Source organism: Bacillus sp. CGMCC 1.16607, assembly GCF_042683745.1.
Classification (GTDB): domain Bacteria; phylum Bacillota; class Bacilli; order Bacillales; family Cytobacillaceae; genus Pseudoneobacillus.
The window spans coordinates 1-57,671 of sequence record NZ_JBHUJX010000020.1; the positions used below are offsets into that span (position 1 = coordinate 1).

Genomic DNA, 57,671 nt, shown 5'->3' on the forward strand with positions numbered 1-57,671 from the left:
ATAATCTGTGATAGTTGAACCTTCCTGAAAATGGAAGACGGGGGTTTTACTTAAAGTCGGCCATTTTTCTTAAAAATTATTACTTGACCTATTCCCCATTATACGCTGGCACCATCCATTTTTTATTAACGCTTCTGAATTTCAGCCATTAATAACTGATTTACCATTTGCGGATTGGCTTGTCCTTTTGTGGCCTTCATAATTTGACCAACTAGGAAGCCAGTGGCTTTACTTTTTCCAGCCTTAAAATCTTCAATCGATTGAGGATTAGCATCTAATATTTCAGTAATGACCTTTAAAAGCGTTCCTTCATCGGAAATTTGGACAAGTCCTTTGTCCTTTACGATTTGTCCCGCATCGCCACCACGCTCAATTAATTCCTTGAAGACAACTTTGGCAATTTTTGTAGATATGGTACCATTTTCAATCAATTGGATCATTCCAGCTAAATTTTCAGGTGTCAAGGAAACATCAGAAAGCTCTTTTTGTTCTGCATTTAAGTAAGCGGAAACATCACCCATTATCCAGTTGGATGCTTGCTTTGGATCGGCACCTGCTGAAACGGTTGATTCAAAGAAGTCCGCCATTTCTCTTGTAACTGTCAACACATTGGCGTCATATTCAGGAAGACCCCATGATTCAATGTATCGGTTTATTCTTTGATCGGGAAGTTCAGGAATTTCCGCTTTCATACGAGCCTTCCAGTCTTCATCAATATATAAATCAGTTAAGTCCGGCTCAGGAAAATAGCGATAATCATCTGACCCTTCTTTGACTCTCATTAAAATTGTTGCTCCTGTCGCCTCATCATAACGACGGGTTTCCTGCTGAATTTCCCCGCCAGCTAAAACGACTTCTCTTTGACGCTTCTCTTCATGCTCTAAGCCTCTGCGGACAAAGTTAAACGAGTTTAAGTTTTTCAATTCTGTCTTCGTCCCAAACTCCTTTTGACCAACCGGACGAATGGAGATATTGGCATCACAACGAAGTGACCCCTCTTCCATTTTGCAATCGGAAACGCCTGTGTATTGGATAATCGACTTTAATTTTTCCAAATAGGCATATGCCTCATTAGGTGTACGAATATCAGGTTCTGAGACAATTTCAACCAGTGGTGTGCCTTGACGGTTGATATCTACTAAAGAGTAACCCTTTTCATGGTTTAGCTTACCTGCATCTTCTTCCATATGAATTCGGGTAATGCCGATTTTTTTCTTATAGCCATCGACTTCGATTTCAATCCAGCCATTCTCACCAATCGGTTTATCAAATTGTGAAATTTGGTAGGCTTTCGGGTTGTCTGGATAAAAATAATTTTTTCGATCGAATTTAGTATGGGTAGCGACCTCGCAGTTTAATGCCATCGCTGCTTTCATTGCATAATCAACTACTTTTCGATTTAAAACTGGAAGTACACCAGGGTAACCAAGGTCAATCACGCTCGTGTTTGTGTTTGGCTCTGCTCCGAAATGGTTCGGACTCGCAGAAAAGATTTTTGAATCCGTTTTTAACTCGACATGGACTTCCAATCCAATGACTGTTTCAAAATTCATTAAGTTCACCCCTTACAATGCTGGTTTTTGTTTATGATAGTCAGTGGCTTGTTCAAATACATGGGCCACTCGATAGATGGTACTTTCATCAAAGTGCTTACCAATGATTTGCAATCCTAATGGAAGACCGTTTGAAAAACCGCACGGAATTGAAATCGCTGGAACTCCTGCTAAGTTAACAGGGATGGTCAAAATGTCATTTGCGTACATAGTTAGTGGGTCTGTCGTTTTTTCACCAATTTTAAATGCAGGGGTTGGCGTTGTTGGGCCGATAATGACATCGTATTTATCAAAGACATCTTCGAAATCTTTTTTAATTAAAGTTCTAACCTTTTGAGCTTTAATATAATATGCGTCGTAATAACCCGAGCTTAAAGCGAAGGTTCCAAGCATGATTCTTCGTTTCACTTCTTCTCCAAAGCCTTCGGATCGACTATTTTTATAAAGGTCGATGAGGTTTTCCGCATTTGGTGTTCGGTACCCATATCGAACTCCGTCGAAGCGAGCTAGGTTGGCTGACGCTTCTGAGGAAGAAAGAAGATAGTAGGTAGCTAATGCGTACTTGGAGTGTGGCAAGGAAACCTCTTCCCACGTGGCTCCAAGGCTTTCTAATTTTTTCAAAGCAACAAGGACGGACTGTTTCACTTCCTCGTTAACTCCTTCGCCGAGATATTCTTTTGGAACAGCAATTTTTAAGCCTTTAATATCTCCTGTTAGAGCTTGAATAAAGCTTGGTACTTCAACATTTGCTGAAGTTGAGTCCATTGGGTCTACTCCTGAAATCGCTTCAAGGAGGTACGCATTATCTTCGACTGTTCGTGTAATTGGGCCGATTTGGTCAAGTGATGAAGCAAAAGCAATGAGCCCGAAGCGAGAAATACGACCATAGGTTGGTTTCATTCCCACTACTCCACAGAAGGCAGCTGGTTGGCGAATAGATCCACCTGTGTCAGATCCGAGGGAGAATAGGACTTCACCAGCCGCTACAGCTGCGGCAGATCCACCTGATGAACCTCCAGGAACGGTATCTAAGTTCCACGGGTTCCTTGTTTTTTGATAACTCGAGTTTTCTGTGGAAGATCCCATCGCAAACTCGTCCATGTTAAGTTTACCGATCGTGATCGTTTCGGCCGCTGACAGGCGCTCCATGACAGTTGCATTATAAATAGGATTAAAATTTTCAAGAATTTTACTACCACTAGTAGTCTGTAAGCCTTTTGTGACAATATTGTCTTTTATTCCGATTGGCATACCGAAGAGGAGGCCTTTGGACTCATCTGTATCGAGTTTTCCATCTAATAGTTTTGCTGTTTCTCTTGCTGCTTCTTCATTAAGCGTTAGAAAGGCTTGCACTTTGTTATCCACTTCAGCTATTCGCTTAAACGATTCAGTGACAAGGTCTGTGGCACTCACTTCTTTTTTATGTAAAAGTTGATGAAGCTCTGTCATTTTTTTATCAAAAAAGCTCATTTTCCGCCCCTCCTTATTCTAAAATGGATGGTACTTTAAATTGTCCATCCTGGTGTTCTGGTGCATTCTTTAACACTTCTTCACGTGGAAGCCCTTCCTTAGCCAGGTCTTCACGTAGGATGTTTTTCAAATTGAGAACATGTGAAGTCGGCTCAACACCATCTGTATCCAACTCATTTAATTGTTCAGCAAAGGTAATAATCGCATCTAAATGGGTTGTAAATTTCTCCGCTTCTTCCTCCGTGATCGCAAGCCTTGCAAGATGCGCAACATGCTTCACTTGATCCTTATTAATTCTCGACATATTTAGTCACCTCACGAACCGATAATATTAACGATAATATCAGACTTTTCAAGATTAATGCAATATTTCCATACAGAAATGCTTTATCGCACCACCGCACTGGGGGACTGACCCCCAACACTTTAAAGCGCTACCGTACTGGGGGTCAGTCCCCCGGGGCTTTAAAGCGGTAAAGCTTTTCTATTATTATAGCTCTCTATTTCAAGAAAAGCAGAAAAAAATGTCTGAATTTTATGTTCAGACGTTTTTTTGATTTACATTTTATTCATTCGAGATTTCCTTAAGTGTTTTTTCTAATTCTCTTATATGATCTGATACAGTGATATTACTTTGCAGACAATTTTCTAGAGTTGCTGAAATCTCTTCAATTGAAGCACTAGATTGTTCACTTATTGCTGCTAACTCACTTGTCGAATGGTTTATAATACTAACCGATGACTTCATACCACTCATTAGTTCGTTGCTAGAGGCAGATAACTCATTCAGTTTTGCTATAGAAGTACTAATTGTTCTATACGACTGGTTCGTACTTTCGGTCAGATCATAACTTTTCTCCATACCTGCTGATACTTGAATCATTTTATTTCGAGTTTGATCTGATTGCTTAGAAAATTCCTGAAGCTGTTCGGAAATTTTATCGGCTGATTCCGTCGTCATATCAGCTAATTTACGAGTTTCATTTGCTACAACCGCAATTGTTGCTAATACAGCTAGCGCAGTTACAATAGATATCGCCTTTAATACAGCTGAATTCCTTTTTACTTGGTCAAACTCATGAAGCGAAAGCTACAAATCGTTAACATTCCTCTCTTTGAACCAATTCATTTTGGGCAGAACTCCTTATGTAAAAATATAGTCGAATAGAATTAGGAAAATTATAATATAATCATCTAATAAATCACATGACAAATTTGTCCATGTTTCGACATCAGCCTATTAATAAAAAGCAAATTCAAAATGATCCTTGCAATACATTGAAATAGTGTCAATTCATAGACTCTCTTAATAAAGAGTTCAAAATTAAGTAGTTAATATTTTACAAATCTACATTTCCCCGAATATAATACTTCTATTCTAATAGAGGAGTCGATACCACATGGATATACAATTACGAAATGTAACCGAAGAAAATTTTTTCAATATTATTAACTTGAAATCAGAGCTTGAGCAAGAAAAGAAGTTTCAACTATTTGAAACGATGGTCGGCTCTAATGCTTTTTTCATTGCATTTGCTACTGTTAAAGGCTGGATTAATAAGGGGATTTATGATGGAGATACATTGATTGGTTTTTCTACTCATGGATATGATGATAAAAATAACCGATATGAATTGGTTTCGATGATGCTTGGACACAAATTTCAAGGAAAAGGTTATGGGAAGCCTGCGTTAAAAGCAGTCATTGATGACATGATAAAAGAGTATAATTGCAATGAAATTTATTTAACTGTTATCCCATTTAATGAAAATGCTATCCGAGTTTACAAACAACTAGGCTTTGAACCAACAGGAGAAATCGAAAAAGCCTTCCATGACGAAGATGTTTACTGTCTAAAAATATCATAATATTCTCTTTAACACTTTAAAGGACTGGGGGTCAGACCCCCAGTCCTTTAAAGTGCTAAAGTTTAGAAGAGTTTTTTTAGTTTTTTCAATAGTCCACTATCGTTTTGTTGTATAACTTGATGCTTCGTTCCCTTTTTCAGAAATATATCCTCTTTGTCGATCGCATAGTCATAGGCGACTACTAATCCGATGTCCGTTTCTACTTCTTGATTATTTACAATCGTAAAAGGCATTCCGATCTTTCCAGCCATTTTTATATATTTTGACAGTGTCGAATATTCAATTTGTCCATTTAAATATAAACGCGCCTTTGAATGTTCTTTCATTATTTTTTCAAGCTCTAGATGGGCACTATTGTCCCTCACTTCGCCATGAGTTAAGGCAACCACAATTCTTTCCCGTAAAGTTCCTAAAAATCTCTTCCGCTCTTCTGGTTTGATTTCCTTTGGCCCATATATTCCCGTTTGCAAATATTCATCGACAGTATCTCTATCCATAAAAAGCACCTCCCTTGTATCGCTATTCATACATATGATTCTTCCCAAAAAACCGTGATAGTTTCAATGTAATTTGACTTTTTTAAACAAGCACCTTATAAATGGAGTGAAGAAGAGGTGAAATCATGACATTCATATTACAGAGAGCTTTTCACGAGAATAAATCTTTTGAAGATGTAATTAAAACAAACAAGTCTGTAGTGGTCTTTGTTCGACACCCTGGTTGACCTGTTTGTCGAGAAATGCTCACGCAGTTGCGTGATCGATATGAAGAATTAACGGCAACTGGCTATCAAGTCGTTGTTATCACGCCATCAAATCGTACTTTATTAGAACAATTTGATCAGGCGTTTGGTCCATTCCCTTATCCAATATATGGTGATCCTGAACGTGCTCTTTACCATGACATGGGACATCAAACAATGAATAAAATAAAACTTCTTTTTAAAGCAGGCAAAGCTTACTTAAAAGGTGGTTCTAAAACATTTATGCCAGATGACCTGGCACAACAAAAAGTGGTTCAATTGGCTTTAAAGACACAGGATATTTATATCCAAGGCGGGACTTGGATTTATGATGAAAAGGGTGTTATCCTATGGAATCATATTGACAAAGCTCCTGAAGACCATGCTACGATTGATCAAATTTTGCAAGAAATACAAAGGTATAGAAAAAGCTAGAAAGGGTATTCCCTTCTAGCTTTTTCTTACACATCAAAAGATAAATCAGTAATTTTCCACTCATCATTAATCTTTTTAAAGATTAACGTAAGGAATGTCGGAAGTTCAGCCTCTTTGAAAAATTGTCGAGTATGAACCGACATGGTTTCCTTCGCTTCGTCATACCCGTATCCTTGAATGACCATATCTTGAAAACCATTATATACAAGTCCCCATTCATCACCAGTTGATTGATTTACCATGTATAGCCCGTCCTCTTTTTTAACCACCGATAAATTTTCAGCAATAAGAGATTTTAACTTTTCTTGGTCACCTGAAATTTGCGCTCTAGTAAAATCTAAAGTTAAGTTACTTAAAAACGGAAAAGAATCCTGCTCTAATTGATGAACCTGCTCCAATTTTTTATATTGTTCCACTTCTTTTTCTAATTTTTCAATTTTAGTATGAAGCTCTTTTATTGCGGTATCTTCCCCTGTACTAGTTTTCTCACTACTACAGCCCGCCAACACAACTGCTATCACGAATACGAACACCATCATTTTTTTCATAATATGCCCCCTCGGATGATGATTTTTTTGTCAGCATAAACCTACCGTATGTAATATTATACCACTCTTTCTTTTCAATCGGACTAGACCCTATTGACTATTTTTTATTTAATAGATACGCAAAATATTGATGAGTAATATTACCATATTTATTAATATGATATAATTTTTTTGGAAAAAGATTTAATATAACGAAAATTAGAAGAGTTAGAAGGGTTGGAGAACATGCAGAGAAAAGGTTTGACTATAGCTATAAGTCTACTTCTTATAGTTATATTAAGTACACCCTCATATGCTACAATAAAATTTTCAGATGTCCCGGAAAAATATTGGGCAAGCGATGAGATTGAGTTCTTAGCAAAATCAGCCATTATTCAAGGCTATTCAAATGGAAAATTTGCGCCAAATAGCAAAATCAAACGGATGGAAATGGCGATTATGATTGCAAAAGCTAAGCAAATTAGTCTACTTAATAGTCAGGATCCACAACTGAAGGATTTGAAAGCGAATGATAAAAATTATGATATCGTGAAAGCTGTTATGGCTGAAGGGTACTTCGATGAGGTTATCAAAAATCATGAATTCCTCCCTAATAAATATGTTACACGTGCTGAAATGGCTACTATTTTAGCCAGAGCTTATGATTTAAAAGGAACCTCCTCCATTGTATTCAAAGACGTGCATCAATCAAGTTTTGCCCATAATGCGATACAAGCCCTAGCCAAAAATCAAATTTCATTGGGTTATCCAGATCAAACATTCAGACCTAATGAATTGATCACTCGGGCGCAATTCTCAGTTTTTATGGCAAAAACACTAAATGGAAAATATAAAATCAATGTACCTGTAGAACAAAGACCAGCTGTTGATGTGATATTTCAATTAGTTGATTCCTTCAATAATAAAAAAGAGATTAACCAATACACAAGTTTACTAGTAATGAATGAAAAAGAGAAAAATGAACTTAAGAATATTTTACAAAACACTGATAAAAATACTAATACATCCATTGATGAGTTGACCTTTGTCTCTTTTGATAGTAAGAAAACTACGATCACAACAAAACAAACTACCATTACAGAAACTGGCTCCATTTTTAAAGAAGAAATTACATACTTACTAACGAAAACAACTGGTGGATGGAAGATTAGTAATATTAACTCTATAAAAATATACAAAAATAACTCTTCCGAATTTTCCCCAGCAGATGTACTAACAAAGGTAGGGAAAGGAGATTTTGGTAACAAAGATGCAGATTCAGCATCTTCAACTTTCCGTTTGCCAAGCTTTGCAACAACATTTAACGGGCAAATTTTTATCTCAGATACACAAAATCAACTGATTCGAACTGTTTCTAAAGATGGAAAGGTGTCTACCTTTTCAGGAATTGCAAATGAAACGGATTCTTATGGACTTCCAAAAGGTGATTATTTGAATGGTGATCGAAAAATCGCTAAGTTCAATCAACCAAAAGGTTTAGTATTCGATAAGCAAGGAAACCTTTATATCGTCGACTCTGGAAATAATGCGATTCGTAAAATTGATCCTAACGGAACAGTTACTACTTTAGTTGATGGTTTATCTAATCCAACAGATATTGTCATTAATGATAAAAATGAATTATTCGTTTCAGACACACTCAATCACCGTATTATCAAGGTCCTACAAGATGGAAAAATGTCCACTTTTGCAGGCCACAGTATTCAAAAAGATTCTTTAGGAGTAAACGGCGGATATAAAGATGGTGAAGATGCTTTATTCAATGAGCCTACAGGTCTTGAAATTGATAGAAGTGGGAATTTGTTTGTGGCCGATAGTGGGAATCAGCGAATTCGTAAAATTACTTCCACAGGCAATGTTACTACTATCGCCGGAAGTGGGACAGAAATTATTCCAGATAGTACCTACCATATAGGAGGTTATAAGGATGGAAAAGCTCTAGAAGCACAATTTAACTTTCCAAATGGCCTTACTATCGCAAACAATGGTAACCTGTATATCGCTGATACTTTTAATCATCGTATAAGAATGCTTACTAAAGAAGGTACAGTGGAAACAGTAGCTGGAGATGGAGAAAATGGGAAATTAAACGATAAAGAAGTCTCAGCAAGATTTGATGGTCCATCTGACCTTATCGTTGATGAAAACGGAAATATTTTAGTAGTCGACCAATTTAACAATAGTTTACGAGAAATAAAATGGGTAGATATGACTAATTCTTCAGGAAGCACACAAGTTATCTGGAAGGCGCATGAAAAGGTTATCTCGAAAACGATCAATAATGTGTCTTACTCGATTTCCTTTGATGTACAACAAAAGACAATTTACTTGAAGAAAAGTGGAGTAGAAATTGCATCGTTCTCTTCTTCATCGAAAGAACTATCTGTGAAGGATTACGAATTTATTAAACAAGTAATCCTTCTATTTGAAGAAAATGCAAATTGGAGTACAAAAAACAAAACAATTTTGATCAGAGATTAGTTTACTTTTCGTAAGGAGGCGTTCTATGAGTCCATTTGATGTACTAATACTTGGACATTTCATCGGTGATTATTTATTCCAAACAAGCTGGATGGCTATGAACAAAGCGAAAAAATGGGATGCACTCCTCGTTCATTCCTTCGTTTATACATTATGCGTTTCAATTGTTGCTTGGATTGGATTTGGTGGACTTTCGATTTGGGCGATACTCCTTATTTTTCTAAGTCATATCTTTTTAGATAGACGTACCTTTGTCTCCTGGTGGCTGAAGACTGTAATGAAAACCGATGAAAAAAGTGCTGCCTGGCTTGGGATTATGGTGGATCAGATTTTTCATTTGATTATCCTTGCTTTAGTGTTGTCGATTTAATATTGACCTGAAATAAAAGGATTGCCTCTCAAAAAGAGAGGCAATCCTTTTTTTCTTTCATTATACAATTTTGCATATAGATTTGAACTCAAAACAATTATATACATTATGCGGTTTCATCTGGTGCTGGTGAATCTCCATCTGGTGGTGGAGAGTCCCCAATGGGATTTGGAATATTTTGTAATTGTTCATTCGTAATAAAAAAATCTAATACTGTATCATCGAAAGGGTACAGAATGTCAACATGGGTATCAACAAATACCGGAACATCTCCATTAAGCAAGAATAGCTTTAATGTATATCCAAGATTAATTTGTGAGCCTTGAAAGTACAAATCATAAGATAGTGAACTATCTTCTACACCGAATGTAATTGGATAGGAAGATACTAAACTTTCATCCACTTCATTAGTCGGATTTGCTTCATACCCTACTGGATAAGCTCTAACTATAAATGTTAGGCCTTCACCATCACTTGGAACTTCTACTCCACTAATATTTATACTTCCCTTTATTTCTTTCACTGGATAACATTCGTTCTCAATACATGATTCATCGTTATTCTCTAATAAAAATTCAACTACATATGGATCAATCTCTATTGGTGAATTTGGAACTTCAAACTTAAGAATGGTTGATCCTATTAACCCTTCTGAAATCTCATTCAATGTGAAATATGAGAAGTTGAAACCATCAACCATTTTTTCATAGTTTTGATCGTTAATAATGGATACTTTACCATTAATAAGACCTTCACTATTTCCAACTTCATACATAGCATTAATGATATACCCGTTTGAATCTGTCACCTTTGGTACCAGATAATTACTTAGCTCAGTATTATTGAATATTGGACCTTCATAATTTTCGACAATCCAGCCAGGGTCAATTGATAAAGTTGTATTTAAATCAAAGGTTAAATTAGAGGTGATATCCTGATTTTCTATAAAATAGTTTATTTCATAGACCTTAGAATCCTTTTGGAATTGGTAGGATACCATTACGGCCATTCTTTCTCTTTCTGATTTTGTTTTGGTTACATACATGTTGTTTAAATATACTTTGTTCCCATCTTTAGAATAAGATAAATTAACATGTCTAAAAGAATTAAAATAGTCATCACTATCTAACATTCCAACTGCATGAACCGGTTTAAGATTTACATCTTCCTGTTGAAAAGTAAGTTTTGCAATTTCTTCACTAGTAAACGTTAGTTTATTATTTTCACGATTTATTTCTTGAGCTGTTTTTAGTAAAGAATACCCATTTTCGGAATCTCGACCAACCACTTGAAAATTGTACGTACCTGGCTTAATTTTTGTGCCTTCACGGATTGTAAAAGAAGACATAACATTCTCAAATATATAGCCATCATCTGATGCTTCAGAGTTGAAAGGAGAATGTTTAGAAATAATTATTTGTAAATCTTCTAGATTCTTTGAAGCTGCTCCACCGTCATTATCGTCTAAATTAATAATTACATTAGGAGCAACATAATCATCAATATTATCAATATTCCACTCTATCTGATTAGGCCCTAAATCACTAAATTCTCCCTGAACTAGATAACCATTTATTTCAGCAGAGATAATATAATTATTTGATTCTGGAATTAGACCAAAAATCGATAATATCGTTCCTGTAGAAGTTGTTGTAATCGAATAATTATGAAGATATGTTTTTACATAAATTTCTTCATTTTCATCATAGTAAGTAAGAGTGACTTGATTATAAAGTTCTGGCAAAGTGTTATCTGGCAAACCTTTTATTAATATAGATGCCGTTGCACTTATCTCCTGAATCTTGTAGGAAATCGTTATCATTTCACTAGATTTCCCATTTAATATAGCAATAGCTTTTACAGTTGTATCTTCATAAATCGGAAAAGGTTCTACATATTGATGACTAGCTGACGTTGGGACTGAACCATCTACTGTAAAGAAAATCTTCGCCCCAGGTGTAGCACTAGTTAATCTAACCATCGTTCCTGCTGTTATATATTCCCCCGTTGGATAAGCTGTCGGTTGACCAACCCTTGGATTTTCTACTGGTGGATTATACTCCCCACTTGGTGCTGGAACTGGCCTTTCTACAGGTTTAGCAACAGTCATTTTTTCCTTTTGCTCTTTCACCTTCTCAGCATTTGGAAGGACTTCTTTCATTTCCTTCTCGCTTACCCCGTTTGCCTTTGCTGCATCGGTTACTTTTTCCACTGTTTTCTTTGTTTCTTCCTGCAATTTAGTGGTTTGTTGTTCAATCTGTTCTAATGTTTTCTTGCTTTCTTTTAATAATTCATTTATTTCTTGTGTTTTCCCCTGTTCTTTAATTTGCTTAATGAGCATTTCTTCTAAAAGAGAAAGGGAATTGGCTGTTTTGGATAATTTTAGGGCTTTAAGGATGTCTTCTTTTTTACCTGACTGTTTAAATGATTCTTGAATTTCAGTTGCTTGCTGGTTTGCAGATGAAGATTTTTCAATTACATCTGTGATTACTTTTACTAAAATTTGTGAGTCAGTACTTTTAACAAAGACTATCGTATCCAGATCTTGCTTTTTTGAAAGGAGTTCGCTTGATGTCATGACACTAAGCTCTTCATTTAGTGTTACTAGCTGTTCTTCTGCATCTGCTCCGCTCGTATTTGCCTCCGTAGCTACTTCCCCATCTAATACAGAAACTTTTGTTTCACCAGTTACTGGGTCAGCAGTTACTAAGAAAAGCGTTCCCCTGACTCCCATCACAGCAGTTGGCGTTTCCACATCATATTTATCATTAATGTTTAAGATATTTTTTACACTGTTCCACAGCTTCCCTGTAACGACTTTTAATTTTGTTTTCTTTCCATTCTTTCCGTCTAAATCGGAAATAAGAACTTTCGAATTCGCACCAAGTGTACTTTCCGTTCCATCATCATACTCTATTGTAATTGAACTTTTGCCCTCCGTTCGAATTGTATACCCTTCTGCAACACTCATTCCCTCTGCAGCTTTAATTTCTTTCTTGCCGCCACCCATTTTAATATAAACGGTACCTTTTACATCATTTATTAAAGCTACCCTAGAACTAGCAGCGTCCGCTACATTCGGAGTAACAAGGAATAAAATCAGTAAACATGCAGCAATAATGTACTTGTATAACTTCAACTAACGTTCCTCCTCCACTTCATAAATTGGTACAAGTTGTTCCTTACCCTTTACCTTAATTGGCTCACGCTCATTTATTTTAAATTGATCTTTAACCAACACAAATGTTTGTTCACTAATTAAAATTTGTCCTGGCCCTGCATTGGATTCAAGCCTCGCTGCTAAGTTTACTGTATCACCAATCGCTGTATAATCGAGACGATCATGAGAACCAATATTCCCAATAACTGCTGGGCCAGAGTTAATACCAATACCAAAGTGAATAGCTCGACCGTATTTCTCTTCTAATCTTTTCGCTAACTGCTTTGATTCCTTCTTCATTCTTAGTGCGGCACGAACAGCTCTTATTGCGTGATCTTTTTGCTCGATTGGCGCTCCAAAGATCGTCATGATTCCATCACCAATAAACTTGTCTAAAGTTCCTTCCTCAGCAAAAACCGCTCTTGTTCCAAGGTCAAGATATTCATTTAAAATGTCAATGACCTCTTCTGGCTCCATTTTTTCTGATAGGGGTGTAAAGCCACGAATATCAACAAACATAAGCGAGACATCTTTACGAACTCCCCCAAGCTTCACTTCATCCTTTGATGATAAAATTTCATCCACTACACGCTTCGACACGTATCTTCCGAAAAGAGTAGTGACCTTTGTTCTCTCCTTACGTTCAAGTAAATAATGCGTGACTACTGAAGTAATATAGACAAACATTATGGTGATCATGACATAAAAGAATGGTAGTTTAAGATGCATTAGGTGATAAACTGCAAGTGTGATAGCTAAATAAAGTGCAGTTAATCCCACAAAAGCAACAAAACCCCATTTTGCTTTTAAACGATCGAACAAAATGTATGAGAGGATGACGATTATTAATAATAGTAAAAGTCCGATACCTACATTTAACTTACTATAGAAGCTTTGATCGAGTAAACTTTGGATAATATTTGCATGAATCTCCACCCCGAACATCTTGGTACTTTTACTCATAGGTGTAAAATATTCATCCTGTAATCCTACCGCTGTTGGCCCAATAAGAACAATCCGATTCGCAAAATAGGCAGGATCAAACTCACCATTGATCACTTTATGTATGGGGATTGTCTCGAAATTTCTTCCAATTTCCCTTTTTAAATTTTTGTATGGTGCCGTTGCATAAGTAAAGCCCATTTCATTTCTTTTTGTAGTAGGGATGGTCGTATCACCGATTTGCCATCCGCTTTGTTTGTCATAATTGATCTGCTGTTTCTCAGAAAGTAATAGATTTACTAGCTTTACGGAAATAGCTGGGATTATCTCCCCATTTTTCTCCTTTACCCCAAGAAGAACATTTCTAACTACTCCGTCCCTGTCTGGCAAGACATTAATATGTCCAATTTGATTCGCCGGAACATCAAATACAGGGTAATTTAGCTTCGAATAGGAAAGTTCGTTTTCTCTATCCTGTAGCCCCTTAAAGACAAAGTTAGAGGAAAGAAAAATATTAGGATATTTCTGAACTACCTTTTCCATTTCGTTATCTTCACTTGGATTTTGACTTGCTTCGGGATAAAGAAAATCGAGCCATACAGCGGTAGCACCACTCTCTGCTAACGATTTTGCTGTTTTAGCTATGATGTCCCTTGGCCAAGGCCATTTACCTACCTTTTGCAAACTTTCTTCATCGACAGCAAGAATAGCTATTGAGTTAGTAACTTCTCTTTTTTCCTTCGTTAATTGGTCTGAGAAATATTCCTCAAGAAGGTATAAGGTATTATTATAATAGATAAAACCAATAAAAGAGAAAATGAGAATAATAGAAATTAGTTTACGCACCCTTTTCCCTCCTTTAAAGTGCATATAATGAAGTTTATGTTTTTCGACAAAAATCTCGTTTTTCCTGCTTTTTATTGATCTACATACGTATCACGTATCATTAGAATTTTATCTAAGTTATCAAAAAAGACCTCAACAAGCTTCGGATCGAAATGTTCTCCTGCTTCCTCTTTAAATAAATTTAATATTCGATCTAGTTCCCATGCCTTTTTATAACAGCGATCACTCGCTAACGCATCAAACACGTCAGCAATAGCAGTAATTCTACCATATATATGAATGTTTTCCCCTTTTAAGCCATTTGGGTACCCACGACCATTCCACTTCTCATGATGTTGTCCAGCAATAATGGTAGCTGCTTGGAGAATGGGGCGGTTCGATTTTTTTAGTAAGTTATAGCCAATAGAAGAATGGGATTTCATAATCCCAAACTCTTCATCCGTCAATTTTCCAGGCTTTAGTAATATTTCATCTGGAATAGCAACCTTGCCAATATCGTGCATCGGTGAAGCAAGCTTGATGAGTTCTGCTTCTTCAATGCCGAGCCCATAGCCAACTGCTAAAATATAAGAATATTCAGCAACACGTTTTACATGATTACCTGTTTCCTTTGAGCGGCTTTCCCCAATTTCCCCCATTGTATAAATGATTTCTTTTTGTGTTTCTTCCATTTCTGCATTTAATATTGCTGTTTCTAATGATTTCCCAGTATAGGAAGCAGCAAGTGACAGATGCTTTACATCTTGCTCCGAGAATTTTTCCGCTTCCGTTTTTTTATTAATTGCTTGATAACAGCCGATTATACTCCCGGATTGATCTAAAATGGGAATAACAAGAACTGCTTTCGTTCGATAACCTGTTTTATTATCGATTTCTTGATTAAATCTTGAATCTTGATAAGCATCTTCAATAAGGACCGTTTCCTTCGTATTTAAGGCGTATCCCACAAGTCCTGAATCTGCTGACATTTCAATCCGATCGAGTCCATGGGCAACTTTAGTCCATAGAAGATGGCGCGATGGATCATACAACCAAACCGTGCATCGATCGGAAATAATTAGTTCTCTTCCCATATCGGCCATTAACATTAGTAGTCTATCTAGGTTTTTCTCGTTCGTAATTTTCGCCGCGTAGGAGAAAATGGTTTCTAGCATTTGTTCTGGGTCTAACTCCTTTTTATATGTTAGTTCCAATTCTTGTAATTCGTGCATCACTCATAGCCACCCGTAATATTTAAATTTTAATCTATCTCCATAGTATGACAAAAAAACAAATAATAGGTAAAAAAAATGTCAAAAAAACTAATATTTTAAGAATTATTGAAAGTTGGAAGTTATCTATTAGAGATTCTGTATTTGATCAACAAGAAAAAAAGCGCTTGAATCAAGCGCTTTTTCATAGTTTTTTATAATAATCCTGAGAATGATAAGCCTTAAATCCACAAGATTCATAGAGTCTTAATGCATTGTCATTTTTCGCTTCTACTTCTAAAAATATTGGATTGCCTGCTCGATTTTCATCGACAATCACATTTGTTAATGCCTTTCTACCGATTCCCTTACCTTGATATTCAGGAAGAACCGCAAATCCATAAATCCATGCTTCGCCATTCGTATGAGAAACTCTCATCTTGCCAACAGCCTTATCTCCTGATTCAATCATGTAATACTCGTCTACTAATCTAGGTTGTTGGTTATACTCTCTTGCCTCATCTTCCTCAAAACCAAAGCATTGTACTTCTAATTGAATTTCTAATTCAAGATCCTGTGGCTCTGCCGGTCTTAAAGTAACCTCTTCATTTTTCTCCAATTCTTTTTCATGCCATTGCATTTGATGTTCTGATATTGAATAAGTGCAAGGAATTGTTTGTATAAAACCTTTTGCAGATTCAGATTTTGTAGGAGCATTGAGAAGTATGACTTTATATTTTCTCTCGGCCATTAATTTTTCTGCTTCATTAAAAAGTTGGGTAAAAATACCCTTCCTGCGGTAATCAGGATGTACCATCCCACATAACTCGACTTTATTTCCAAATCCATAAAGACCGATAAATCCTACAAGCTTTTCATTCTCATAATGGAAAAAATCATGAACCTCATTTTCTGGCCGAGTTTGTAGCATATCCCAATTTAGTTTTAATTGAAAATCTTCTCCGGCTTCGCAAGCCTGCTGTAATTCCTTAATGTCGCATAATTGTTTACTAGTAAGCAATTGATTTCCTCCCAAAATAATAGATCTATATTACTTTATTCTTTGTTACTTTCTAGATTCCTTTTTTTAAGTAAAAAAATGGCCAACCCTCTAAGTCAGCCATCAATTACTAATTAACTATTAAACTGCGCTTCCTCAGTAGAACCCTTCAATGCTGTCGTGGAAGAGGTCCCTCCCGAAATCACTATGGAAACCTGATCAAAGTAACCTGTTCCCACTTCTCTTTGATGACGAGTTGCTGTATAGCCTTTCTCTTCGCTTGCAAATTCCGCTTCTTGTAATTCGGAGTATGCAGCCATCCCATACTCTTTATAACTGCGTGCCAGTTCGAACATGCTGTGATTCAACGCATGAAATCCAGCTAACGTAACGAATTGAAACTTATAGCCCATCTTTCCTAATTTTTCTTGGAAACTAGCAATGGTCACATCGTCCAATTTCTTTTTCCAATTGAAGGATGGCGAGCAGTTATAAGCTAGTAACTTGCCAGGGTATTTTTCATGAATAGCTTCAGCAAACCTTCTTGCTTCTTCCAAATTTGGTTCAGATGTTTCACACCACACTAAATCAGCATACTCTGCATATGCAAGTCCGCGTGCTATCGCTTGATCAAGACCCGCTTTTACGCGGAAAAATCCTTCAGGTGTCCGCTCCCCAGTAATGAACGGAGCATCATATGGGTCAACATCGCTTGTGATTAAATCAGCGGCATTGGCATCTGTACGTGCCACTACTAATGTCGGAACTCCCATTACATCTGCGGCTAGCCTAGCCGCAACTAAGTTACGGACAGCGGTTTGGGTTGGTAATAAAACTTTCCCGCCTAAGTGACCGCATTTTTTTTCAGAGGAAAGTTGGTCTTCAAAATGGACGGCTGCGGCCCCCGCCTCAATCATTGCTTTCATCAATTCAAATACATTCAATTGTCCCCCAAAGCCTGCCTCAGCATCGGCAACAATTGGAGCAAACCAATCGACCGAATTGTCCCCTTCTGCATGATGAATTTGATCAGCCCGCTGCAATGCTTGATTGATCTTCTTTACCACATTCGGAACACTATTGGCTGGATATAGACTTTGGTCAGGGTACATTTGCCCAGAAAGATTCGCATCAGCTGCGACTTGCCAACCACTCAAATAAATAGCTTTTAATCCTGCCTTTACCTGTTGAATGGCTTGATTTCCTGTCAAAGCCCCAAGTGCATGAACATAGTCTTCCTCATTTAATAGCTTCCACAGCTTTTTGGCACCTCGGCGCGCTAATGTATATTCAATATCTACCGAACCACGCAGCCTTATCACCTCATCTGCCTGATAAGGTCTTTTCACTCCATTCCAACGTCGATCCATTTCCCAGCTCTCTTGAAGTTTTTTTACACGATCAGTCATTTACTACCTTCCTCCTTTTGATTATAAAGTGAAACTTCCATCAGTGGGGTTTCCCTCCCACTGATGGTTAGTTGGACCAATCACACTCAGAACGGCACGTCCTGTGCCTTCGCCTGACTTGGACACCCTGTCCGTCGTCGGATCTTTGCGGGCAGTTGATCCCCCACCTATCTTCTTTGTTCACTACGAATCTTGAGGTGGGGGTCTTATTGCCCGTTATGTTGGGATAAAATTTGATAGCCTGGTAATGTGAGGAATTCTATGAACTCATCTTCTACTATCAGCTGATCGAATAATTGTTCCGCTTCTGAAAAGCGTCCTGTTTGAAACGCAGTTTCTCCTAATTCAGATGCAATTTTCTCCAGCTCTTCTGCTTTAAATTGTTGATACATCTGAATAGTTACCTTCCTTCCGTCTTCTAAAATTCCTTTTGGGTGACGAATCCATTGCCAAACCTGCGCCCGAGAAATTTCTGCTGTAGCTACATCCTCCATTAAATGATTAATCGGCGCTGCTCCACGTCCGCATAACCAAGAAGCAACATATTGAATGCCCACATTAATATTCATTCTGACTCCTTGCTCGGTGATGGTGCCGTCTGGCACTTCAAGTAGTTGCTCGGCTGTTACTTGTAAATCTTCTAATCTCTTAGTCTTAATTTGGTTTGCTAAAGGCATTTCACAATTAAAAACCTCCATTGCCACTGGAACAAGCCCTGGATGGGCAACCCATGTACCATCATGGCCATCACGAGCTTCGCGCTCTTTATCCGCACGGACTTTTTCAAATGCCTCTTCATTCGCCTGCGGGTTACTACGTACGGGGATTTGCGCAGCCATTCCACCAATTGCTGGTGCATTCCGATGATGGCATGTCTGAATGGTCAGTAAGGAATACGCCCTCATGAACGGAACTGTCATCGTTACTTGTGAACGGTCCGGTATAATCATAGCTTCTTGGTTGCGAAGCTTTTTTACATAACTAAAAATGTAATCCCAGCGACCACAATTTAACCCTGCGGAATGTTCTTTTAATTCATATAAAATTTCATTCATTTCAAAAGCCGCCATAATGGTTTCAAGTAGAACCGTTGCTTTTATCGTTCCTTGGGGTAGCCCTAATTCTTCTTGGGCATAAATAAACACATCATTCCAAAGTCTTGCTTCTAAATGACTTTCTAACTTTGGCAAGTAAAAGTAAGGACCGCTTCCATTAGTTACTAGCGTTTTAGCATTGTGGAAAAAATACATGCCAAAATCGAATAAGCTTCCTGAGATTGGTTTCCCATCAAGAAGAAGATGTTTCTCTTCTAAATGCAGTCCCCTTGGTCTTACCATTAACACGGCGATCTCTTCGTTCAACTCATATTTTTTCCCTTTTGAATTTTCAAAGGAAATCGTTCGATTGACCGCATCTCTTAAATTAATTTGACCCTCAACTACATTTTCCCAAGTAGGGGAGGTGGCATCTTCACAATCTGCCATGAACACCTTCGCCCCCGAATTGAGTGCATTGATGACCATTTTACGATCTGTCGGTCCTGTTATTTCCACGCGACGATCTTGCAAATCTGCTGGTAAAGGAGCGATAATCCAATCCCTATTTCGTATTCCTTCGGTTTCAGATAAGAAATGAGGAAGAACCCCGTTATCAAGTTCAATTTGCCCTTGTTTTCTGTACTGCAACAGTTCAAATCTCCTCTTTCCAAACTTTCTTTCTAATTGCTCTACAAATTGGAGAGCTTCGTCAGTCAGAATCTCAGCATAAAACGGCTTCATTTCACCAATTACTTCAATACCTGTCGTCTGAGTGGACATTCAAGCGTTCACCTCTTTAAATGTTATAAAACAGGGTTATATTATTAATTGTATTATATAACAGTTGAATCGAAATGATACTAAAATAAATGCAAATGGACATTCCTTTCGCTCGACCCTTTTCGACACACTTCACCGCATTAACGCAACGGGGGTCAGACCCCCAGCGCTTTACAGCGCTGAAGGGCCTGACCCCCGTAAATATATTAATACATTTCAGATGTTGTTTTGCCTTGCATATGTTGTAGTAGATAGTCTGGGCCACCTGCTTTGGAGTCGGTTCCAGACATGTTGAAGCCGCCGAATGGTTGGTATCCAACGATGGCACCTGTACAGCCACGGTTGAAGTATAGGTTTCCAACGTGGAAGTCTTCACGCGCTTGTTGGATTTTCTCACGGTTGCGAGTGATCACTGCACCAGTTAAACCGTATTCCGTGTTATTCGCAATTTCAATTGCATGGTCGAAATCACGAGCTTTACAAATACCAACAACTGGTCCGAAGATTTCTTCTTGCATGATGCGTGCTTTCGGATCTAGATCAGCGATAACTGTTGGTTGGATGAAGAAACCTTTAGAGCTATCTCCTTCTCCACCAGCGACAAGACGTCCTTCACCTTTACCGATTTCAATATAATCCATAATTTTATTGAATGAGCTTTGATCAATAACAGGACCCATGAACGTTTCTTGCTTTTCAGGGTTTCCTACTGTTTTCTCCTTAGTAAGTTCAATCACACGATTTAATACCGTATCATAAACATCCTCAACGATAACCGCACGAGAACATGCAGAACATTTTTGACCTGAGAAACCAAAAGCAGAAGCAACAATCGATTGTGCTGCTAATTCTAAATCAGCTTCGCTATCAACAACGATTGTGTCCTTGCCACCCATTTCAGCGATCACACGTTTTAACCAAATTTGGCCTTCGTTTAATTTAGAAGCACGTTCAAAAATACGTAAACCAACATCACGTGAACCCGTGAAGCTGATGAAACGAGTATCTTTATGATCAACTAAGTAATCCCCAACTTCCGCACCGCTACCAGGAACGAAATTAAGAACGCCTTTTGGAAGACCTGCTTCTTCCATTACCTCTACAAATTTAGCTGCAACAATTGGAGTTGTAGAAGCTGGTTTTAATAATACTGTGTTTCCTGTTACAATCGCTGCCACCGCAGTACCAGCCATAATTGCAAACGGGAAGTTCCAAGGAGAGATGATGATTCCTACTCCTAATGGGATATAGTCATAACGGTTATATTCATTTGGACGACTGTTTACTGGAACACCATCTTTAATGAGTAACATTTGACGAGCATAGAACTCTAAGAAATCGATGGCTTCAGCTGTATCTGCATCCGCTTCGTTCCATGGCTTCCCAGCTTCTTTCGTTAAAAGGGCAGAAAACTCATGCTTACGACGACGGATAATCGCAGCTGCTTTGAAAAGGACATCTGCACGAATTTCAGGCTTTACTTTTCTCCACGTTTTAAACGCTTCTACCGCAGCTTGCATCGCTTGCTCAGCTAAATCACGGCTTGCTTTTGAAACGCGACCAATCAATTCTTCTTTATTGCTTGGATTATAAGAAGCAATTTTATCCTCAGTCGTAATTTTCTCTCCACCAATAACTAATGGGAAATCTTGACCTAAATAGCCCTCTACTGTTTGTAACCCAGTTAAATAACCTTTACGATTTTCTTCATCATTAAAATTCGTAAATGGCTCGTGTTTATATGGTTGTACCATCTTTAAACGCCTCCTATGTAAAATACGTTTTAACCATTTATCATTTTATCACGATTCATTGGAATCCATCAATGAAACGGATTTCCTTTAGAATTTTGGAAAAATTCCGCCGACTATTTGATATAGCATGATTTTTTACAAACAAAAACCTGACCACATAAGTCAGGTTTTTTGATTATTTTTTAAAAATGACCTAATCATAAATATGCACAAATGGCTGGTCTTGATCCGCTTTTCGAACAATTAACGCTTCTGGTCCGCTAACTGAGGTTATATCGACCTGAACAGAAATATAATCAGGGAAATGTTTCATTACAAGTCCTGTTGCATACTGTGTAAATCCGATCGCTTCAGCCCTGCCATAAAACTGAATAGGTATCGAAATATTTAAATTCTCTAGTTGGTCACCATTATAAAAAGCTTTACCAATTACCCCTGTAAAATTTGGAAAATATTCTTCTACATCTTGTTTAAAATTTAAGAAAGCAGTTACATCATCACGATGATCTTCTGATGCATCTGTTGATGGAAATAAGTAATACTTTTCATCTACTTTTTGCCACTTATCAATATTAGAGCTTCCTTTATCTACAACGGTAAAGGTAAAGAAATTTCCAGGTACAACTGATGCCTTACTTTCCTGTTCAAATAAAGCAACCATTAAGGGAACATCTTTCAAACCTGACATCCCTCTTACTCTTCTCACTACTTCAGCTGCTATCTTTTTCCCTTCCTTAGCCATCTCATCTTGAGGGATCTTTTTTTCAAAGGTTGGCCCATATTTCTCTGTCTGATAATAATGAATGGAATTAAGAGCTAATCCAATCACGATACCACCTAATTGAACTGTCCCTTTTTGACTTTTTACTAAGTAGTTATGCTCTAAGATATGGGCTAGGTAAATCGGATTTCTTGAATTCCGTTCTTTTACATCCCCTTTTTCATCATCTAACGGATTTAAACCGATGTTTTCTGATTCACTTAAATTATTCTCTTTTAATTGTGCAGGTGTAAATTTTCGGTTTAACCAAAGTTCAACCGTCTTACTATCTAAGTTCTGTCCTTCTTGAAATAGATATTGGTCCGGATTAAAGGATTCCTGTGCCATCCTCATTAGACCCATTTCAAATTCACTAATATCATTTCTCGTATTTAAGTTGTTTACAACCTTTCCACGTGCCTTACTTGGTTCAAAAGGCAGGATTGTCCGATAATATTGATCGGAAATCTTATACTTTGGAATGATTGCTTTTTCTTTTGAATCTTTCTTTTCTTGAACCACTTCCTCTTGCTCTTTAAAATTCGGTGCGCAACCGCTAAGCAAAAGAAAGAGGGACAGTAGAACTATGAAAAATGGCCTCACAGTCTCCCACCTCTATTATCTTTGAAGTTGTCCAGCTTCAGGCGCCAGCGACTGATGTACTTCACACTCTTCCCTACGATAAGTCAACATCGACGCTTGCGCTCTTCGTGTTTCCTTTATCTCGGGGTAGAGTGCTTCAGACCTGTCATGCGCTAAACGGCGCCCTACGCCTTTCTTAGTTCTTCGAGCATTTTCTCCTCGCTCCATATTTCTATACCTAATTCCTGTGCTTTGGTAAGCTTTGATCCAGCATCTTCGCCGGCAATGACGATGTCTGTCTTTTTACTCACACTTCCTGCTATTTTTGCCCCTAGCGCCTCAAGCTTATCTTTTGCTTCGTTTCGTGATAGCTGTTCAAGCTTCCCAGTTAATACGACTGTTTTACCAGCAAAAATTGAATTTGATTCCGCAGCTATGACTGGCTTAGGGCCTTTGTAGTCCATATTCACTCCGGCTGTTTTTAATTCAGCTACTAATTCATGAACTTCCTCATTCTCAAAATAGGTCACAATGGAGTTAGCCATTTTTTCACCGATTTCATTAACAGCCGTTAATTCTTCTTCCGTTGCTGCTGACAGACGATCCATCGATTCAAATTGTTGAGCCAATGTTTTTGCTGCCTTTGCCCCGACATGACGAATCCCAAGTCCAAACAATAATTTTTCTAATGAATTTCCTTTTGAGGCTTCAATAGCACTCAATAAGTTTGTCACGGATTTTTCACCCATCCGCTCTAATCCAAGTAATTGTTCCTTCGTCAAGTGATAAAGATCTGCTACATCTTCTATTAACTTTTCTTGAAAAAGCTGACTAATCACTTTTTCGCCTAATCCATCTATATTCATAGCGTCTCTGGATACAAAATGAATAAGTCCCTCACGAATTTGCGCTGGGCATTTTGGATTAATGCACCGTAAAGCTACTTCTTCCTCTAATCGAATTAAATCACTTTCACATTCAGGACAGTGGGTAGGCATTTGGAATTCCTTTTCCTCCCCTGTTCTCCGTTCAGGAAGTACATTGACGACTTCAGGTATAATGTCACCAGCTTTTTTTATGACGACATAGTCACCAATTTTGATATCTTTTTCCCGAATTAAATCCTCATTATGCAAGGAAGCACGCCCGACAGTTGTTCCTGCAACTTTAACCGGTTCTAATATGGCCGTCGGTGTAACAACTCCTGTCCTACCTACACTTAGTTCGATATCCTTTAATACTGTTACAACTTCCTCAGCTGGAAATTTATAAGCAGTCGCCCATCTTGGACTTTTCGCTGTCATTCCAAGCTGTTCCTGTTGTTCTAAGGAATCTACTTTAACAACCATTCCATCGATTTCATAAGGGAGATGAGGTCTTTTTTCCACCCAGCTTTCAACGAATTCGATCACTTCTTCAATCTTATCAAATTTTCGGCGTTCTTGATTTGTTTTGAAGCCTAATTTTTCGAGATAATTAAGTCCTTCACTATGGGAAATTATTTCTAATCCCCCTACATCAGCAATCGAATACAAATATACATCTAGGTTACGTGATGCAGCAATTTTCGAATCCAGCTGACGCAGTGACCCCGCAGCAGCATTTCTTGGGTTAGCTGCGAGCTCTTCTCCGTTTTCTGCTTTCATTTTATTTAAAGCTTCAAACGATTTTTTTGGCATAAAAACTTCGCCACGAACTTCTAGGGATACAGGTTCTGTTAATCGTAAAGGGATAGATTTTATCGTCTTCAGATTGGCGGTAATATCTTCGCCAACAGACCCATCTCCACGAGTCGCACCTTGAATAAATAGGCCATTTTCATAACGAAGAGACACAGCTAGGCCATCAATTTTCAATTCACAAACATATGAAATATCTTCGCTAATCATTCCACGAATCCGGCGATCGAAATCCTTTAAATCCGCCTCATTAAAGGCATTCCCTAAACTCAGCATTGGAGTGCGATGTTCCACTTTTTTAAAAGAATCTAATACCGCTCCTCCCACCCGTTGCGTCGGAGAATCAGGTGTTTGCAAATCCGGAAATTGCTGTTCTAATTCCACAAGTTCTCTTAGAAGTTGATCATATTCCGCATCAGGAACAGTTGGTTTATCAAGAACATGGTATTGATAATTATATTGATTTAGCAGGTTTTGTAATTCGATCACTCGATCCTCAGTCTGTCGTGCACCCATTTGTTCCTCTCCTTTATAGAGATATATCCTGCTCATGACCATTGCATTATGAGTAGTCAGTTATACTTTTTTTATTGGCGCAAATTTCGCTAAAAGACGCTTAATGCCAGTCGGACTAGGGAAAGCAATATCAAGCTCTTTGCCCTCTCCTTCTCCTTTTACACTAACAACCGTCCCAATTCCCCATTTGCCATGTTCGGCTTTATCACCAACATTCCACCCAATTCCTTCTCCACCAGTTTCTCTTGTAACAGGGCGAATCACAGGGTTTCTTGGACCAGTGGTAGCTGTCTGTCGACCAGCAGAGGCGAACCCTCCGCTTCCCATTCGATTTGGCGGCTGAAAGGGTTCCATTAAATCTTCAGGAATTTCTCTAATGAATCTTGATGCTGGATTCATACTTGTTCGGCCGTAAAGCGTACGCATTTGCGCATTTGTAATAAATAAATCTTGTTCTGCACGAGTGATTCCTACGTATGCCAAGCGACGCTCTTCCTCCATTTCAGCTTCTTCCATTAAGGAACGTGAATGAGGAAATACACCTTCTTCTAATCCAATTAAGAACACGACAGGAAATTCCAATCCTTTGGCAGAGTGAAGAGTCATTAGAACAACGGCATCTGCTGGCTGTCCTTCCTCATCTAGACGATCAATGTCAGCAACAAGCGCTAAATCAGTTAAAAAGGCAACTAGGCTCTTATCTTCATTTACTTCTTCGAAATTTTTCGTAACAGATAATAATTCTTCTAAGTTTTCTAGTCGACTTTGTGATTCTATCGACTTTTCTGCTTTGAGCATTTCTCTGTACCCTGATTTTTCTAAAACCTCTTCAACAAGCTCTGTTACCGATAGAAATTCCTGCATCCCAGTATAGCCACTTATCAGGTTTCGGAAATCTCTACATGCCTTTGTAATTTTAGGACTTAAACCTATTAACTCAATCGAGTCCAATGCTTGGAACATCGACAAATCATGCATAGCAGCAAAATCCGCAATTTTATCAACTGAACTTGACCCTACTCCACGCTTAGGAACATTGATGATCCTTTGTAAGCTAATATCGTCATCAGGGTTTGCGATTAATCTTAAATAAGCTAGAATGTCCTTAATTTCTTTACGATCATAGAACTTAATTCCTCCGACAATCGAATATTCCATATTCGATTTAAGCAAAGCTTCCTCCATCACACGAGATTGAGCATTTGTGCGATATAAAATAGCTATTTCAGAAGCTTTTCTTTTACCTGAATCGACTAGCTCTTTAATTTTCCCAATAACGAATTGGGCTTCTCCTTGCTCACTGTCCGCACGGTAATAGCAGATTTTGTTTCCTTCTGCATTTTCCGTCCATAAGTTCTTAGCCTTACGATTTAAATTATTTTCAATCACTTTATTGGCCGCAAGAAGAATTCTCTTTGTGGAACGATAGTTTTGCTCCAACAGAATGACATTGGCATTTGGATAATCCTTTTCAAAGGATAAAATGTTTGCAATATCCGCCCCACGCCAGCGATAAATCGATTGATCCGAGTCACCAACAACACAAAGATTTTTAAATCGGCTTGCCAGCATCTTAACAAGCATATATTGCGCGCGGTTCGTATCCTGATACTCATCCACATGTATATATTGAAATTTCCGCTGATAGTATTCTAAAACCTCGGGAACACGATTGAAAAGCTGTATTGTCATCATAATTAAATCGTCGAAATCGAGTGCTTGATTTTTTCGTAATCGTTTTTGATACTCGGTATACACATCACTGACGACTTGGTCAAAATAACCGCTAGCCTGCTTTGCGTATTCTTCTGTATCCATCAGTTCATTTTTTGCACTACTAATGGATCCAAGCAATGCTCTCGGATCGAATTTCTTCGGATCAATATTTTTGTCTTTTAAAATTCCTTTAATAACGGATTGTTGGTCCGTTGTATCAAGAATCGTGAAATTGCGATTAAATCCCATTCGATCAATATCACGTCTTAAAATTCTTACACACATGGAGTGGAAGGTTGAAATCCAAATTTCATCTGCCACTCCCCCCATCATCGTCCTAATCCGATCTTTCATCTCTCGGGCGGCTTTATTCGTAAAGGTAATCGCTAAAATATTGTAAGGATTAACACCTTTTTCAACCATTAAATAACCAATTCGATGAGTTAAGACACGAGTCTTTCCACTACCAGCACCCGCCATGAGCAGCAAAGGTCCTTCTGTCGTTTTGACTGCCTTTTGTTGTTCTGGGTTTAAACCGTTTAATAAGCGTTCAGTTAAAAATTGCATTATCCATTCACCACCAAACAAACGTATGTTCCTATTTCTATTTTAACGATCTATTTCTTCACAATCAATTCTTTTCTTTTGAAGCTTGTACCGTTTGTAAAGCTTCTTCAAGATTTTCATAAATGACATTTCCGACAACAATTACATCGGCAAATGCAGACATTTCCTTCGCCTTTTCAACGGTGTCAATTCCTCCACCATAAAAGAGCGTTGTCTTTTCTAGTACTTTTTTAACATTAGCAACGACCTCTGGATCGCCGTATAAGCCACTGTATTCTAAATAAAAAATCGGAAGATGAAACATTTTTTCTGCCATTCGAGCGTAGGCAAGAATATCTTCTACCTCTATATTTGTTTTAGCTGAAGTATGTTGGGCGGCTTTACAATTCTCATTTAAAATACAATAGCCTTCCACCATTATTTCATTCCAATCCATTAACTCACCATATTCTTTTAAAGCGTCATGGTGTAAGCCAACAATCCATTTTGAATCCTCGCTATTTAATACAGTTGGAATAAAATATAGATCAAATCCTGGGGAGATGGTTTCAATTGAAGAAATTTCACAAACACAAGGAACGGTATAACGACGAATTCTTGCCATTAGATCAAGAACATCCTCTAATGTTACCCCATCTGTTCCGCCAACAATGACAGCATCTGTCCCCGATTCACAAATTCTTTCTAAATGCTCATCGGATATCTTTTTATTCGGATCTAATTTAAATACATGACGCCATTCACGTACATCATACATACGCTACACCTCCAATCCCATTCTGTGTTATTTTCACAGAATATACAATTCCATTTAACCATTATAGCATCCAAACCTAACTGCAAACAAAAAAAGGGCTGACCGAAAAGTTAAACTTTTCAAAGTCAGCCAAGATGCTTTTATTGTCCAGCGCAAGCGTCCTAGCCCCTTCCGTACAGGATGTACAAGTGTCGACAATGCGACAGGACGTCGCGCCTTTGTCGACCTCGAGGTCAAATGTTCGCCACCCAAAAAGTCAAAGAACGACTTTCCGGGTGCGAAGCATTTGCTTGTCGGGGCTGATCAAGGCGCTTCCGCTTTTATTACTTCTCTTCCGAATTAGCTATTTGTTCTTCTTTAATTCGATCTAAAGCTAATTCATAGGCATCATTTCCATAGTTCAAACAACGTTTGACTCTAGAAATCGTTGCCGTGCTTGCGCCTGTTTCAGATTCAATTTGATGATATGTTTTTCCTTCGCGTAGCATACGTGCTACTTCTAAGCGTTGTGATAAAGATTGAATTTCATTGATTGTAGCAAGATCATCGAAAAATCGATAACATTCTTCCAAGTCATTTAATGAAAGAATCGCTTTAAATAACTGATCTAATTCTTTGCCTCTTAATTTGTCGATTTGCATGATTTTACCCCTTATCATTTATTTATCTTCAAACGAAACGGACTTTTGTAGTCCTTTATCCGTCGGGATGACATTGATCCATGTTTTCCCTGGCACTAAACGAGCTTCTGATCCATTTTGAAAAGGAACAATTTGCCCATCAACATTTCCCCAGGTTATTTCATTCCATTTCCCCTTCTGAAGCAAGTATCCGTTTCCTCCAGAAGTAAGATTAACTTCCCTACGGCCAACAGAATCAAGCAGCTTATGCTGCATTTCAATAATCATTATATTATCGATGAGAACAGGCTCTTTACTTTCATAGTCAATAGTCTGTTCACCATTTGAATAACGTTTGTATCTACCTAATGTATCATCGTAATCGTAAATCGCATTAAACAACGCACTTGAAAAGTAGGAAACCATCACCGATTTCGCTTCTTTTCCTTGAATACTTTCGATTTCATTTTTCTTATAAAACTTATAGGAAGGTGGCTGAATATTCATTGCAAAATGATTTTTTTCTGCCCCTTTTAAAATATTTTCATAGGTGATATACGAATTATGTGGGGCTTTCCGTTCACTAGATCTTTTAAAAAGCGTACCATCATAAACCATTCCATTTAAATTATCAATATAACCTGATTCAAGCATTTTTCTCGCTTCAGGACTATATCCATGAGCAATATACAGGCCATTTAATCCTTTGGCAAGATCAATATAATAATCTCTTGCACTACGGACAGGACCAACTTTTTCAGGCTTTTCGCTTTGAAAAACAGCTAAAAACCTCGTTACATCCCCTTCCGCCAACAATTCAAATACGATATCCGCTTTATGAAGACCAGAATGCGGTCTCGCCTTTGGATGGTTATTTACCATAACAGCTACCGCACGAGTATCAACAGCTACCTCTGACCCTATACCAGTTAAAGGAAAAGTATAAGGATAGATTTTTTCACCAGCATCATTCTGTTGCGGCTTCTCGATTTTCGACTCATTATTGACTGGTTTCGCAGTTTTCTCGTTATCACTACATCCAGTAAGCAGTAATCCCAATGCCGAGCCTATTACTATCCATTTTGTTATCTTCAAAAATAAACACCTCATTATCCATTACATTGGTGTAAGGTAGATCTCTTGATGTTGATTCTTATGGTTTTTATTTTAATACGTTAATACTGTTATATTTTAACGCATGATTGAAGGAAAGAGTATCATTTTATTCATGACATCATAGATTCCTTGTTGAGTAATCCGAATATATGGCAAATGGGTTGATGCGAAAAATAGTAAAGAATAAATCGGATCACTAAAATGGTATCCTCTTTCATTTAAATGTTTAGTAAGTACCTTCTCTTGTCTAATAATTTCATTTAAAGAAGCATCTGACATGATACCAGATAAAGTGAGTGGTATTTCTACTAGTACCTCACCGTTTTCAACGAGTGCAATGCCACCGCCTATTTCCTTGATCCGCTGAAATGCTAATTGCATGTCTTGTTTACTTTTTCCAATTAAAATAAGATCTCCTGTATTTGAAAAAGAACTAGCTAGTCCTGAAACACGATTAGAAAAACCCTTTAATATCGTATTAATCCGCCACTTTCCGTTTCGATCAACGAGCATAAAGAAGCTTTCATCATGTGTATCAGGTAACTCGTCCAACGAAATATCTATAGTAATCGAGTATGGTTTTGTTATGACGGCGTTCTCCATCTCCATTCCAAACGGCATGGAGAACTGTAAATCATCAGAAGTTAAATCCCAATCTAACTGTAACGGTTTTAAACCGTGTTCTCCCCAGTCAACCGAAATCAAATCCTTTTCAATCCTACCGTCTCTTTTCACCCAATGACCTTTTGCCAACACTGATATTGGTGTCGGATTGTATTCATTCTCAAGGAAATTTATATTTGCAATTCGACCTGTAGCAATATTCCCATGTAAATGCTCCAAATTATAATATCGGGCGACATTAATCGTTCCCATATTATAGGCATCAATTAAAGGAACACCTTTTTCAATCGCCATTCTAATCATATGATCAATCAAACCTTGCTCATAAAATGACGCTGAAGATCCATCTGTTGTAAAAATCATTTTGTCATAAGCAGTGATGTTCATCTTCTTCATCTCATCCAGCAATACCGGTAAGTCTGGGCGAATCGAAGAATAACGAAGTGACACGGTATAGCCTTGCATCAAGCGATTGTAGATATCTTTACCTGTCATTGATTCATGATCGCAATCAGCACCGAATAACATCATCTTCGCTAATGTTTTCTCTGATGCACCAGGAAAATGACCTTCAATTTGTTTCCTCATTCGCTTCGCTTCTTGAATCCAGTGAAGCATCATATCATCTCCAGCCAAAAGCTTCGGCCAGCCTGTCAATTCTCCACCTTGAACAACTGAATCATGCTCCAGCCAGGATTTCACATGATTATGGGAAAAATAATTTTCCTCATCCATCACTTCCGTCTGACCGTCGAATCGGCACCACCAGTACATCGTAACTGGATGATTGCGAAGTTCCGCCAACAACGAAAAGGCCCTCTCTTTTTCTAACTGTAAAACTAGTGCCATATTATCATTGATTATAGTTGTAGTCCCAAACTGTGATGCATATGTAGCAAAGGTTTGGGGATTATATAATTGGAAAGGATGTGCGTGTGGTTCGATGTAACCTGGTACAAGGAATTCATTTGTACAATCAACCACTTCACAACCTTGTAAATTTTCTGGAAGCTTTTCACCAACATACACAATTCGATCTTCATAAATCCAAATATTCGCCCTCATCCACTGGCGAAAAACTTGATTTAAATAGTTCGCGTTTTTCAAAAGAATGGTCGGAGCGATATGGCCATCTAATATAGAAATGTGTTCACGAATTTGTCTATTTTTCCAGCGGTAACGCTGATCGTGCATCTGTTTCCCCTCCCTACTGTATGTAGGCTATTCATTAATGAAAGCACTTTCATTTTGAATATTATCTTAACATATTTCGCAATTTAACGCACTAAAGAGTTTGGGTAAATTGACGAAAGGTTGTGTGAAAATGAACGTTAAACCAAATATCGGATTACTAAATGCCTTAATCCGCATCACATGCGGGCTAACCATTCTCGCTTGGAGCACATCCAAACTTGTGAAATGCCCGTGGAGGGATTCCTATTTATTCACGGCCATGATGGGTGCAATGAAAGTGGCTGAAGGAATTGTACGTTATTGCCCGATAACAGATCTTTGTAAACGACTGAAAGAAAATAGCACAAATGGTGACGTACCGATGGAATCTACTCACGTGTTACCGAATAATCCTTCATAGGAAAAGCGGAAGCGCCTTGATCAGCCCCGATAAAGAAGACTGATCGATTGGCGAGAGGAGCGAAGCCAGAGACCTAGTCGCACTTATGCAAACCGTTCTTTGGTTTGCCAAGCAAATGCTTCGCCAGCTGGAAAGTCGTTCTTTGACTTTTTGGCTGGCGAACATTTGACCTCGAGGTCGACAAGGGCTCGGGCGTCCTGTCGCATTGTCGACACTAGTACATCCTGTACGTCGGGGCTAGGACGCTTGCGCTGGACAATTTTCGAAGTCCGAAAATGTTATACTTTCTTATCTTTTTAAAAAATAAGTCTGGCTCGAGGGACCTTCGAGCCAGACCAAAATAGGAGTGATGATCATGTTCATGGAATATCTTTCTGATATGTCCTTTGTACTTGTTGTGCTAATCGGCGGTATCGTCGCCATATCCTACACTTATATTAGACGTTCACGGAAACGTGCGCGATAGCTTTATTTCCGATATCTTTTCGGAAAAATAGGCCATCCCAATGATGTTCAGTTAAATAATCATAAACTGCTTGTTTCGAATCGACTATAGTTTCACCTTTTGCTGCTACCAATAATACTCTGCCGCCATTAATGAGCCAACTACCATCGGTATGTTGGTCTGTTCCTGCGTGATAAATTTGTACTTCCTTGTTATTTTGAGCGATTGTAAATGGCTTCCCTTTTGTGATCAGTTCACCTGGATAACCTTTCGCTGCTAAAACCACACCTATAACTGGAGACGGATCCCATTCAATCATCACTTCTTCACCCTCTAAAACTTGAAGAAGTACACTTAAGAAATCCGACTTCATTCGCGGCAAGATTACCTGTGTCTCCGGATCCCCAAATCGGGCATTAAATTCAATTACTTTAGGACCTTCGGCTGTTAAAATTAGACCTGCATAAAGAACACCGCAAAAACTTCGATCTTCTTTAACTAACGCTTCAGCAGTTGGTTTAACTATTTTTTCTATCGCATATTTTATCGCTTCACTTGGAATTTGCGGGACTGGCGAATACGCGCCCATTCCCCCCGTATTCGGTCCTTCATCATTGTCATATGCACGTTTATGGTCTTGAGCAATTTCTAATGGCGTAACCTGATTTCCGTTCACAAACGCCATCAGAGAAAACTCTTCGCCTGCTAAAAACTCCTCAATAACAACAGATGCTGAGGATGTTCCAAATCTTTGATCCATAAGCATGTCTTTCAAAGCATCTAGTGCTTCTTCCAATGTCATTGCCACAACAACGCCTTTTCCGGCAGCAAGTCCATCGGCTTTAATAACAATTGGTGCACCTTTTTCCTTAACATATTGAACAGCTGAATCATAATCTGAAAAAACCTCATATTCAGCAGTGGGAATACTGTATTTTTTCATTAGTTCTTTCGCAAAAGATTTACTGCCTTCAATCATTGCAGCCTGCTGGGTTGGTCCAAATACCTTTAATCCTTCTGCCATAAATCGATCAGCAAGACCTGCTAATAAGGGGATTTCAGGACCAAAAAACGTTAATCCAACTTCATTTTCCTTCACGAACTGAACGAGCTCATCATGGCTGTTTTCATCAATTGCTACTTGCTCGGCTACATCTTTCATACCTGGATTCCCTGGTGCAACGTAAACTTTTTCAACAAGAGCACTGTCACGAAACTTGTGGCAGATGGCATGTTCACGGCCGCCTCTTCCAATTACTAAGACTTTCAAACCAAATCCCCCTTAATGTTTAAAATGTCTTACTCCTGTAAATACCATGGCAATTCCGTACTCATCAGCTTTCTTGATCGAATCTTCGTCACGGATGGAGCCGCCTGGTTGAATAATAGCTGTGATACCCGCTTTTGCAGCAGCTTCAACCGTATCATCCATTGGGAAAAAGGCGTCAGAAGCCATAATCGCACCATTTGCTTTATCGGCTGCTTGCTCTAAGGCAATATTTGCTGCCCCGACGCGGTTCATTTGGCCAGCACCAATGCCGATCGTCATCTCTTTTGTTGCTACTACGATGGCGTTGGATTTCACATGCTTGACGACTTTCCAGCCTAACTTCAAAGCTTGCCATTCTTCCTCGGAAGGTTCCCTTTTCGTTACTACATTAAGCGCAGAGTCATTTAATTGGTGGGTATCTTCGTCTTGAACCAATAATCCGCCTTGAACTGACACTATTTTTTTATTAGGTGAGGTTTGAACTTCAAAAGGAATCGTTAATAATCGTAGGTTCTTTTTCGCTTGTAATATTTCAAGTGCCTCAGCTGAAAATGATGGGGCAATAATGATTTCCAGAAAAATTTCATGAAGCTTTTGAGCTGTCATACCATCCACTTCACGGTTAAGGGCAATAATTCCACCGAAAATGGAAACTGGATCTGCTTCGAATGTTTTTTCAAATGCTTCTTGAATATTCTCGCCCGTTCCAACCCCGCAAGGATTCATATGTTTAACCGCCACAGCTGCTGGAATTGTAAATTCTTTTAGAATTTGTAATGCCGCATCAGCATCATTAATATTGTTATAGGAAAGCTCTTTGCCGTGAAGCTTTTGGGCACGAGCAACCGAGAAATCGCTACCTAGTGGTTTGCTATAAAAAGCCGCTTTTTGATGAGGATTTTCCCCATAACGCAAGCCTTGATTTAATTCGTAAGTAACCGTTAAATTTTCTGGTGTTTCTTCCCCGACAAGCTCCGTCATATATTCGGCAATTAACGCATCATAGGCCGCCGTGTGACGAAACACTTTAGCTGCAAGCCTGCGGCGAGTTCCCTTCTCTGTTTTTCCAGACTGCTTTAGTTCTGATAAAACTACTTCGTAATCAGCAGGATCGACAACAACTGTGATATACTCGTGGTTTTTTGCAGATGCACGCAGCATCGTCGGACCACCGATATCGATGTTTTCAATCGCATCTTCAACCGTTACATCTGGTTTCGAGATGGTTTCCTTGAAAGGATATAAATTCACACAAACCACATCGATTAGGTCGATTTTATGCTCTACTAGTTGCTTTTGGTGATTTTCCTCACGTTTTGCTAGCAATGCCCCATGAATCGACGGATGCAATGTCTTCACTCGACCCTCTAAAATTTCTGGGAACTGAGTAACATCACTGACACCCATGACAGGAATATTATTCTCCTGCAATGCCTTCTTCGTCCCCCCAGTTGAAATAATCTCAAAACCTAATTCAACCAAACTCCTCGCAAACTCTACAATTCCCGCCTTATTCGAAACACTAATCAGCGCACGCTTCTTACTCATTTTTTAATTCCTCCTCCTTTAACGCAGTGAAGCACTGGGGGACTGACCCCCTATACTTTAACGCGGTGAAGCTGTGGGGGTCTGACCCCCATTACTTTAAAGTGGTAAAAAGTTGTTGTAGGACTGTTGGATACAGTTGATGTTCGATGGTGTGGATTTTGGTTTGAAGGGTTTCTTTTGTTTCGTCTTCCACTATCGAAACTGCCTTTTGCTCAATGATTGGGCCTGTATCCATTCCTGCATCAACATAATGAACGGTGACACCACTTTCCTTTACTCCAGCTGATATGGCTTGACCGATAGCATCCTTCCCTGGAAAAGCTGGTAACAATGAAGGATGAATGTTTACGATCTTACCTTCAAACTGCTTTAAAAGTGTTGATCCTATTAATCTCATATATCCTGCAAGGACAATAAATTCTATTTGTTTTTCTTTTAGTTCGTTTAAAATGGCTAATTCATATTCTTCTTTACTTGAATATTTTTTAGCTGAAAAAATAAAGGCAGGAATTTCACTTCGTTCTGCACGTTCAACTACAAATGCATTCGGCTGATCACACACGAGTAATTTGACTTCTGCGGTCAGCTTCCCCGATTCAATCGCATCAACGATCGCTTGAAAGTTACTTCCGCTTCCCGAAGCAAATACAGCTATCTTTTTCATCCAATTACCTCTTGTTCAGTAAGAAATTCTACTCCAGTACCTTCCTTCACAGAACCAATCACATACGCTTTTTCACCAAGCTGATCTAAAACTTGAATAATTTCTTGAGCTGACTTTGCCTCTACTGCCAGCACAAACCCAATACCCATATTAAAAATATTGTACATTTCTAATCTCGTTAAATTTCCTTTTTCTTGTAGGAAGTTAAAGATGGGAAGAATCGGCCAACTGTTTTCATGAATACGAATTCCAGTCCCCTCTGGCAGCATGCGTGGAATATTTTCGATAAATCCTCCACCTGTAATATGTGCCATGCCATTAATCTTGAATTCCTTTAATAAATGGAGAACCGATTTTACATAAATTTTTGTAGGTTTCAGCAGTTCTTCCCCTAAAGTACTATTAAACTCTTCGATAAAATCAGTTAATTGGAGATGGTTATTTTCTAATAAAACCTTACGAACAAGCGAATAACCATTACTATGGATACCGCTTGAAGCCAGTCCAATGAGGACGTTTCCAGGTTCAATTTCATTTCCAGTAATAAGCTTTGATTTCTCACAAGCACCAGTTACATACCCAGCCAAATCATACTCACCATCATGGTACATGCCAGGCATTTCAGCCGTTTCCCCACCAATCAGAGCAGCACCTGCCTGTACACAGCCTTCCGAAATTCCTTTGACAATCAACTCAATTTTCTCAGGCTCTGCTTTACCACAAGCAATATAATCTAAAAAGTACAAAGGCTCCGCACCTTGGACTACGATATCATTGACACACATGGCTACTAAATCGATTCCGACTGTATCATGGCGATCCATGGCAAAAGCGATTTTCAGCTTCGTTCCGACACCGTCCGTCCCAGATACAAGTACAGGTTCCTTAAGTTGTAAAGCTGATAAATCAAACATTCCGCCAAATCCGCCAAGACCTCCCATTACTTCGGGTCTTACCGTCTTTTTCACATGCTTCTTCATGCGTTCAACTGCTTCATAACCCGCTTCGATATCGACACCGGCTTGTTTATAGGCATTTGACATTGTTATGACCTCCATTCAATCATCTTCCTGAGACTATATCCGTCCAAATTCGCAATATATCCGACAATTTCAGGAATATATCCGCGCATTTTTGCATTTTATCCGCCTGTCTAACGTTTTTATCCGCCTTTTTCACATTTCTGCCACACTTTTTCAAAAAAGGGCTGGCACAGCAGCCAACCCTTTTAACATTTTTCAGCAGCCTGCATCATTTCAGGGTAAATATCAGTTGGATACTTTCCGGTAAAACAAGCGAGGCAGGATCCTCTTGTTTCGCCTTCTTCTTTACGGCCGATCGCTTCCACCATTCCTTCTACTGATAAAAACGTTAACGAATCGGCTCCAATTAATTGGCGAATATCTTCTACCGAATGACTGGAAGCAATTAATTCCTCTCGAGTAGACGTATCAATCCCATAGAAACAAGGATTTTTGATCGGAGGAGAACTGATGACAACATGCACTTCCGTTGCCCCCGCTTCCTTCAGCATCTTCACAATTCTTCGACTCGTCGTACCACGTACAATCGAATCATCGACCATGATTACTCTTTTACCTTCAACAACCCCGCGAACAGGTGACAGCTTCATCTTCACACCTTGCTCTCGTAATGATTGGGACGGCTGGATAAATGTTCTACCGACATAACGATTTTTAATTAAGCCCATTTCATAAGGAATCCCCGAAGCTTCAGCATAACCAATCGCTGCCGAGATACTAGAATCAGGCACCCCTGTTACAACATCTGCTTCAACTGGGGCTTCAAATGCAAGACGTTTGCCTAAATTTTTACGAGCTGTATGAACATTAACACCATTGATATTACTGTCAGGTCTTGAAAAATAAACATATTCCATCGTGCACATTGCTTTTGTTGTATTAAAGGAATACATCTCCGAACGAATGCCTTCATCGTCGATAATAAGCAATTCACCTGGAAGTACATCTCGTTCAAAGGTAGCTCCAATAAGGTCAAAAGCACATGTTTCCGAAGCAATCACATATGCCTCACCTAATCTCCCAATCGAAAGCGGGCGCAACCCATGTGGATCCAACGCTACCATTAACTCTGTCTCAGTCATGATTAAAAAGGCATACGCACCCTTTAACATCGTCAAAGCATTTTTCACCCGGTCCTTCATTAAAGGAAAACCACTTCTTTTGATTAAATGGGCCAACACCTCTGTGTCTGAGCTTGTTTGGAAAATACTCCCCTGGGCCTCGAGTTGATGTTTTAGAGCCGTTGCGTTCACTAAGTTTCCATTGTGTGCAAGGGCAAGACTACCATTTTGCGAATGGAAGAGAAGAGGCTGGACATTTTCATACCCGCCCCCACCAGCTGTCGCATAACGAACATGACCGATAGCCGCCTTCCCTTTCATATCCTCCATTGCAGAGGAAGTAAAAATTTCCGAAACTAAGCCTTCCCCTTTTAAACCTTTTAATATTTCTCCGTTTGTCACAACCATTCCAGTGCCTTCTTGCCCGCGATGCTGAAGGCTGTGCAAACCGTAATACGTGATTTCAGCTGCATTGGGATGACCCCAAATACCAAAAACACCGCATTCTTCATTTAGTCCTTTTATTTCAGCAAGCATGGAATAGCTCCTCTCCAAGCTTTCTCAAGCTCATTCACCTGTGCGACAACAAGTGCTTCTTCTTGGTTTGAAATTTTTAGTAGGGTTGAATCATTCACCTCACCAATGAAATGAGCTTCTACTAAACTCTCAAATTGTTCTTTATTTTCTTGTTTAACAGAGATTAAGAAACGTGATTGGGATTCACTGAATAGTGCTGAGATAGCATTGCCATCCACAAGTATATCTGCTCCCAAATCAGTTCCAAATAAACTTTCCGATAACGCTACTGCCAAACCGCCTTCAGATAGGTCGTGAGCAGATTGTACCAAGCCCTGTTGGATCGCTTGTAACACTTGCTGCTGACGTGTATGCTCCACAGTCACATCAATGGCAGGAGCCTTACCAAAAATTCGACCATATGTTAGCTTTTGCAGTTCGCTTCCACCGAACTCGTCGCCTGTTTCCCCAATTAAATAGATGAGGTCCCCAGACTGTTTAAAGCTTTGCGTTGTCACATGTTCTAAGTCCTTCACTAACCCAACCATACCAACGACTGGAGTTGGGTAAACCGCAGTACCATTTGTTTCGTTATATAATGAAACGTTTCCGCCGATAACTGGTGTTTGTAATGTACGGCATGCCTCACTCATTCCATCGACCGCTTTTTCAAACTGCCAGAAAATCTCAGGCTTTTCAGGATTTCCGAAGTTTAAGCAATCTGTTATCGCTAATGGCTCTGCTCCAGAACAAATAATATTTCTTGCGGCCTCTGCGACAGCAATTTTCCCACCAGTTTCGGGATCTAAATATATATAACGTGAATTACAATCCGTCGTCATCGCTAACGCTTTACGAGTGCCACGAATACGAACAACCGCAGCATCCGAACCAGGAGATACAACTGTATTTGTACGAACCATATGATCATATTGCTCATAAACCCACTCTTTACTAGCAATTGTAGGTTGTTGTAATAGCGCCATTAACGTTTCTTTATAATCATCAACAGAAGGAATATCAGCTTCCATCGCTTGGAATTCTTCAAAATAAGCTGGTACTGCAGAAGGCTTATGATACACAGGTGCCTCCTCTGCCAAAGCATCTGCTGGTACATTCGCAACCACTTCACCTTTGTGCAATAAACGAAGCATTTTATCCTCGGTTACTTTACCAACCGCCACCGCTTCTAAATCGTATTTTGAAAATAGGTCCACGATTTCTTGTTCGCGACCTTTCTTCACAACGATCAACATACGCTCCTGTGACTCTGAAAGCATCATTTCATAAGCGGTCATTCCCGTTTCACGCTGTGGAACTAAATCAAGATTCATTTCAATTCCCGATCCAGCTTTACTAGCCATTTCTGCTGATGAACTCGTTAATCCAGCAGCTCCCATGTCCTGAATTCCAACTAATGCATCTGATTTCACTAACTCTAAGCAAGCCTCTAGTAAAAGCTTTTCCATGAACGGATCGCCAACTTGAACCGCTGGACGATTTTCATCTGATGCATCCGTTAACTCTTCAGAAGCAAACGTCGCTCCGTGGATTCCATCGCGACCTGTTTTTGCCCCAACGTACATAACCGTATTGCCAACACCATGCGCTTGACCTTTTTGAATATCTTCATGGTTGATTAAACCAACACACATTGCATTAACTAACGGATTTCCTTCATAAGATGGATCAAATTGAACCTCTCCACCGACAGTTGGAATTCCGATACAGTTACCATAGCCAGCGATTCCAGCTACTACCTCTTCAAACAAATATTTTACTCGAGGTGAAGTTAACTCCCCAAAACGTAACGAGTTTAATAAAGCTATCGGTCTTGCCCCCATTGAAAACACGTCACGGATAATTCCGCCAACACCTGTTGCAGCACCTTGATACGGTTCAATCGCAGACGGGTGGTTATGGCTTTCAATTTTAAACACAACTGCTTGGTTATCACCGATATCGACAATACCAGCACCTTCTCCAGGGCCTTGAAGAACTCTTTCCCCTGATGTCGGAAATCTTCTTAAAACTGGCTTTGAATTTTTATAACTGCAATGCTCTGACCACATAACCGAAAACAGGCCAGTCTCGGTGAAATTCGGAAGTCTTCCGAGAACCTTTTCAATCATCGCAAATTCTTCATCTGAAATACCCATTTCGCGGTAAAGTTTATCGTTTTTAATCTGTTCCACCGTTGGCTCAAGCTTTAACGACATTTGATTCCCTCCAGCTTCTTACGATTGATTGAAAAAGTTTCAGACCATCTGCACCACCTAAAAGAGTATCAACCGCTCTTTCAGGATGTGGCATCATTCCAAGGACATTCCCTTTTTCATTAGTAATGCCTGCAATATTTTCAATACTTCCATTTGGATTTTCAATGTGATACGTAAAGACAATCTGATTATTTGCTTTTAATGCAGCAAGCGTTTCCTCATCACAGTAGTAATTCCCTTCACCATGAGCGATAGGAACAGTAATAATTTCATCTTGTGAATAACCACTTGAAAACATCGTGTTGTTATTTTCCACTTTCATTTCGACTGGCTTACAGATGAATTTTAAACTTTCATTACGACGCATCGCACCAGGTAATAACCCTGCCTCTAGTAAAATTTGAAAGCCATTACACACACCTAAAATGGGCTTACCAGCTTCAGCAGCCTTGATGATTTCCTTCATCACATTGCTAAATCGTGCAATTGCACCACAGCGTAAATAATCTCCGTATGAGAAACCACCTGGTAATAAAATTCCGTCAAATCCCTCTAAGCTATCTTGGTCATGCCACACATATTCCACTTCTTCTCCAAGCTCATCTTGGATGGCGTGAAACATATCGACATCACAGTTGGAGCCAGGAAAAACGATGACTGCGAATCTCACAGTGCAACACACTCCTCAATTTCAAATCGATAATCTTCAATTACAGTATTAGCTAATAATTTTTCACAAGCTTCCTTTACAACTTCCTCAACAGGTCGATCTGATTTTTCAATTGTTAATTCCATGTACTTCCCGATACGAACATCTTCAATTTCAGAGAAGTTTAATGTATGAAGTGAGTTTTTCACAGCCACTCCTTGTGGATCTAAAACACTTTCACGTAGTGTTACATAAACTTTAACTTTAAACATGCGTAGCTCCCCCTAATTTTTCTAATATTTTTTCGTATGCATCTGTTAATGAACCTAAATTGCGACGAAACACATCTTTATCTAATTTTTCATTTGTTTTCGCATCCCAAAGGCGGCAAGTATCTGGAGAAATTTCATCCGCTAATAAAATTTCACCATTATCGTCGGTTCCAAACTCTAATTTGAAATCTACTAAAAGAATGCCTAGCTCGTTGAAAAGTTCAATTAAAACTTCATTTACTTGCAGTGCTTTTTGTTTCAGCACTGCGATTTGCTCTTTTGTTGCTAGCTGAAGCTCTAAAATATGATCTTCTGTAAATAATGGATCTCCTAAAGCATCATTTTTAAAATAAAACTCTACTAATGTTTGGCGAAGTTTTTGCCCCTCTGGTAAACCTGTACGATTCGCTAAGCTTCCAGCAGCCACATTCCGGACGACAGTTTCTAAAGGGATAATCTCTACTTTTTTCACTAATTGCTCTGTCTCAGAGATTTTTTTCACAAAATGAGATTCTATGCCACTTTCATGAAGCTTTGAAAATAGTAAACTAGTAATTTCATTATTTAAACGACCTTTACCAGTAATCTCCGCTTTTTTCTCCCCATTAAAAGCAGTAGCAGAATCTTTATACTGAACCCAAACGAGATTTTCCTCGTTTGTTGCATAAATCTTTTTCGCCTTACCTTCATAAAGTAACTGTCCTTTTTCCACCAGAGAGGCCTCCTATATTAAAAATATTGGCAATTTTCAGTCTGTGATTGGGTAGAAGGGGGCTAAAAAGCCCCACTACTTTACTTTGTCTAGCGCAAGCGTCCTAGCCCCGACGTACAGGAAGTTCTAGTGTCGACAATGCGACAGGACGTCGCGTTTTTGTCGACCTCGAGGTCAAATGTTCACCACCCAAAAAGTCAAAGAACGACTTTCTGGGTGGCGAAGCATTTGCTTGTCGGGGCTTACAAGAGCGCTTCCGCTTTTCTACTCTAATCCAAGTCGAACAAAAATCGTGTCTACATGTTGCAAGTGGTATTTATAATCAAAGCAATCGGCAATTTCGTCAGCAGTTAATTGTGCTGTAATCGTCGCATCGGCTTCAATCAATGAGCGGAAAGGAACTTGTTTTTCCCAAGCTTCCATTGCTTTTGGTTGAACAGTGTCATATGCTTCTTCTCTAGAGAAGCCTTTATCGATTAACGCCAGAAGAACTCTTTGTGAATAAATAAGTCCTAGCGTTCTATCCATGTTTCGCTTCATATTTTCAGGGAACACGGTTAAGTTTTTCACGATGTTACCGAAACGGTTTAACATATAATTTAAGGCAATCGTTGCATCAGGAATGATAATTCTTTCAGCTGATGAATGCGAAATATCTCTTTCGTGCCACAATGGAACATTCTCATAAGCTGTCATCATATAACCACGAATCACTCGGGCTAATCCTGTCATATTTTCAGAGCCGATCGGATTGCGTTTATGTGGCATCGCAGAAGAGCCTTTTTGTCCTTTTGCAAAAAATTCTTCTACTTCACGCGTTTCACTCTTTTGTAAGCCGCGAATTTCAACGGCAAATTTTTCGATCGATGTAGCGATCAATGCTAGAGTAGACATATATTGGGCATGACGATCACGTTGTAAAGTTTGTGTAGAGATCGGCGCTGCTTGTAGCCCTAGCTTTTCACAAACGTAGGACTCTACAAATGGATCAATATTTGCATATGTCCCTACTGCACCGGAAATTTTACCAAATTCAATCGTCTCTGCTGCAGCATTGAAACGAGCGAGATTACGTTTCATTTCCTCATACCATAGACCAAGCTTTAGACCAAATGTTGTTGGTTCCGCATGCACCCCATGAGTACGTCCCATCATAACCGTGTATTTATGCTCCTGAGCCTTTACTTTCAAGATCTCTACGAAATTTTCGATGTCTTTTCTTAAAATCGTGTTCGCCTGCTTTATTAGATAAGAAAGGGCCGTATCGACGACGTCCGTTGAAGTTAAGCCATAATGAACCCATTTCTTTTCTTCCCCAAGTGTTTCTGAAACCGCACGAGTAAACGCAACAACATCATGTCTCGTTTCTTCTTCGATTTCTTTAATTCGGTTAATATCGAAGCTCGCCTTTTCACGAAGTTTCTTTACATCTTCCTTTGGAATGTCTCCAAGCTCTGCCCAAGCCTCACAAGCTAATATTTCCACCTCAAGCCATGCTTGAAATCGATTCTCCTCCGTCCAAATAGCTCCCATTTCCGGGCGAGTATAACGATCAATCATCTTCAAAACCCTCCAAATTCTTTAGCACATTAACGCATTGGGGGTCAGACCCCCGGCGCGTTAATGCGTTAGTGCGTGATAGTTTCTTTCGTTGTTTTCCAGATTGTGCTCTTTTCTATTTCGATGAGAGCATCCTCTATTTTATCTCTTAGAATGGTAATGTGGCCCATCTTCCGCTTGAGTTTTGGTTCTTTTTTTCCGTATAAATGAACTTTCCAATCGTTCATCTTTGGAATTTCCGCATATACGCTTTCCATATGCTCCCCTAATAGATTGACCATTACGACTGATTTTAATAGCTCTGTATTTCCTAACGGCCAATTGCAAATGGCACGAATATGCTGTTCAAACTGGGAAGTCTCACAAGCCTCAATCGAGTAATGCCCTGAATTATGAGGACGTGGGGCTAATTCATTAATATAAATGGTTCCATCACTGGTTAAGAACATTTCAACGGCAAGCGTCCCTACCAATTCCAAAGAATCTGCGAGTTGTTTTGCCATCTGAATCGCCTTCGATTCTAACTCTCGCGATATTTGTGCAGGAACCATCGTTGTATGTAAAATATTTTCCTGATGGACATTCTCACCAACAGGGAAAATTGCTGTTTCACCATTCACTTTTCGTGTAACAATCACCGATATTTCCTTCTCGAACGGAATCCATTTTTCTAACACACATGCACCATGTTCAAAAATAGAGTCTGCATCCAAGAGGTCTTTATGCTCTTTTATGACTAACTGACCTTTTCCATCATAGCCACCTCTTGCCGTTTTTAACACGGCAGGATAACCGATAGACTCTATTTTTAAAAATAACTCATTCATATTATGAACGACACCGTATGGAGCTACCTCGACTCCAGCCGCTCGGATAGCCGCTTTTTCCTTAATCCGATCTTGGGTAATCGTCAAAAGCGTAGGACCTTGTGGCACGTATGCTTGATCGCAAATCCACGCTAATGTGTCCGCATCAATGTTTTCAAATTCATAGGTGATGACATCGCTCACTGTCGCTAATTGAAGAATTGCCTCCCGATCATTGTAGGCACCAATGATTTCAACATCAGCCACTTGACCGCACGGAGAATCGGCAGTCGGTTCTAATACAGCAATTCGAAAGCCCTGAGCCTTCGCTGCTAGAGCCATCATCCGCCCTAATTGACCTCCACCAATAATTCCTATTGTTGCTCCAGGTAAAATCGTTTGGTTATTCAAGTTCATCACTACTTTCAAGGACCTCTACTCTAGTACTTTCTCTTCTTGCCTCTAATTTTCCAGCAATCTCGAGATCTACTGCTCCTAAAATTTGAGCCGCCAACAATCCTGCGTTCGTGGCACCAGCCTTTCCAATCGCTACCGTTGCCACTGGAACACCGCCTGGCATTTGTACGATGGAGAGCAGTGAATCTAACCCATTTAATGCTTTGGATTGAACAGGAACCCCGATTACTGGAAGCGTTGTTTTTGCTGCAACCATACCAGGAAGATGTGCAGCACCACCAGCACCCGCTATGATCACCTTCAAGCCCTTACCTCTAGCTTCTTCGGCATAGGTAAACATTACATCCGGGGTACGGTGAGCCGAAACGACTTTTTTTTCATATGGAATGTCAAATTGATCTAATATTTCACACGCATGTCGCATTGTTTCCCAATCCGATTTACTCCCCATAATGACACCGACAAGATTCGACATACCTTTTCCTCCTCCGTTGAAACCCTGTTATCCTCATATCAATCTTGCATAATTAATATTTTTTAAAAAATAAATACCCGAACAAATAGCATCTCACAAAGAGAAAGCCATTTGTCCGGGCATAAATGGTCAACAAAAAGGAAGAGACTTCCCTTCAATGTGCCGAACATATTGACTTTCCCTCATAGTCCAATCATTTACGGTAATTGGGTAGAAACTTATGGGCCATATCCCCATGGATATACGAGGGTAAAGAGTAAATTTGTCTTTTTTCTATCTCTATTTTAACAACTATTACGTTTTCATGTCAACAGAAAATCGAACATTGATTTTTAATATCAATTTAATGTTCGTCTTTTACTCAATAATCTTTGCTTCAAAGACAATTTGACGACCAACTGGCTCGTAAACGGTTTCATTATCTTTTTTCACTTCCTGGAATATTGGTTTTTCCGTTCGACGTACAGGAACATACCCAAGTTGTTTGATACGATCTAAACACTCCTCAATACTTTCATTCTCCTGCACTTCAAATTGCATTTTCTTCTTGCTCATGAAAATTAATTCCCTCTTTCTAGTTAATAGTGATTCCATTTTAACTCATCATCGCCGCAATCTAAAATCGGCAAAACCATTCATTAATAGTTATCTTTCAATTGGGAATATATACCTCAAAAAAGTTTGTTCATTTCTGTCGAAATTTGTCGATAAACCAGTAATAAGAGTTTTTATTCAAAACAATATTTTTAGAGAGGACTACACCAATGATGAAACAACGCACCCTTTTAACGATCAGTAATAAATTAATTTTTTCATTTTTATTTATCATCATCGTTCCAACCATTTTAATTGGGACCATTTCCTACAAAAACTCCGCAAAAGAAATTGAGAATAAGATTGAAATAGGAGCAACTGAAAATGTTAAGCTTCTTAATTCTTATTTAGATGATTATATAAGCTCTTTTATTAATGATGCCTCTTTCTTTTCAACAAAATTTAATAGAGCTTCTAGTTCAAATAATGAAATAGAATCTACTAGAAAATCTTTCGAACAATATATGAAACTCCATCCCAATGCTATATCCGTCTATCTTGGTACAGAGTATGGAGACCTAGTCGTACAGCCTTCAGTTGAATTACCATCAGATTTTGATGCAAGTACCCGCCCGTGGTATAAGGATGCTAAAGCGAATAATGGTAAAGCCATTATCACCGAGCCTTATATTGATGCCACATCAGGCGAAATCTTAATTACTGTAGCTCAAGAAATAACAGACGGATCAGGTGTGGTTGGAATTGACTTAAGCCTAGATTCCATAAAAAATATGGCAGGAGATATTAAAATTGGTGAGAAAGGGTATCCCATCATTCTAAGTTCCAAAGGGAAATATCTTGTCCACCCTACGGAAAAAATCGGTTCAGACGCAAAGGCACCTTGGGTAGAAAAGGTTCTGAAAAATCAACAAGGCCATTTTTCATATGAAAATAGCGGTAATAAGAAATCGATGTTTTTTAACACGAATAAACTTACAGGGTTAAAAATTGCAGGAACGATGGACCTAAATGAAGTAGCTGAAGCTTCACGACCTATTTTAATTTCATCCATTATTATCATAGTGGTATTCATTGCCATAGGAGCTTTAATTTCCATTTTTATCACTTTATCGATTACACGTCCATTGAAAAGATTAGTTATTGTTACCGAACGAGTAAGTGACGGTGATTTAACCCAAGAATTTGTCGTTAAATCGAGTGACGAAATTGGAAAAGTTGGATTATCTTTTAATAAAATGATTGTATCTTTACGTGAACTCATTAATCAAGTTGGTGAAAAAGCAGACCAGCTTGCCTCTTCATCTGAAGAACTAATGGCTAGCTCCGAACAGAATAATAAGGCAACTGAGCAAGTCGCCAATTCCATACAAGAAGTAGCATCAGGTACAGAATCACAGACGAACAAGTTAAGAGACAGCAACGAAATTGTTAGAAAAATGACAGAGGCAATCCAACAAATCAAACTTAATACTCATCATGTTACTAACACTTCTTCTGAAGCAACCAATGTAGTATTAAAAGGTGAACAAGCCATTCAATTGTCCATCAATCAAATGAATCAAATAAATGAAAACGTCATTAATTTAGGACAGGTGATTCATACATTAGGCGAGCGTTCGAAAGAAATTAGTCAAATTGCAAATGTCATTTCTGATATTGCAGCCCAAACAAATTTATTAGCCTTAAATGCTGCAATCGAAGCAGCAAGAGCTGGGGAACACGGTAAAGGCTTTGCCGTAGTAGCAGATGAAGTAAGAAAACTGGCTGAGCAATCATCTAAATCTACTGAAAGCATTCGTCAGTTAATCGCAGCCATTCAGTCAGAAACAGATTATGCAGTCCAGTCGATGGAGAAAGGAACGGCAGAAGTAGAAAAAGGAATTGAAGTTGTCCATGATGCTGGTTCATCATTCAAGCAAATTCAATATTTCGTTGATAACGTTAGTTCTCAAATCCAAGAAATGACTGACTCCATCCAACAAATGGCGCAAGGCGCGGAAAAGGTTGTGGTTACAGTAAGTGAAATCGAGGAAATTGCTGTCGAAACGACTTCTCAAAGCCAAGATGTGTCTGCAGCAACAGAAGAACAGCTTGCATCCATGCAAGAAATAGCCGCTTCTGCCGCTGCCCTAGCAAATATGGCTGAAGATTTACAAGACTCATTGAAGAATTTTAAAATATAAAAGAGACCTAACGAGTAGAACGAATGAACGTAGTACACCTTATGAAATAAGGAGGTGTGCTATATGCCACGAGGAAAAGAACTAGCCCAACTGCCAAAGTCCAATATTGCTTCTGATGCCGGGACTGACAAGGGCATCATGAATGTCGATCCAGATTATGGTTTTGCAGGTGCAGCACGGCCAATGCCTAGTCAAGTTAAGAAAGAAGAGAAGCGCTAAACCGGAGATATATCCTCTCCGGTTTTTTCATTTTCAATTAAAACGTGATTCCCCATTTGCCTAACAAGCATTGAATCTTCCGCTAATTTTATCTGATGGTTATACAATGTTTGGGCAATAATTTTTCGCGCTTGTCTTCCCGCGAGCCAAAAGTGAGCATCATCCACAAGACCTATGATTGTATATTCGATCCCTCTAAAAGAAGCATTGAGTGAGGTCATTCCATATACTTGAAACGGTTCTATCACGACATTTTCCGAATCTAATTTTAATAAAGATTGATTGACCTCATTTATTACATCACAGGCCGATGCTAGAACACTAAATACCCTTTCTGGATTTTCCCGATAACTGACAACGATCCTTTCAATAACTCGCATTTGCTCGATATTGTAGTTTTGAATTTGCTTCACTTCACCATTACTAATCGTGAGGAGCTTTCCACTCCAGTCTCGTACCTTTAGAAAACGCAGACCAATATCTTCAACTGTGCCGTTAAAAGTATTGTTTAAAGTAATAAAGTCACCTCTATGCAATTGTTTTTCATAGATTAAAAAAATTCCCGCCAATATATCCTTAATTAAGCTTTGTGCCCCAAAACCAACGATGACTCCGATTACCCCTGCTCCCGCAAGAACTCTTCCAAAATGCTCTACATATTGTGAGATGGCAAATAAAATAATACAAATTGTAGCTGTGTATTTCGAAACAGATCGAATCATACTTTCAATCGTTTTTTCTTTTCTTTCCTCAATAAAATGAGTTCTTTCAAAAAAGTTGTGGACCAGTTTATTAATGATAAAAACAAAAAGCCATGCGATGATGATCGCGATAAAAATACTTGTTAATTTATATTTATGTAGATAATCGAACCAATCCATCTTATCACCTGCTTCAGTTCCTTACACCCATAGTCTTTACAAAGAAATAATATATAACAATTGTTGGCAAAATATTTATTTTCAGATATAATACTTTAAAATCAATAAACAAAAGCGCAAGTGCCTTGATCAGCCCCGACAAGCAAATGCCGACCCAAAGAGGAGGTTTGCTCTTTAACCTCATCTTTGGGGCGATTTGACCTCGAGGGGCTAGGCGCTGGAGCTGGACGTGAACCATACTTTTCATTGAGTTATTCACATCCGAGTATTTTATAGCTTCCTAAATATAAACAAAATCGATGAAAAAGAGAGTAATTATTTCGTTCGTTTTAGCGAGTCAGGGATGGTGTGAGCCTGATACAGAGCAGATAATGAACCGCACTTTTGAGATGCATTCCTGAATGAAGTAGGGATTGCCGGGGAAAATCCTCGTTAAGTAATAAGCTGGTTCCTTTTTTTAGGGGACAATTAGAGTGGTACCGCGGGATTTTATACTTCCGTCTCTTTTATTAGAGACGGAAGTTTTTTATTTTTATAAGGAGGTTGTATCAATGAATTACGTCGAACCTTTCGTAAATGCACTAAGTGAAATTTTACAATCTGAATTAGATATATCCACTATTGAAAAGCTAATCGAAAAACCAAAAAAAGCCGATTTTGGTGACTATGCTTTCCCCTGCTTTCAGCTTGCTAAAACGAGAAAACAAGCTCCACACCTCATCGCTAAACAAATAAGTAAAGAAATCCAGTCACCTTATATTGAAAAAGCAGAGTCTGTTGGCGGTTATGTAAATGTATTTTTAAACAAAAAGATCGTCACCCAAAATGTTCTAAACACGATTATTACCCAACAGCATGATTACGGGTCATCCAGCATTGGTGAAAATAAGGTAGTCACCATTGATTTGTCATCACCGAATATTGCCAAACCATTTTCTATGGGACATCTACGTTCAACCGTAATTGGCAATGCAATGTCCCATATTTTTCAAAAATGTGGCTATGAAACGATAAAAATTAATCATCTTGGTGATTGGGGCACCCAGTTCGGAAAATTAATAACTGCCTATAAAAAATGGGGAGTTGAGGAAAAGGTTAAAGCGAACCCGATTAAGGAATTACTCACTCTTTATATCAAATTCCATGATGAAGCTAGCAATGATCCAACGTTAGAAGATGCCGGTCGAGCATGGTTTAAGAAATTGGAAGATGGAGACGAAGAGGCTCTTGCACTATGGAGCTGGTTCCGTGAAGAATCTTTAAAAGAGTTCTCTAAAATCTATCAATTACTTCAAGTTGATTTTGATTCGTTTGCTGGCGAAGCTTTTTATAATGATAAAATGGATGCTGTCGTACAGATGCTTGAAAATCAGGGACTATTAATGGAATCCGACCAAGCACAGGTTGTTGACCTTACAGAAGAGAATTTACCGCCTTGCTTAATCAAAAAATCCGACGGTGCCACTCTTTATGCTACTCGTGATTTAGCTGCGGCACTTTATCGCAAAAATAATTATCAATTCGAGCAATCCTTGTATGTTGTCGGTAATGAGCAAAGTCTACATTTTAAGCAATTAAAATCTGTGTTAAGAAAAATGGACTACGTTTGGGCTGATAACCTACATCATATACCGTTTGGGATGATGCTAAAAGACGGAAAGAAAATGTCGACTAGAAAAGGAAAGGTTATCCTTCTAGAGGAGGTTTTAGCCGAATCCATTTCTTTAGCTTTGAAAAATATCGAAGCCAAAAACCCTTCCTTACAAAATAAAGAGGAAGTTTCAAAACAGGTAGGTGTGGGGGCGGTTATTTTCCATGACTTAAAGAACTTCCGAATGAATGATATTGAATTCTCACTTGAAGATATGCTGCGTTTTGAAGGGGAAACGGGACCGTATATTCAATATACAAATGCACGGGCTTGCTCCATTTTAAGAAAAGGAAATTGGGATGGAGATGCTTCTCAGCTAGACTTTGAAAACTCAGCGCATTGGGAGATCATTTCTATACTAAAGGATTTTTCCGAAGTCATCCTTACATCATTGAACAAATTCGACCCATCACAAATAGCGAAATACGCGATCGATTTATCCAGAGCGTTTAATCAGTATTACAGTGAAGTCAGAATTCTAGAAGATAACGCGAAAAAACAAGCACGATTGGCATTAGTTTATTCCGTTACAATCGTCCTGCAAGAATCGTTAAGACTTTTGGGAATCGAAGCACCACAGGAAATGTGAATAGGAAAAGCGGAAGCGCCTTGATCAGCCCCGATAAAGAAGACTGGTCGATTGGCGAGAGTAGCGAAGCCAGAGACCTAGTCGCACTTATGCAAACCGTTCTTTGGTTTGCCAAGCAAATGCTTCAAAACCCAGAAAGTCGTTCTTTGACTTTTTGGGTTTTGAACATTTGACCTCGAGGGGCTAGGACGCTTACGCTGGACAATTTTCGAAATCCATAAAAAGTAACTTAATTATCTTAAAAGAAAGCCTCGGGTGAATGGAACATTATCCTAGTTCCTTCAACCGAGGCTTATTTCTCATCCTAATTCTTTTAATACTTGAACTTAGCTAACGATTGGTTAAGCGATTCTGCTAATTCGGCTAAGTTTCTTGCCATCCCATCAATTTCTTGCATGGAAGCACTTTGTTGTTCCATCGTGGCTGATAACTCTTCTGATCCGGCAGAAGATTGTTGGCTAATGGCTGCAATATTCTCCACCGCTTTCACGGCATCACTTGTTTCTTGATCAATCTGTTTTGATCCATACGCAACTTTGTTCATTTCATTTATCATATCTGAAACGTTTTTGGCAATCTCATTAAATGCTTCTCGATTGCTTTCAATGACATTTGAACCAGATTGCACTTCCGCTACTACCCCTTTAATGGCCTGTTCAACTTCTTGGACTTCCTTTTGGACCATCTCAATAATCGTCGAAATTTGACTTGTTGACACCGAAGACTGTTCGGCAAGCTTTCTGACTTCATCAGCGACAACCGCGAAACCTTTCCCATGTTCTCCTGCACGTGCTGCCTCAATGGCTGCATTTAAGGACAATAAATTCGTTTGAGAAGCGATATCATTGATGACTTCGAGGATCTGATTAATTTGTTTTGATCTTTCACCTAATTCTTGAACAATATGGGCAGTAGAAGATACTCTTTCTTCAATCATTTTCATTTGCTCCATGGCTTGCTCTGCATTTTGTATACCTCTTTGAGAGGAATCCTTGGTGATTAGAGATTGCTGTGTCATTTTCTCCGTGTGCTGATTAATTTGTTTCACTTCATAATCTACACGTTGAATCTTCACTAACGTTTCACTCGCATGCTCCGCCTGATTAGTAGAACCTGAAGCTAATTCCTCCGACGTTGCTGATACCTGTTCAATACCGTCTTTCATTTCGTCAGTAAATGTCATTAACTCTTCACTGTAAGATGATACATTATCTGATATTCCTGCAGCATCGCGAATTAAGGCTCTCGTGTTTGATGTCATTTCATTCATCGCTTGAGCTAATTGACCGATTTCATCTTTAGATTTAATATCCAACCTTTCAACTGTCAAGTTACCGCTAGCTATTTCATTCACTTGTTCTGCTATTTTTAAAATAGGCTTAACTAATCCTCGTGTAATCCAAATAATAACCAATAAAAGTACAATCATTCCAATCGATCCAATGATCATAGATAAAGTTAAAAGTTGATTTGATTCCTGCTTCACCTCATCGACTGGGATCGCTACCATTAACGACCATGGGGTATGAGAAGATCCCACTTGAATCGGGGTGTAATGCTTATACACATCATTCTTCGTTTCTGGTGAGTAATCTATGATCGAGAGTGGTTTTCCCGATTCGATCGCCTTTTTTATTTTCCCCACAGATTTCAAGCCCTTAATCTCGTAATTGCTCTTTCCAACTAAGTCTGTTGATTTGTGAGTCACAAAATTTCCGTTATGAGAAACAATGGCACCGAATCCATTGTCATAGAGCTTAATTTCTTTATTCATTTCCTGCATATAATCCAAACTAAAGTCTATCCCTACAACCCCTTCAACAACTCCATCAATTTTAATCGGAGCTACAAAGGAAGTCATCCACACGTCTTTTCCACTAACTTGATATTTGTAGGGATCCAATATTACTTCCTCTCCACTATTTTTGGCAAGTAAGTAAAAGTCACCTGAGTCATAATCGACAACTGCCTCTAGATTTATATCGTCAGCTACCCTATTAAAAAAAGGGATAAATCTTCCCGTTTCATCATGACCTAGCTGATTAACAAATCTATTATCTTCTCCATCAAATGCATTAGGCTCCCAAATAGTCCAAGTTCCCATAAACTTTGGATTATCTTCAAGTATTTTTTTCAATGCAGCCTTTGCAACATCTCTATCTCCCTTACCTTGTTCAACCATTGCACCGAATGTAGACGCGACCGTTCTTGCCGTATCCATTGCATAATCAAGTTCAGCTTCAATCTTTTTCGATTGTTTTTCCCCTTCTGCAGAGGCAATTTGATTCGCATTCTCTACAGCTAGCTGACTTGTTTTATAAAGAGTAAATCCTATTACTGAAACAAAAATAACAATGCTTGTACTAAGTATGGATAATAATATTTTTGTAAATAATTTCATTGCTTCATAGCTCCCCATTTCTTACTAAATAAAAACTCTCTATTTCTATGAAAATGATTCAGACCTTTCAAATAGTATGACAAGTATGACTATTTTTTGCTATTAGGGAATTCCCTTATCCCCCTCTAAAAAAGCCTGATTCTCTCCAAATCTAAAAAAGGGTTATGCCGATTTTCACGACACAGCCCTTTTATGATTATAAAATATTCCTTATTAAATGAAAATGAAAAAAATTACTACGGCTAATACAATACGATAAATCGCAAACGGCAATAGCTTAATTTTATCAATAAGCTTTAAGAAGAAACGGATAGAAAGTAAAGCAAAGACAAAAGCACTAATAAAGCCAGCAATAAAAAATGGCAGTGCATCCATCGTGAAGTATTCCCAGTTTTTCAATAAAGAAATAAAACTAGCCCCTGCCATGATCGGAACAGCCATAATAAAGGTAAAATCCGCGGCAGCTCTGTGACTTAAACCTACTAGTACCCCTCCAGAAATCGTCGCTCCTGAACGAGAAAATCCTGGCCATAATGAGAAACATTGAATTAAACCAATCGTGAAAGCCTGTTTATAAGTAATTTGATCCACCGTTTGGACTTTTACTTTTTTTCCACTAAAATAATCCGCTACGATCATTAAAACCGCACCAAGAACTAATCCAATTAACACAGTTTTTGTTGAAAATAAGTTTTCATCAATATAATCTTCAAAAAGTACCCCTAAAACTCCAGCAGGGATTAATCCGACAATGACTTGCGTTAATTTTAACCTACCTTGTGGCTGATCTTGTCCTTTATTAAGACGCTTTAACCCAAACATATCAAGAAAACGTCCCCAAAAGACAATAACAACTGCTAAGATCGATCCAAGCTGAATAACAACTTTAAATGTATTTGCAACAGGCTTTGTTAAAAATTCTTGGGATTTCAACCACATATCATCGACAATGATCATATGTCCTGTTGAGGAAACAGGTGCAAACTCCGTTAGGCCTTCCACCAATCCTAAAATAATTGCTTTTAATATCATAAAAAAATCCATTATCTTAAAAACTCCTTATGACTTGAATTAAACTGTTTTCTTCCTACGAATAAACCATACAACAAAAAGGATAATTCCTAACGCAATAATGGTATACGTAATATTCGAATACACATCCATAAAATGAACAATATTTTCCCACTGATCACCTACAGCCGCACCCACTAGAACAAGAATGATATTCCAAATCAGCGTTCCAACGGTTGTAAACAAGAGAAACAGTGGAAATTTCATTTTCGACATCCCGGCAGGAATCGAAATAAGACTTCTTATTAAAGGAATCATTCGGCAAAAAAGAACCGTCCAATATCCGTATTTATCAAACCAGGCATCTGCCTTGCGAATATCTTCTTTATTAACCCGAAGAATATGCCCCCAGCGCTCGATAATCTTTTCTAGCTTTTCTACATTCAATAGATATCCAACACCATAAAGGATAACCGCCCCTACGACCGAACCTATTGTGGCTGCAACAATAACACCGAATGCTGTTAAATTCGTATAGGTCGTCATAAACCCTCCAAATGTCAGAATCACTTCTGAAGGAATAGGAGGAAACACATTCTCTAACGCAATCATTAAAAAGACACCCAAGTAACCAAATTGCTCCATAAAATCCGTAATCCAGTTTTGCATTTTCACCCTCCAAATTAGCTTATTCACACTTAATTATATACTTTATTCCTTCATCTGCGATAAAATTCTATTCTATCATTAATTCATTCTCACCTCTACCTATTTTCATACCAAACTAGAAAGCCCAGCATCCCTATAAAAATGCTGGGCTCCTATGAAAATTAGATTAAAGTCTTCTTTAAATTCCGCAAATAATGATGACGAATAAAGAAGAAATAAATGACTTGAGCGATAAAGAAACAAGACAGTACCATGATCATATCCTTTGCAATCGATACCGGAAAAAAGCTTTGCAGGGCCATAAAGGCGAAAGTGCTGTGAATCATTGCAACGATGATTGGCACAAAAAATAGCAAAACAAGCTGACGTGTCACAATTTTATTAAGCTCTTGATCTGTTAAACCGACCTTTTTTATCGTTAAATAGAGACGGCGGTCATACTCTAAATCCGCATAAAGACGAAAATACAAAAAGCTACCTGCGGCAATGAAAAAGACGGCGCCAATAAGTAAAGCAACAAACAACATCATTCTATACATACTCATTATTTCATTATATAAGGTTCCGCTTACTGTCATCGTGTAAGGACGGTCACTAGAGGAATAGGCAACCCCGTCTTTCACTAGATTCTTAGCCAAACCAGCTGTTTCTTTATATTCGTTTGTAAAAAATCCCGTAAAGATTTCAACTTTTGTCGCTATCAGCCTCTCATACAGCTCATCGCTAACGACTAGACCTTCAGAAAACAATAGTTGAAATGGTAGCACAACATTTTTCGTAGACTTATTTTGATTCAGTTTTATATTCTCCTGTTTCAACTTATAGCTCTGTGGATGATGACTTTCAATTTGATTTGTAAGCATACCAAGTGATTCTAGCCCAGTAGTAGGTTTCTCAGAAAATGGAAAACCAGCTTTATTAGAGATGTTTTTATAATGTGAAAAGGATATTACTGGCATTTCCTTTGGTGCATACTTATCAGATGACGAAGCCACCTCTACATATTTAATTGGAACTTGATAAGTTGTAAAATCAATCTTCTTTAATTTTAATTCTTCTTCAATTTGCTGTAACTGCTGCTGTTGAATGGGTTGGTCATTCTTCGCTAAATAACTAATCGCGGCCGGATAATCCAACTCGATTTGCTTGCTCATTGCATTCATGGACGCCAATGACCCCACTGCACAAAAAGCAACAGTCGAAACGATGGTCACCATAAAAAACATATGAGCATTATCCTTCAGACGATACACAAGACTAGAAATGGTGATCATATTCGTTCTTTTCCAAAATAAAGCCCGATTACGTTGGAGCATTTTAGTCATAAAAACAGAAAACTGCGTATAGAAAAAATAAGTACCTACAATTGTCATAGCAATCACCGGTAGCATTCGAAAGAATATCGTTCCCGTCGTAGTTGTTGCTGCTAAATAATAACTAACGATAAGCAGCATAGCCGATAATAGCGATAGAAAAAATGAAACTTTTGGCTCCTTTTTCGGCTTTAATCCGGCTTGGAATAAATCAATTAATTTATTTACACGGACAAGTATCGTTGTAAATACTGAAATACATAAAAAAAGGATGAAAAATCCTCCAATCGTTATAGCGAGTGCTTTTTCTGATAAATAGAATGGAAGCGAATCAATATCTAACATTCTTGAACCGATCATTAAAAACAATTTCCCTGTAATAAGCCCCGCACTAATCCCTACGACAATCGCGCCAATCCCAATCAG

At 38.6% G+C, this 57,671-nt stretch carries 46 protein-coding genes, 3 pseudogenes, 1 riboswitch and 1 other annotated feature (1 of these 51 running past the window's edge); of the genes and pseudogenes, 10 read left to right on the plus strand and 39 right to left on the minus strand.

From position 1 onward, the window contains the following. Nucleotides 1–125 precede the first annotated feature (125 nt). The 4 genes from gatB to ACFSO7_RS14330 form a co-directional block, all read right to left on the minus strand. Entirely contained in the window at nt 126–1,553 is a 1,428-nt protein-coding gene (gene gatB, locus ACFSO7_RS14315) for an Asp-tRNA(Asn)/Glu-tRNA(Gln) amidotransferase subunit GatB (RefSeq protein ID WP_377878019.1), read from the minus strand. Between the two features lie 12 nt (nt 1,554–1,565). Beyond that, nucleotides 1,566–3,023, minus strand: coding sequence for an Asp-tRNA(Asn)/Glu-tRNA(Gln) amidotransferase subunit GatA (gene gatA / locus ACFSO7_RS14320; protein ID WP_377878020.1), 1,458 nt, complete (start codon nt 3,021–3,023; stop codon nt 1,566–1,568). Between the two features lie 13 nt (nt 3,024–3,036). Next, entirely contained in the window at nt 3,037–3,327 is a 291-nt protein-coding gene (gatC, locus tag ACFSO7_RS14325) for an Asp-tRNA(Asn)/Glu-tRNA(Gln) amidotransferase subunit GatC (RefSeq protein ID WP_377878021.1), read from the minus strand. Nucleotides 3,328–3,588: 261 nt separating this feature from the next. After that, nucleotides 3,589–4,059 carry a methyl-accepting chemotaxis protein gene (locus ACFSO7_RS14330; protein WP_377878064.1) on the minus strand — a complete coding sequence of 157 codons (471 nt, stop codon included), beginning with the start codon at nt 4,057–4,059 and terminating at the stop codon, nt 3,589–3,591. A 364-nt stretch (nt 4,060–4,423) separates the two neighbouring features. Here ACFSO7_RS14330 and ACFSO7_RS14335 point away from each other — a divergent pair, with 364 nt between their 5' ends. Next, entirely contained in the window at nt 4,424–4,891 is a 468-nt protein-coding gene (locus tag ACFSO7_RS14335) for a GNAT family N-acetyltransferase (RefSeq protein ID WP_377878022.1), read from the plus strand. A gap of 62 nt (nt 4,892–4,953) precedes the next feature. On the opposite strand, the gene ACFSO7_RS14340 is transcribed toward ACFSO7_RS14335, so the two are convergent. Next, nucleotides 4,954–5,388 carry a YueI family protein gene (locus ACFSO7_RS14340; RefSeq protein WP_377878023.1) on the minus strand — a complete coding sequence of 145 codons (435 nt, stop codon included), beginning with the start codon at nt 5,386–5,388 and terminating at the stop codon, nt 4,954–4,956. Between the two features lie 239 nt (nt 5,389–5,627). On the opposite strand from ACFSO7_RS14340, the pseudogene ACFSO7_RS14345 reads away from it, so the two are divergent. Further along, nucleotides 5,628–6,068, plus strand: a pseudogene (locus ACFSO7_RS14345) (peroxiredoxin-like family protein); the annotation flags it as partial. A gap of 26 nt (nt 6,069–6,094) precedes the next feature. On the opposite strand, the gene ACFSO7_RS14350 reads toward ACFSO7_RS14345, so the two are convergent. Beyond that, complete coding sequence (locus tag ACFSO7_RS14350; RefSeq protein ID WP_377878024.1) at nt 6,095–6,616, minus strand: lipoprotein; 522 nt, start codon at nt 6,614–6,616, stop codon at nt 6,095–6,097. 225 nt (nt 6,617–6,841) lie between these two features. On the opposite strand from ACFSO7_RS14350, the gene ACFSO7_RS14355 reads away from it, so the two are divergent. Next, nucleotides 6,842–9,097 (plus strand): S-layer homology domain-containing protein, encoded by a 2,256-nt coding sequence (locus ACFSO7_RS14355; RefSeq protein ID WP_377878025.1) that lies wholly within the window; start codon nt 6,842–6,844, stop codon nt 9,095–9,097. A 25-nt stretch (nt 9,098–9,122) separates the two neighbouring features. Next, nucleotides 9,123–9,467: a DUF3307 domain-containing protein gene (locus tag ACFSO7_RS14360; RefSeq protein WP_377878026.1), complete on the plus strand. Its 345-nt coding sequence runs from the start codon at nt 9,123–9,125 to the stop codon at nt 9,465–9,467. Nucleotides 9,468–9,573: 106 nt separating this feature from the next. Here ACFSO7_RS14360 and ACFSO7_RS14365 read toward each other — a convergent pair whose 3' ends face one another. From ACFSO7_RS14365 to ACFSO7_RS14430, 14 genes are all read right to left on the minus strand, one after another. After that, nucleotides 9,574–12,606 (minus strand): chitobiase/beta-hexosaminidase C-terminal domain-containing protein, encoded by a 3,033-nt coding sequence (locus ACFSO7_RS14365; protein WP_377878027.1) that lies wholly within the window; start codon nt 12,604–12,606, stop codon nt 9,574–9,576. After that, nucleotides 12,607–14,415 carry a CHASE2 domain-containing protein gene (locus ACFSO7_RS14370; RefSeq protein WP_377878028.1) on the minus strand — a complete coding sequence of 603 codons (1,809 nt, stop codon included), beginning with the start codon at nt 14,413–14,415 and terminating at the stop codon, nt 12,607–12,609. It abuts the gene before it with no gap. Between the two features lie 71 nt (nt 14,416–14,486). Next, nucleotides 14,487–15,626 (minus strand): HD domain-containing phosphohydrolase, encoded by a 1,140-nt coding sequence (locus tag ACFSO7_RS14375; protein ID WP_377878029.1) that lies wholly within the window; start codon nt 15,624–15,626, stop codon nt 14,487–14,489. Nucleotides 15,627–15,810: 184 nt separating this feature from the next. Continuing rightward, nucleotides 15,811–16,626, minus strand: a complete 816-nt coding sequence (locus tag ACFSO7_RS14380) for a GNAT family N-acetyltransferase (RefSeq protein ID WP_377878030.1) — start codon at nt 16,624–16,626, stop codon at nt 15,811–15,813. 113 nt (nt 16,627–16,739) lie between these two features. Beyond that, nucleotides 16,740–18,014 (minus strand): isocitrate lyase, encoded by a 1,275-nt coding sequence (gene aceA, locus ACFSO7_RS14385; protein WP_377878031.1) that lies wholly within the window; start codon nt 18,012–18,014, stop codon nt 16,740–16,742. A 206-nt stretch (nt 18,015–18,220) separates the two neighbouring features. Then, entirely contained in the window at nt 18,221–19,831 is a 1,611-nt protein-coding gene (gene aceB, locus ACFSO7_RS14390) for a malate synthase A (RefSeq protein WP_377878032.1), read from the minus strand. A 206-nt stretch (nt 19,832–20,037) separates the two neighbouring features. After that, on the minus strand, nt 20,038–21,585 hold the full coding sequence (pruA, locus tag ACFSO7_RS14395) for an L-glutamate gamma-semialdehyde dehydrogenase (protein ID WP_377878033.1): 1,548 nt from the start codon (nt 21,583–21,585) through the stop codon (nt 20,038–20,040). A 193-nt stretch (nt 21,586–21,778) separates the two neighbouring features. Further along, nucleotides 21,779–22,948, minus strand: coding sequence for a CamS family sex pheromone protein (locus tag ACFSO7_RS14400; protein ID WP_377878034.1), 1,170 nt, complete (start codon nt 22,946–22,948; stop codon nt 21,779–21,781). Between the two features lie 164 nt (nt 22,949–23,112). Continuing rightward, nucleotides 23,113–25,122, minus strand: coding sequence for an NAD-dependent DNA ligase LigA (gene ligA, locus ACFSO7_RS14405; protein ID WP_377878035.1), 2,010 nt, complete (start codon nt 25,120–25,122; stop codon nt 23,113–23,115). A 60-nt stretch (nt 25,123–25,182) separates the two neighbouring features. Beyond that, on the minus strand, nt 25,183–27,405 hold the full coding sequence (pcrA, locus tag ACFSO7_RS14410) for a DNA helicase PcrA (RefSeq protein ID WP_377878036.1): 2,223 nt from the start codon (nt 27,403–27,405) through the stop codon (nt 25,183–25,185). 64 nt (nt 27,406–27,469) lie between these two features. Then, a complete protein-coding gene (gene pcrB / locus ACFSO7_RS14415) occupies nt 27,470–28,162 on the minus strand; it encodes a heptaprenylglyceryl phosphate synthase (RefSeq protein ID WP_377878037.1) in 693 nt (230 codons plus the stop codon). Between the two features lie 323 nt (nt 28,163–28,485). Beyond that, nucleotides 28,486–28,803, minus strand: coding sequence for a YerC/YecD family TrpR-related protein (locus tag ACFSO7_RS14420; protein WP_377878038.1), 318 nt, complete (start codon nt 28,801–28,803; stop codon nt 28,486–28,488). Between the two features lie 18 nt (nt 28,804–28,821). Beyond that, entirely contained in the window at nt 28,822–29,877 is a 1,056-nt protein-coding gene (locus tag ACFSO7_RS14425; protein WP_377878039.1) for a DUF3048 domain-containing protein, read from the minus strand. Nucleotides 29,878–29,973: 96 nt separating this feature from the next. After that, on the minus strand, nt 29,974–31,716 hold the full coding sequence (locus ACFSO7_RS14430; RefSeq protein ID WP_377878040.1) for an adenine deaminase C-terminal domain-containing protein: 1,743 nt from the start codon (nt 31,714–31,716) through the stop codon (nt 29,974–29,976). A gap of 130 nt (nt 31,717–31,846) precedes the next feature. Here ACFSO7_RS14430 and ACFSO7_RS14435 point away from each other — a divergent pair, with 130 nt between their 5' ends. Together ACFSO7_RS14435 and ACFSO7_RS14440 are read left to right on the plus strand one after the other, a co-directional pair. Further along, nucleotides 31,847–32,116, plus strand: coding sequence for a YgaP family membrane protein (locus ACFSO7_RS14435; RefSeq protein ID WP_377878041.1), 270 nt, complete (start codon nt 31,847–31,849; stop codon nt 32,114–32,116). A gap of 379 nt (nt 32,117–32,495) precedes the next feature. Continuing rightward, nucleotides 32,496–32,582, plus strand: coding sequence for an EYxxD motif small membrane protein (locus tag ACFSO7_RS14440; RefSeq protein WP_377878065.1), 87 nt, complete (start codon nt 32,496–32,498; stop codon nt 32,580–32,582). Here the strand turns inward: ACFSO7_RS14440 and purD are convergent. The 13 genes from purD to ACFSO7_RS14505 all read right to left on the minus strand — a co-directional run bounded on the left by purD (nt 32,554) and on the right by ACFSO7_RS14505 (nt 46,328). Then, entirely contained in the window at nt 32,554–33,831 is a 1,278-nt protein-coding gene (gene purD / locus ACFSO7_RS14445) for a phosphoribosylamine--glycine ligase (protein ID WP_377878042.1), read from the minus strand. The genes ACFSO7_RS14440 and purD overlap by 29 nt on opposite strands. A gap of 12 nt (nt 33,832–33,843) precedes the next feature. Then, nucleotides 33,844–35,379 carry a bifunctional phosphoribosylaminoimidazolecarboxamide formyltransferase/IMP cyclohydrolase gene (purH, locus tag ACFSO7_RS14450; RefSeq protein ID WP_377878043.1) on the minus strand — a complete coding sequence of 512 codons (1,536 nt, stop codon included), beginning with the start codon at nt 35,377–35,379 and terminating at the stop codon, nt 33,844–33,846. Between the two features lie 91 nt (nt 35,380–35,470). Beyond that, the gene (gene purN / locus ACFSO7_RS14455; protein ID WP_377878044.1) at nt 35,471–36,043 is read right to left on the minus strand and encodes a phosphoribosylglycinamide formyltransferase; all 573 of its coding nucleotides are present in this window, start codon (nt 36,041–36,043) and stop codon (nt 35,471–35,473) included. Further along, nucleotides 36,040–37,086: a phosphoribosylformylglycinamidine cyclo-ligase gene (gene purM, locus ACFSO7_RS14460; RefSeq protein WP_377878045.1), complete on the minus strand. Its 1,047-nt coding sequence runs from the start codon at nt 37,084–37,086 to the stop codon at nt 36,040–36,042. Before purM ends, purN begins: the two co-directional genes overlap by 4 nt. A 185-nt stretch (nt 37,087–37,271) precedes the next feature. Continuing rightward, entirely contained in the window at nt 37,272–38,684 is a 1,413-nt protein-coding gene (gene purF / locus ACFSO7_RS14465) for an amidophosphoribosyltransferase (protein ID WP_377878046.1), read from the minus strand. After that, nucleotides 38,669–40,882: a phosphoribosylformylglycinamidine synthase subunit PurL gene (gene purL, locus ACFSO7_RS14470; RefSeq protein ID WP_377878047.1), complete on the minus strand. Its 2,214-nt coding sequence runs from the start codon at nt 40,880–40,882 to the stop codon at nt 38,669–38,671. The genes purF and purL overlap by 16 nt, the downstream gene beginning before the upstream one ends. Further along, nucleotides 40,866–41,552 carry a phosphoribosylformylglycinamidine synthase subunit PurQ gene (gene purQ, locus ACFSO7_RS14475; RefSeq protein WP_377878048.1) on the minus strand — a complete coding sequence of 229 codons (687 nt, stop codon included), beginning with the start codon at nt 41,550–41,552 and terminating at the stop codon, nt 40,866–40,868. Before purQ ends, purL begins: the two co-directional genes overlap by 17 nt. After that, a complete protein-coding gene (purS, locus tag ACFSO7_RS14480; RefSeq protein WP_377878049.1) occupies nt 41,549–41,803 on the minus strand; it encodes a phosphoribosylformylglycinamidine synthase subunit PurS in 255 nt (84 codons plus the stop codon). Before purS ends, purQ begins: the two co-directional genes overlap by 4 nt. Then, nucleotides 41,796–42,515 (minus strand): phosphoribosylaminoimidazolesuccinocarboxamide synthase, encoded by a 720-nt coding sequence (gene purC / locus ACFSO7_RS14485; RefSeq protein ID WP_377878050.1) that lies wholly within the window; start codon nt 42,513–42,515, stop codon nt 41,796–41,798. The genes purS and purC overlap by 8 nt, the downstream gene beginning before the upstream one ends. Before the next feature lie 264 nt (nt 42,516–42,779). Beyond that, nucleotides 42,780–44,075, minus strand: a complete 1,296-nt coding sequence (purB, locus tag ACFSO7_RS14490; RefSeq protein WP_377878051.1) for an adenylosuccinate lyase — start codon at nt 44,073–44,075, stop codon at nt 42,780–42,782. A gap of 68 nt (nt 44,076–44,143) precedes the next feature. After that, nucleotides 44,144–45,298, minus strand: coding sequence for a 5-(carboxyamino)imidazole ribonucleotide synthase (purK, locus tag ACFSO7_RS14495; protein WP_377878066.1), 1,155 nt, complete (start codon nt 45,296–45,298; stop codon nt 44,144–44,146). Then, nucleotides 45,285–45,773 carry a 5-(carboxyamino)imidazole ribonucleotide mutase gene (purE, locus tag ACFSO7_RS14500; RefSeq protein ID WP_377878052.1) on the minus strand — a complete coding sequence of 163 codons (489 nt, stop codon included), beginning with the start codon at nt 45,771–45,773 and terminating at the stop codon, nt 45,285–45,287. Before purE ends, purK begins: the two co-directional genes overlap by 14 nt. Before the next feature lie 165 nt (nt 45,774–45,938). After that, a riboswitch (purine riboswitch) is annotated at nt 45,939–46,040 on the minus strand. A gap of 90 nt (nt 46,041–46,130) precedes the next feature. Then, nucleotides 46,131–46,328 carry an NETI motif-containing protein gene (locus ACFSO7_RS14505; protein ID WP_377878053.1) on the minus strand — a complete coding sequence of 66 codons (198 nt, stop codon included), beginning with the start codon at nt 46,326–46,328 and terminating at the stop codon, nt 46,131–46,133. 212 nt (nt 46,329–46,540) lie between these two features. Between ACFSO7_RS14505 and ACFSO7_RS14510 the strand changes: the two are divergent. The 3 genes and pseudogenes from ACFSO7_RS14510 to ACFSO7_RS14520 all read left to right on the plus strand — a co-directional run. Continuing rightward, nucleotides 46,541–47,572: pseudogene (locus tag ACFSO7_RS14510) on the plus strand (HAMP domain-containing protein); the annotation flags it as partial. 69 nt (nt 47,573–47,641) lie between these two features. Then, nucleotides 47,642–48,511: a methyl-accepting chemotaxis protein gene (locus ACFSO7_RS14515; protein WP_377878067.1), complete on the plus strand. Its 870-nt coding sequence runs from the start codon at nt 47,642–47,644 to the stop codon at nt 48,509–48,511. Nucleotides 48,512–48,574: 63 nt separating this feature from the next. Beyond that, a complete protein-coding gene (locus ACFSO7_RS14520) occupies nt 48,575–48,730 on the plus strand; it encodes a hypothetical protein (protein WP_377878054.1) in 156 nt (51 codons plus the stop codon). On the opposite strand, the gene ACFSO7_RS14525 is transcribed toward ACFSO7_RS14520, so the two are convergent. After that, complete coding sequence (locus tag ACFSO7_RS14525; protein ID WP_377878055.1) at nt 48,727–49,611, minus strand: mechanosensitive ion channel family protein; 885 nt, start codon at nt 49,609–49,611, stop codon at nt 48,727–48,729. The genes ACFSO7_RS14520 and ACFSO7_RS14525 overlap by 4 nt on opposite strands. Nucleotides 49,612–49,901: 290 nt before the next feature. Next, nucleotides 49,902–50,119: a binding site (T-box leader), on the plus strand. A gap of 43 nt (nt 50,120–50,162) precedes the next feature. Here ACFSO7_RS14525 and argS point away from each other — a divergent pair. After that, on the plus strand, nt 50,163–51,851 hold the full coding sequence (gene argS / locus ACFSO7_RS14530; RefSeq protein ID WP_377878056.1) for an arginine--tRNA ligase: 1,689 nt from the start codon (nt 50,163–50,165) through the stop codon (nt 51,849–51,851). Between the two features lie 313 nt (nt 51,852–52,164). Here argS and ACFSO7_RS14535 read toward each other — a convergent pair whose 3' ends face one another. The 5 genes and pseudogenes from ACFSO7_RS14535 to ACFSO7_RS14555 all read right to left on the minus strand — a co-directional run. Further along, a complete protein-coding gene (locus ACFSO7_RS14535) occupies nt 52,165–53,121 on the minus strand; it encodes a methyl-accepting chemotaxis protein (RefSeq protein ID WP_377878068.1) in 957 nt (318 codons plus the stop codon). After that, nucleotides 53,107–54,270: pseudogene (locus tag ACFSO7_RS14540) on the minus strand (HAMP domain-containing protein); the annotation flags it as partial. The gene ACFSO7_RS14535 and the pseudogene ACFSO7_RS14540, both read right to left, overlap by 15 nt. Before the next feature lie 195 nt (nt 54,271–54,465). Beyond that, complete coding sequence (locus ACFSO7_RS14545; RefSeq protein WP_377878057.1) at nt 54,466–55,296, minus strand: undecaprenyl-diphosphate phosphatase; 831 nt, start codon at nt 55,294–55,296, stop codon at nt 54,466–54,468. A 27-nt stretch (nt 55,297–55,323) separates the two neighbouring features. Then, on the minus strand, nt 55,324–55,932 hold the full coding sequence (locus ACFSO7_RS14550; protein WP_377878058.1) for a DedA family protein: 609 nt from the start codon (nt 55,930–55,932) through the stop codon (nt 55,324–55,326). A gap of 161 nt (nt 55,933–56,093) precedes the next feature. Beyond that, nucleotides 56,094–57,671 carry the 3' portion of an FtsX-like permease family protein gene (locus tag ACFSO7_RS14555; protein ID WP_377878059.1) on the minus strand. It continues 327 nt past the right edge of the window, so the window shows 1,578 of its 1,905 coding nt (coding positions 328–1,905); its start codon lies off the right edge, out of view — the gene reads right to left on this strand; the stop codon is at nt 56,094–56,096.

Bases quoted from the DNA above. Each gene is read 5' to 3' on its own strand.
- purN (WP_377878044.1), bottom strand. From the start codon at position 36,043: ATGAAAAAGATAGCTGTATTTGCTTCGGGAAGCGGAAGTAACTTTCAA.
- aceB (WP_377878032.1), bottom strand. From the start codon at position 19,831: ATGTCCACTCAGACGACAGGTATTGAAGTAATTGGTGAAATGAAGCCG.
- gatA (WP_377878020.1), bottom strand. From the start codon at position 3,023: ATGAGCTTTTTTGATAAAAAAATGACAGAGCTTCATCAACTTTTACAT.
- aceA (WP_377878031.1), bottom strand. From the start codon at position 18,014: ATGACTGATCGTGTAAAAAAACTTCAAGAGAGCTGGGAAATGGATCGA.
- pruA (WP_377878033.1), bottom strand. From the start codon at position 21,585: ATGGTACAACCATATAAACACGAGCCATTTACGAATTTTAATGATGAA.
- ACFSO7_RS14535 (WP_377878068.1), bottom strand. From the start codon at position 53,121: ATGAATGAAATGACATCAAACACGAGAGCCTTAATTCGCGATGCTGCA.
- ACFSO7_RS14350 (WP_377878024.1), bottom strand. From the start codon at position 6,616: ATGAAAAAAATGATGGTGTTCGTATTCGTGATAGCAGTTGTGTTGGCG.
- argS (WP_377878056.1), top strand. From the start codon at position 50,163: ATGAATTACGTCGAACCTTTCGTAAATGCACTAAGTGAAATTTTACAA.
- ACFSO7_RS14505 (WP_377878053.1), bottom strand. From the start codon at position 46,328: ATGAGCAAGAAGAAAATGCAATTTGAAGTGCAGGAGAATGAAAGTATT.
- ACFSO7_RS14435 (WP_377878041.1), top strand. From the start codon at position 31,847: ATGAACGTTAAACCAAATATCGGATTACTAAATGCCTTAATCCGCATC.
- purB (WP_377878051.1), bottom strand. From the start codon at position 44,075: ATGATTGATCGTTATACTCGCCCGGAAATGGGAGCTATTTGGACGGAG.
- ligA (WP_377878035.1), bottom strand. From the start codon at position 25,122: ATGGGTGCACGACAGACTGAGGATCGAGTGATCGAATTACAAAACCTG.
- ACFSO7_RS14335 (WP_377878022.1), top strand. From the start codon at position 4,424: ATGGATATACAATTACGAAATGTAACCGAAGAAAATTTTTTCAATATT.
- ACFSO7_RS14545 (WP_377878057.1), bottom strand. From the start codon at position 55,296: ATGGATTTTTTTATGATATTAAAAGCAATTATTTTAGGATTGGTGGAA.
- pcrA (WP_377878036.1), bottom strand. From the start codon at position 27,405: ATGCAATTTTTAACTGAACGCTTATTAAACGGTTTAAACCCAGAACAA.
- purE (WP_377878052.1), bottom strand. From the start codon at position 45,773: ATGTCGAATCTTGTCGGTGTCATTATGGGGAGTAAATCGGATTGGGAA.
- gatB (WP_377878019.1), bottom strand. From the start codon at position 1,553: ATGAATTTTGAAACAGTCATTGGATTGGAAGTCCATGTCGAGTTAAAA.
- ACFSO7_RS14525 (WP_377878055.1), bottom strand. From the start codon at position 49,611: ATGGATTGGTTCGATTATCTACATAAATATAAATTAACAAGTATTTTT.
- ACFSO7_RS14440 (WP_377878065.1), top strand. From the start codon at position 32,496: ATGTCCTTTGTACTTGTTGTGCTAATCGGCGGTATCGTCGCCATATCC.
- ACFSO7_RS14360 (WP_377878026.1), top strand. From the start codon at position 9,123: ATGAGTCCATTTGATGTACTAATACTTGGACATTTCATCGGTGATTAT.
- ACFSO7_RS14515 (WP_377878067.1), top strand. From the start codon at position 47,642: ATGGCTAGCTCCGAACAGAATAATAAGGCAACTGAGCAAGTCGCCAAT.
- ACFSO7_RS14430 (WP_377878040.1), bottom strand. From the start codon at position 31,716: ATGCACGATCAGCGTTACCGCTGGAAAAATAGACAAATTCGTGAACAC.
- gatC (WP_377878021.1), bottom strand. From the start codon at position 3,327: ATGTCGAGAATTAATAAGGATCAAGTGAAGCATGTTGCGCATCTTGCA.
- purK (WP_377878066.1), bottom strand. From the start codon at position 45,298: ATGAACTTGAATAACCAAACGATTTTACCTGGAGCAACAATAGGAATT.
- ACFSO7_RS14375 (WP_377878029.1), bottom strand. From the start codon at position 15,626: ATGCACGAATTACAAGAATTGGAACTAACATATAAAAAGGAGTTAGAC.
- purS (WP_377878049.1), bottom strand. From the start codon at position 41,803: ATGTTTAAAGTTAAAGTTTATGTAACACTACGTGAAAGTGTTTTAGAT.
- purL (WP_377878047.1), bottom strand. From the start codon at position 40,882: ATGTCGTTAAAGCTTGAGCCAACGGTGGAACAGATTAAAAACGATAAA.
- ACFSO7_RS14520 (WP_377878054.1), top strand. From the start codon at position 48,575: ATGCCACGAGGAAAAGAACTAGCCCAACTGCCAAAGTCCAATATTGCT.
- pcrB (WP_377878037.1), bottom strand. From the start codon at position 28,162: ATGTATGATGTACGTGAATGGCGTCATGTATTTAAATTAGATCCGAAT.
- purM (WP_377878045.1), bottom strand. From the start codon at position 37,086: ATGTCAAATGCCTATAAACAAGCCGGTGTCGATATCGAAGCGGGTTAT.
- purH (WP_377878043.1), bottom strand. From the start codon at position 35,379: ATGAGTAAGAAGCGTGCGCTGATTAGTGTTTCGAATAAGGCGGGAATT.
- ACFSO7_RS14355 (WP_377878025.1), top strand. From the start codon at position 6,842: ATGCAGAGAAAAGGTTTGACTATAGCTATAAGTCTACTTCTTATAGTT.
- purF (WP_377878046.1), bottom strand. From the start codon at position 38,684: ATGCTTGCTGAAATAAAAGGACTAAATGAAGAATGCGGTGTTTTTGGT.
- ACFSO7_RS14550 (WP_377878058.1), bottom strand. From the start codon at position 55,932: ATGCAAAACTGGATTACGGATTTTATGGAGCAATTTGGTTACTTGGGT.
- ACFSO7_RS14340 (WP_377878023.1), bottom strand. From the start codon at position 5,388: ATGGATAGAGATACTGTCGATGAATATTTGCAAACGGGAATATATGGG.
- ACFSO7_RS14420 (WP_377878038.1), bottom strand. From the start codon at position 28,803: ATGCAAATCGACAAATTAAGAGGCAAAGAATTAGATCAGTTATTTAAA.